Origin of the sequence: Delftia sp. WSY_22 (assembly GCF_043104185.1) — a bacterium.
GTDB classification, from domain to species: Bacteria; Pseudomonadota; Gammaproteobacteria; order Burkholderiales; family Burkholderiaceae_C; genus Comamonas; species Comamonas tsuruhatensis.
The window spans coordinates 1-55671 of record NZ_JBICKN010000030.1; the positions used below are offsets into that span (position 1 = coordinate 1).

Genomic DNA, 55671 nt, shown 5'->3' on the forward strand with positions numbered 1-55671 from the left:
GCAACGGCTCGGGCGGCACGGGCCTGGGGCTGGCCATCTGCCGCAAGATCATCGACGCCATGGACGGCACCATCGTGGCCAGCAACCGGCCCGAGGGCGGCTCGCTGTTTCGCATCACCCTTCCCTGCCGCAGCGCATCGGAGACGCGACCGGCGGAGCTGCTGTAGCGGCACCGCCGGCCGGCGCGCCTGCGGCCGGCAAACGGGTGGTGAACAAGTGGCAAACGGGCGGCAACAAATGAGAAAAAGTCTCATTTAGAATGCCAGCACTTCGTCCCGCCCTGCCCGCCTGCCTTCCCTCCCCGCTTGCGTGTATGACACGCCATCCGACTCCTGCCGCCTGGCTGGGCCTGGACCTGCACTGGGCCTATGGCAGCCTGCTGCCCGCCATCTGGCGCAGCACGCGCTGCATCCACCGCGCGCAGGATGTGCTGCATGACGCCTTCGTGCGCTACGCCCTCAGCGGCCGGCACGAAGGCATCGCCCAGCCGCATGCCTACCTGCGCGTGGTGGCGCGCACCGTGCTGGCCGACCAGATGGCGCATGAGCGCCGCTTCGTGCCCCTGCCCGAGCTGGCAGGCGAGGCCGGCGCCGCGCAGCACCCGGTGGCACGCGCGGACGAAATCGCCTTGCAGGAAGCCTTCACGGCGCCTTCGGCCGAGATGCTGGCCGACCTGCAGCAGCGCCTGGGCGCCGTGCAGCGTGTCATCCAGGGATTGCCTGCGCGCTGCCGCGAGGTGTTCTGGCTGTGCAAGGTGGAAGGCCACTCCCAGCCCCAGATTGCCGCCATGCTGGGCATCAGCCTGAACATGGTGGAGCGCCACCTGATGCGCGCCCTGCTGGACCTGCGCGCCGCACGCGAGCTGCTCGCGCCATGAGCACGCCGCGCGAGGAGGCCGCGCGCTGGTTCATACGCATGCACCGGGATGCGGGAGCCCGGCCGGGCGCCGCCGATGCCGCTGCCTGGCGCCGCTGGATGGACGCCGACCCGCGCCACGCCGCCGAATACGCCGCCTTCGAGGCGCTGTGGCAGGACTTCGACTCCACGCCCCGCACCGAGGCCCTGGCCACGGCGGTGGACACCGCCGCACGCCAGCGCCGCGACACACGCAGCAACGCGCGCCGCGCGATCATCACCCGCGGCGTGCTGGGCGTTGCCGGCCTGGGCACGGCGGGCCTGCTGGCATGGCGCGGCTGGCTTGAATGGCAGGACACCACCGTGTTCGCCCTGGCCCGCGACAGTGCGATTGGCGAACGCATCGTGCTGAACCTGCCCGACGCCAGCGTGCTGACCCTGGGACCGGCCAGCCGCATCGCCACGCGCTACACGCGCCGCCAGCGCGCCGTGGTGCTGGAGCAGGGAGAGGCCCTGTTCGACGTGGCCAGGGATGCAGGCCGCCCCTTCACCATCGCCGCCGGCCAGGCCCGCATCACCGTGCTGGGCACGCGCTTCACCGTCAACCGCCTGCCGGGACTGGTGCGGGTGGGCGTGGAGCATGGAACGGTGCGTTTGGCGGTGAAAGGTGGTGACGGAGAACCGTCCTTGCTGCTGCAGGCTGGCGAAGTGGGGGAACTGCCGGACGAAAGCGCCGGTGCCGCCCCCGGTGCCGCACCCGGAGCCGATGGCGCCCACGCCAGCCCCCTCCCCCGCCGCGTGCAACGCGATGCGCGCGACAGCTTCTCGTCCATCGAACGCGGCCTCATCGTCTTCGACAGCGCCGGGCTGGGCGAGATCGCGGCCACGCTGTCGCGCTGGCGCCGCCAGCCCGTGCGTGCGGCCGTCGCCGACGGCACGGGCGGGCCGCGCATCACGGCCGCCGTGCAGCGCGCCGATGTGGAGAGCTTCCTGGACGCGCTGCCGCGCATCGCCGCCGTGCGCGTGCAGGAGCGCGACGGCGCCACCTGGCTGGCCCCGCGCAGCACGGCGCCGGAAAAAATCCGGAAAAACTGAAAAAAAGCGGCCAACGCACATCAGGGATCCGGCGGGCTGCCCCGTCATACAGGCGAGCACAACCGATACCCAGGAGAACGTTCCCGCCATGCCCGCCCGCCCTCTTTCCTCCCGCCCGGCACGCGCCTGCCTGTCCCTGCTCGCCTGCGCGGCGGCACTGGCCTGCACGCCAGCCCTGGCCGCTCCTGCCGACATCGACCTGCCGGCCCAGCCGCTGGCCGACGCCATCAAGGCCCTGGCGCGCGCCACCGGCACCAGCATCGCGGCCGACAGCGCCCTGCTCGCAGGCAAGACCGCGCCCGCCGTCCAGGGCCGCCTGGAGCCGGCCGAGGCACTGCAGCGCCTGCTGGCCGGCAGCGGCCTGCAAGCCTCTGCCCAGCCCCGGGGCGGCTGGCTGCTGCGCCCCGCCCCGGCGCGCCCGCAGACCGCGCTGGACGAAGTGCGGGTGACGGCCACGGCCCTGCGCGACGGCCGCACGGAAGGCACGGGCAGCTACCGGGCGCCCTATGCCAGCGCGGCCACCAAGATCGAGCTGACGGCCCGGGAGACGCCGCAGTCCGTATCCGTGATCTCGCGCGCACGGCTCGATGACCAGAACTTCGTGGAGCTCACCGAAGCCGCCAAGGTGGTGCCCGGCATCGTCGTGCGCCGGCAAAGCAGCACGGGCGGGCGCAGCGACATCCTCTCGCGCGGCTACCAGTCCTCCACCTACCAGCTGGACGGTCTCACCGTCAGCGGCAATCCGGCCACCCAGGAAACGCTGGACCTGGCCCTGTTCGACCGGGTCGAGGCCCTGCGCGGGCCGGCCGGGCTGTTCTCGGGCGCGGGCGAGCCCAGCGTCATGCTCAACCTGGTGCGCAAGCGCGCCCTGCCGGACTACCAGGGCCAGGGCGCCATCGGCCTGGGCTCGCGGGGCCGCAAGCGGGCAGAGGTGGATGTCACCGGAGCGCTGTCCGAAGATGGCCGCCTGCGTGGCCGGGTGGTGGCGCTGCACGAGAACTTCGGCAGCCCCGTGATGGCCATGGACGGCCACAAGCAGGCCCTGTACGGCACGGTGGAGCTGGACGTCACTTCCCAGAGCACGGTCTCGGTGGGCGCCACCTGGCAGCGCGGCCGGGGCAACTACGACACCGGCCTGCCCGCCCACGCCGGCGGCAGGCTGGCCCCCATTCCGCGCGACGTGGCCATTGCTGCCGACTGGGGCCGCGCCGCGCCCGAATCGCTGGCCGGCTTCATCGAGTCGGAGACGCGGCTCGACGGCGGCGGCCTGTTCAAGCTGGCCGCCCGCCGTGTGCTGCGCCAGCAGCGCGACAAGTACATCAACGGCTACTCGGCCGTATCGGACACCGGCATCAGCCGCTTCACCCAGGCCCAGACCGTGGACCGCGACTACGCCGACACCACGGCCGACATCTACTACAGCACGCCCTGGCAATGGGCCGGGCAGACGCACCATTTCATCGCGGGCGCGGACTACCGCAGCTCCAACATGCACCTGCGCATGCTGCGCGGCGCCATGAACACGCCGGCCGACCTGCTCCACTACGACCCCTCCTCCATCCCCGAGCCCAGCTTCAAGCCCTTTGCCGACGACATTACGCGCACCAGCCTGCGCGGCGTCTACGGCCAGTTGCGCATCAAGCCCACGCAGGCCCTCACCCTGGTGGCGGGCGCGCGCAAGAGCTGGTGGAAGACAGAAACCTCGGACCGGCTGCAGAACACGCGCTCGGGCTACGAGGTCGATGGCCAGTTCACGCCCTTCGCCGCCGTGCTCTTCGATCTGAACGACAGCTGGACGCTCTACGCCAGCCAGTCGCGCATCTTCCAGCCGCAAAGCGGGCGCCTGGCCGGTGGCGGCCAGATCGCCCCGCGCGAGGGCCGGCAGGTGGAAGCCGGCATCAAGGGCAGCCTGCTGGACGGACGCCTGAATGCCACCGCCGCCGTCTACCGCATGCAGGACACCAACCGCGCGCTGGCCGACCCCGCCGATGCCGCCTTCGTCATCCCCGCAGGCAAGGTGCGCTCCGAAGGCTTCGAGGCCGAGGTGGTCGGCTCGCTGTCGCCGCGCTGGGACGTGGCGGCCAGTTACGCCTACATGCGCTCCAAATACCTGCAGGGCACCGTCACGCAGACGGGCACCGACTTCAGCACCATGTCGCCGCGCCACAGCGTGAACCTGTGGGCGCGCTACCGCGTGGCCGGCCCCGTGGCCCAGGGGCTGGAGTTGGGCGCGGGCGTGCGCGCCGTCAGCGAGTTCTACGACACCCTGGGCACCGTGCGCTGGCGAGCGGGCGGCTACGGCGTCTGGTCCGTCTATGCCGCCTACCCGCTCACCCCCCAGATCAAGCTGGCCGTGAACATCGACAACCTGTTCGACCGCGTCTACTGGGAGCGCGTGGGCACGGCCACGCGCAGCAACTACTACGGCCTGCCGCGCAGCATCATGGTCACGCTGCGCAGCAGTTTCTGATCCCGTCGCCAGAGGGCGTGCGCCGCAGAAGGCTGCCGCGCCCCCTGCATGCCGCGCAGGCATTCAACACATCGACACTATCGAATGATTTCTCACAAATAATTCAATAGATCCACACATTGCATGGATTTACGCTTGTGTCCATTGCCGGCAGCCGCCGCCAGCCAAGACACACGCCATTGCCATGCAAGACCGTTTTCTGATCGAGCGCATCGAGGCGCGGATCCTCGACATTCCCACCATCCGCCCGCACAAGCTGTCGTTCGGCTCCATCAGCCGGCAAAGCCCGGTGATCGTGCAGCTGTGGCTGCGCAACGGGGCCACGGGCTTTGGCGAGGCCGCCACCATTGGCGGCCCGTCGTGGAACGAGGAATCGCCCGAGAGCATCCACCATGCCATCGCCAACCACCTGGCGCCCAGCCTGATCGGCCAGGACGGCGCGCGCTTCGAGGCCTGCCTCTCGCGCATGGACCTGGCCTGCAAGGGCAATGCCTTTGCCAAGAGCGCCGTGGAAATCGCGCTGCTGGACGCCGTGGCGCGCAGCCTGCAGTTGCCCGTGTGGCAGTTGCTGGGCGGCAAGCAGCGCGACAGCCTGCCCCTGGCCTGGACGCTGGCCAGCGGCGACATCGAGCGCGACCTGGCCGAGGCCCATCTGCGCCTGGAGCAAAAGCGCCACCGCATCTTCAAGATGAAGATCGGCGCGCGCACGCCCGAGGCCGACGTGGCCCATGTGAGCGAGATCGCGCGCGGCCTGCAGGGCCGCGCCACGCTGACCGTGGACGTGAACCAGGCCTGGGACGGCGCCACGGCGCGGCGCTTTCTGCCGCAATTGATCGATGCCGGCGTGACCCTGATCGAGCAGCCCGTGGCCGGCTGGAACGTGCCCGCGCTGCGCGAGCTGACCGCCACGCTGCACGGCGCCCTGGTCATGGCCGACGAGAGCGTGTGCACGCCCTACGACGCCATGCGCCTGGCGCGCGAGCAGGCCAGCCATGTGTTCTCGCTCAAGGTGGCCAAGCACGGCGGCCTGCTGCGCACGCGCAAGGTGGCGGCCATTGCCCAGGCGGCCGATATCGGCTGGTACGGCGGCACCATGCTGGAGACCTCGATCGGCTCGGCCGCCTCGGCCCATGTCTTTGCCACGCTGGGCGGGCAGCACTACAACTGCGAGCTGTTCGGCCCCCAGCTGCTGGTGGACGACATCGTCACCGAGCGCATGGCCATCCGCGACTTCGAGCTGCAACTGCCCGACGGGCCCGGCCTGGGCTTGGAGATCGACCTGCAGCAGTTGGCGCGCTTCGACCGCGCGCTGGCCGGCAGCCAGCCGCAGCACTTCGACATGGGGCAGGCCCGGACCGGGGCTGCGACCTGAATTCCTTTCATTCCTCCTGGAGACAAACATGCTTTACCTGGTCCGCATGGACGTGAAGATCCCCCACGACCTGCCCGCCGACGTGGCAGCCGAGATCAAGGCCCGCGAGAAGGCCTATTCCCAGCAGCTGCAGCACGACGGACGCTGGCCCCACATCTGGCGCGTAGTGGGCGAGTACGCCAACTACAGCGTGTTCGACGTGGCCTCCAACGACGAGCTGCACGAGCTGCTGCAGGGCCTGCCGCTGTTCCCCTACATGGACATCCAGGTCACGCCGCTGGCAAAGCATCCCTCGGCCATCGCCTGAGCACAGCCCAAACCAAGACCAAATTTTTCGGAGACAACTGAAGTGAATGTGAAACGCCGTTTTCTGACCGCCGCAGCCGCAGGCCTGTGCCTGTCCGCCGTCATGCCCGCCGCCCATGCGCAGGCCCCCGAGGCCAACTGGCCCAGCAAGCCCATCCGCTGGATCGTGCCCTTCCCGCCGGGCGGCGCCATGGACGCCATCGCGCGCACCCTGGGCGAGAAGGCCGGCCGCACGCTGGGCCAGCCCTTCGTGATCGAGAACCGTCCCGGCGCCGGCGGCAACATCGGCGCCGACTTCGTGGCCAAGCAGCCCGGCGACGGCTACACGCTGATGATCACCTCCATCGGCATGGCCACCAACAAGCCGCTGTACCGCAAGCTCAGCTACGACCCGATCAAGGACTTCGCCCCCGTGGGCGTGCTGGCCGTGGTGCCCAACATCCTGGTCACCAACTCCACCCAGCCCAACGTCAAGAGCGTGGCCGACGTGGTGGCCGCCGCCAAGGCCTCGCCCGGCAAGCTGACCTATGCCTCGGCCGGCAACGGCACCTCCATCCACCTGGCGGGCGAAGTGTTCAACTCGCTGGCCGGCGTGGACATCCTGCACATCCCCTACAAGGGATCGGGCCCGGCCGTCTCCGACCTGCTGGGCGGACAGGTCAACTACATGTTCGACTCCATCACATCGGCGCGCCCGCACATCCAGTCGGGCAAGCTGCGCGCCCTGGCCGTGACCACGGCCAAGCGCTCGTCCAGCATGCCCGACGTGCCCACCATGGAAGAGGCCGGCATCAAGGGCTACGAGGTCTCGCCCTGGTTCGCCGTCTTCATGCCCGCCAGCACGCCGCCAGCCATCGTCAAGAAGCTCAACCAGGTCTTCGTGGCAGAGATGAAGCAGCCCGACGTGCTCGAACGCTTCAAGGCCATCGGCGCCGAAGTCGTGGGCTCCACGCCCGAGGAAGCGGCCAGGCACCTGCAGGCCGAGTCCGTGCGCTGGACCAAGGTGATCACGGAGCGCAACATCAGCATGGACTGAGCGCTTCTCTTTTCCAGGACATCCCATAAAACCACGAGGAGACAAACATGTCCGAACTGTCCCAGGACCAGCTGCTGAATCTGGTCAACAGCAAGCAGATCGCCCCTGGCAGCGACCGCGTGCGGGCGCTGACCCAGCGCATCGTCAGCGATCTGTTCCACACCATCGACGAGATGGATGTCACGCCCGACGAATTCTGGGCCGCCGTGGACTGGCTGGGCCGCCTGGGGAGCAGCGGCCAGCTGGGCCTGATCACGGCAGGCCTGGGCTTCGACCGGCTGCTGGACATCCGCAGCGACGAGGCCGATGCGCGTGCCGGCCGTGCGGGCGGCACGCCGCGCGCCATCGAAGGCCCGCTGTTCGTGGCCGGTGCACCGCTGTCGCAAGCGGAAGCGCGCCTGGACGAGGGCGAACCCCAGGGCGAGGTCTTCGTGATGGAAGGACGGGTGCTGGATCTTGACGGCCGGCCTCTGCCGCATGCGCTCATCGATGTCTGGCATGCCAATGTCCAGGGCGGCTACTCGCACTTCTTCCCGGGCATGAAGCCCTACGAGCTGCGCCGCCGCATAGAAGCCGACGACCAGGGCCGCTACCGCTTTCGCAGCTATGTGCCGCCCGGCTACTCCATACCGCCGAACAGCCCCACCTCGGAACTGTTCGACGCGCTGGGACGCCACGGCCATCGTCCCGCCCACATCCACTTCCTCGTGGTTGCACCCGGCATGCGCATGCTGACCACCCAGGTCAACCTGCCCGGCGATACCTACCTGGACGACGACTTCGCCTTCGCCACGCGTGACGGCCTGATCGTCGAGCTGGAGCGCGGCGTGTCGCCGGCCGGCTATGAGTCGCTGGGCGTGAACGCGCCTTTCGTCCGCACGCGCTTCGACTTCGTGCTGCAGCCCGCAGTCAGCGAAGGCGAGTCCTTGCCGCTGACACGCATGGAGCGTGTGCGCGCCTGAGGCGCCTCCACCTTCCGGGGCCTTCCGGCCTGCCATTTTTTCGATTCTTCCGTTCCACAGCAGGCCGCCCCTTGGAGTGCGGCCTGCTTCACCGTATCCGCTTCCCACACCATGTCCAGCCTGCATCGCATCGCCGCAACCCTGCTGACCGCCACCGTGGCCCTCGTGCCCGCCCTGGGACACGCCCAGGCTCCGGCAGCCTTTCCTTCCAAGCCGGTGAACATCGTCGTGCCCTACGCGGCCGGCGGCCCCGTGGACAACCTGGCACGCGCGCTGGCCACGCGCCTGAACAAGGTCTGGTCGCAACCCGTGGTCATCCTCAACCGCACAGGCGCCAACGAGATCATCGGGGCCGAGTACGTGGCCAAGAGCGCACCCGACGGCTACACGCTGTTCGCCGCGACCGAAGCGTCGCTGACCATGAACCCGCACCTGTACAGGAAGCTGCCCTACAACCCGCAAAAGGACTTCGCCCCCATCTCCCGCCTGATCAGCGTGCCCATGGTCTTCTTCGTGCCCCAGAGCTCCAAGGCCGGCACGCTGCAGGAGTTCATCGCTCAGGCACGCCAGGCAGGCAAGACCAAACCGCTGACCTATGGCTCATCGGGCGCGGGCGGCATCGTGCACCTGCCGCTGGCCATGTTCGCCAAGCAGGAAGGGCTGGAGATGGTGCACGTGCCCTACAAGGGCGCCGCACCGCTGATCCCCGAAGTCATCGCCGGCCAGATCGACGCAGCGGTGCTGGGCGTGTCGGTGATCGAGCAGCACATCAAGTCGGGCAAGCTCAAGGCCCTGGCCGTGTCCTCGGAGACACGCAGCATCGCCCTGCCGGATGTGCCCACCTTCAAGGAAGCCGGGGTGCGCGACATCCAGGCTGTCTTCAACATCGGCCTGCTGGCACCGGCTGGAACGCCGGCGCCCCTGGTGGAGAAGATCGCCGCCGATGTGCGCCGCGTGCTGCTGGAGCCCGAATTCCGCAAGACCCAGGTGGACGCGTTCTCCTACGTGGCCGTGGCCTCCAGCCCCGCCGAATACCGCGACTTCCTGGCGCGCGACTACCAGGTGCAGGGCGAGCGCGTGCGCACCTCGGGCGCCTCGCTGGATTGAACCGGACGGAGTCCGTTCAGCTCTGGACTGCGGTGCGCTTGGCAACCACGTGCACCGCAGCCGCAGGCCTGCGCCCCCAGTTCATCAGCGCCGTGCCGGCCACGGCCATGCCGCCGCCCAGCACGATGCTGGCATCGATGCTCTCGCCCAGCCACAGCGCCGACAGCGCCACGCCGATCACGGGCACCAGCGTGATGTAGCCCGAGGCCGCACCAGCGCCCAGCGCCTTGACGCCGTCGAAGTACCAGGCATAGGCAAGCGCCGTGGCGCCGAAGGCCAGGAAGGCCAGCGCGCTCCAGGCGGTTGCGTTGCCAAGCACGGCAGCCTGCAGGCCGGCCGGCCCTTCCACAACCAGGCTGGCCACCAGCAGCATGGCCGCGCCCATGGTCGAGGTCACGGCCGTGGCCGACAGCGCATCCACGCCCGTGAGCAGCCAGCGGCCGATCAGGGTGTAGCTCACCCAGCACACCACGCAGCCCAGGATCAGCAGCTCGCCCGCGCCCACCGATCCCTGCAGCAGCGCCAGCGGCTGGCCATGCGAGATCACCACCACGGCGCCGCAGGCCGCCAGCGCCATGCCCAGGGCAATGGTGCGGTTGAGCCGCTCGCCGAACAGCCAGACCGCCAGCGCCAGCGTGAGCACGGGGTTGAGCGTGATCACCAGGGCCGCCTTGCCGGCCGGCACATGCTGCAGCCCCATGAGGAAGAAGGCCGCATAGCCGAACACGCCCGTGGCGCCGGCGGCCGCCATGCCCAGCCAGCGTTTGGCACTCCATTGCCGCAGGCCCGCCATGCCACCGGCCCAGTACAGCCAGGGCAGCAGCACGGCTGCGGCCAGCAGGAAGCGCAGGCTGGCGGCTGCCAGCGGCGGCATGTTCTGTGCCACCACGCGGCCCGCAGGCCAGGAAGCGCCCCACAGCAGGGCCATGCCGACAAGCCGCAGGTGGGGACCGAAGAAGCGTTGAAAATTCATGGCGCGTACTATGTGCTCATATCGATTCATAGACAAATGAGCAAATGCTCATGACCTGGACAACGTGATCCCATGACCTTCACCCAGCTCGAAGTGTTCGCGGCGCTGGCCCGCGCCGGCAGTTTCTCGCGCGCGGCCGCGCTGCTGGGCATTACCCAGAGCGCCGTCAGCCATGCCCTGCGCGCGCTGGAAGGCGAGCTGCAGGTGCAGTTGGTGCGCCGCGAAGGCCCCCACTCCCCGCTGACCGACGCAGGCACGCGGCTGCTGCAGCGCGCCAACGACATCCTCCAGCAAAAGGAGGCCTTGCGGCAGGAGGCCGATGCCGAGCGCGGCATGGCGCGCGGCACGCTGCGCGTGGCCTCGTTCGGCGCCACCTCTTCGCTGCGGCTGCTGCCCCCGCTGATCACCGAGTACCGGCGCCGCCAGCCCGCCGTGCTGGTGCAGATCGACGAGCAAAATGACGACACCGTGGTCAAGTGGCTGCTGGAGCGGCGGGTGGAGATCGGCTTCGTCGTGCTGCCCGACGAGCGCTTCGAGACCGTGCCCCTGGTGGAAGACGAACTGGTGGCGCTGCTGCCCGCATCGCACCGGCTGGCGACCCAGCGCAGCATCCGCGCCGCCGACCTGCAGGGCGAGGCCTTTGTGCGCACCTCGGCCGGGTCGGGCGCGCACATCGACCGCTTCCTGGCCGAGGCCGGCGCCCAGCCTGCGGCCATCTACCACTTCGAGCAGATGTCCTCCATGCAGGGCTTCGTGGCCCAGGGCCACGCCATTGCCATTGCCGCACGCCTGGCCGTGCCCGAGCAGGCGCCCGAAGGCATGGTCTACCGCAGCCTCTCGCCCCGCCAGCGCCGCGTCACCGGCCTGGCCGTGCGCAGCATGGAACGGCTGTCGCCGGCCGCTGCCGGCTTTGTGGAGCTGGCGCGGGAGATGGCGAGGAGGAAGCAGTTTGGCTAAGCCTGCGCCGCCGACGGCAAGGTCAGCGGATGCAGCACCAGCGACTCGCGCACGATGGGCTTGAGCGCCTGGGCCTCGTCGGGGCTGGCCAGCACGCGGGCCAGTTCGGCGCGCATGCGGGGCTCCCAGAATTTACGGATGTGTTCGGCAATGCCCTGCAGGGCCTCGTCACGCTCGGGCATGGCTTCGAAGAACTCGCCGATGCGGTTGGCCATGCGGACCAGGTTGGCGCTGTCCATCACTTGCCCCCTGCCACGGCCATGCTGCCTGCCTGCGCGGCATGCAGCAGGCCGATCTGCTCTTCATGCATGCGCGCAAAGCCGCGCTGCCAGTCGGACGGCTGGGCGTGCTGGGGGACGGGCAGCACCTGCACGGCCGTGACCTTGTATTCGGGGCAGTTGGTGGCCCAGTCCGAGCTGTCGGTGGTGATGACGTTGGCGCCGGATTCGGGAAAGTGGAAGGTGGTGTAGACCACGCCGGGCTGTATGCGCTCGGTGACGGTGGCGCGCAGCACGGTCTCGCCCGCGCGGCTGGCGATGCCGACCCAGTCGCCATCGCGTATGCCGCGGTCCTCGGCGTCATGCGGATGGATTTCCAGCCGGTCCTCGCTGTGCCAGTGACTGTTGTGCGTACGCCGGGTCTGGGCGCCCACGTTGTACTGCGACAGGATGCGGCCCGTGGTCAGCAGCAGCGGAAAGCGCTGGGTGACCTTCTCGTCGGTGGCCACGTACTGGGTGATGATGAAGCGGCCCTTGCCGCGCACGAAGCGGTCCCTGTGCATGATGGAAGTGCCGGCCTCTTCGGTGCTGTCATTGCAGGGCCATTGCACGCTGCCCAGCCGGTCGATCTTGTCGTAGTTCACGCCCGCGAAGCTGGGCGTGAGCGCGGCGATCTCGGCCATGATTTCGCTCGGGTGCGTGTAGTGCATGGCGTAGCCCAGCGCATTGGCCAGCAGCTGGGTGACTTCCCAGTCGGCATGCCCGGCCAGCGGCGCCATGACCTTGCGCACGCGCGAGATGCGGCGCTCGGCATTGGTGAAAGTGCCGTCCTTTTCGAGGAAAGAGGCGCCCGGCAGGAAGACATGGGCGTACTTGGCGGTTTCGTTGAGGAAGATGTCCTGCACCACCACGCATTCCATGGCCGAGAGCGCGGCCGTCACATGCTGGGTGTTGGGGTCGGACTGCACGATGTCCTCGCCCTCGCAGTACAGGCCCATGAAGCTGCCGGCCAGGGCCGCCTCGAACATGTTGGGAATGCGCAGCCCGGGCTCGGGGCTGAGCGCCACGCCCCAGGCCCCCTCGAACTCGGCGCGCACCGTGCTGTCCGAGATGTGGCGGTAGCCGGGCAACTCATGCGGGAAGGAACCCATGTCGCAGGAGCCCTGCACGTTGTTCTGGCCGCGCAGCGGGTTCACGCCCACGCCCTCGCGGCCCACGTTGCCCGTGGCCATGGCCAGGTTGGCGATGCCCATGACCATGGTCGAGCCCTGCGCATGCTCGGTCACGCCCAGGCCGTAGTAGATGGCCGCGTTGACGGGAGTGCCCGCCGCGTGGTCCTCGGCACCCAGCGCATACAGGCGCGCGGCGCCGCGCACGAGTTCGGGAGCGACCCCGGTGACCTCGGCCATGGCCTCGGGCGAGTTCTCGGGCCGGGCAACGAATTCCTTCCACTGCGCGAAGGACTTGGCATCGCAGCGCTCGGCGATGTAGTCCTCGGCCAGCCAGCCTTCGGTGACGATGACATGGGCCAGCGAGGTGATCATGGCCACGTTGGTGCCGGGCCGCAGTTGCAGGTGGTAGTCGGCGCGGATGTGGGGCGACTTGACGAGCTCGATCTCGCGCGGGTCGATGACGATGAGCTTGGCGCCCCCACGCCGGCCGTCGCCGCGCAGGCGCTTTTTCATGCGCGAGCCGAACACCGGGTGCGCGGCCGTGGGATTGGCGCCGATGACCATGACCACGTCCGTGTGCTCGATGGACTTGAAGGTCTGCGTGCCGGCCGAGGTGCCATAGGTCTGGCCCAGGCCATAGCCCGTGGGCGAGTGGCACACGCGCGCGCAGGTATCGACGTTGTTGTTGCCGAAGGCCGTGCGCACCAGCTTTTGCACCAGGTAGGCCTCTTCGTTGGTGCAGCGCGAGGAGGTGATGCCGCCAATGGAATCCTTGCCGTGCTTGGCCTGGATGCGGCGGAACTCGCGGGCCGTGTGGGCAATGGCCTCTTCCCAGCTCACTTCGCGCCAGGGGTCGGTGATCTTCGCGCGGACCATGGGCCGGGTGATGCGGTCCTTGTGCGTGGCATAGCCCCAGGCAAAGCGGCCCTTGACGCAGGCATGGCCCTCGTTGGCCTGGCCGTCCTTCCAGGGCACCATGCGCACGACCTGCTCGCCCTTCATCTCGGCCTTGAAGCCGCAGCCCACGCCGCAGTAGGCGCAGGTGGTGATGGCGCTGTGCCCGGCCTGGCCCAGCTCGGTCACGGTCTTTTCCTGCAGCGTGGCCGTGGGGCAGGCCTGCACGCAGGCGCCGCAGCTGACGCAGTCGCTGTCCATGAAGCTGCCGCCCTGCCCCGCCGTGACGCGCGAGTCGAACCCCCGGCCCGAGATGGTCAGCGCAAAGGTGCCCTGCGTCTCCTCGCAGGCGCGCACGCAGCGGTTGCAGACGATGCACTTGCTGGGGTCGTAGCTGAAGTACGGGTTGGAGACATCGACCTCGGCGCGCGCCTGGCCCTTGAAGTGGTTGGCGCCGTCGAAGCCGTAGCGCACCTCGCGCAGGCCCACGGTGCCGGCCATGTCCTGCAGTTCGCAGTCGCCGTTGGCGCTGCAGGTCAGGCAGTCCAGCGGATGGTCGGAGATGTACAGCTCCATCACGCCGCGGCGCAGCTCCTGCAGTTGCGGGCTTTGCGTGCGCACCTTCATGCCCGGCTCGGCCGGCGTGGTGCACGAGGCCGGAAAGCCCTTGCGGCCTTCGATCTGCACCAGGCACAGGCGGCAGGAGCCGAAGGGCTCCAGGCTGTCGGTGGCGCACAGCTTGGGCACGCTGACGCCGCCTTCCATGGCAGCGCGCATCAGCGAGGTGCCCTCGGGAACGCAGACCTCGCGGCCGTCGATCTCCAGGGTGATCAGGCGTTCGGACGGGCTGGCGGGTGTGCCCCAGTCGGCTTGCTTCAAATGGTCGAGCATGGTGTTCTCCGGTCAGGCAGCCGCTGCGGCCGTGGTGGACTCGATGCCGAAGTCCTGGGGGTAGTGGGTCAGCGCCGAGCGCACGGGATACGGCGTCATCCCGCCCATGGCGCACATGGAGCCGTGCTGCATGGTGTCGCACAGGTTCTCCAGCAGGGCCACCTGGCTGGCGTGGGCGGCAGGGTCGCTGCCGGCGCGCACGATGCGGTCGATGACCTCCACGCCGCGCGTGGAGCCGATGCGGCAGGGCGTGCACTTGCCGCAGGACTCGATGGCGCAGAACTCCATGGCGTAGCGCGCCAGCTGCGCCATGTCGGCCGTGTCGTCATGCACGACGATGCCGCCGTGCCCCACCACATTGCCCTTGGCGGCATAGGCCTCGTAGTCCAGCGGCGCATCCCAGTCGGCCGGCGCCACATAGCTGCCCAGCGGGCCGCCCACCTGCACGGCCTTGACGGTGCGGCCGGTGGCCGTGCCGCCGCCGAAGTCTTCCACCAGCTCGCGCAGGCTCAGGCCGAAGGCCTTTTCCACCAGGCCGCCGCGCGCGATGTTGCCGGCCAGCTGGAACGGCAGCGTGCCGCGCGAGCGGCCCATGCCGAAGCCCTGGTAGAAGGCCGCGCCGCGCGCCAGGATCAGCGGCACCGTGGCCAGCGTGATCACGTTGTTGATCACCGTGGGCCGGCCCCACAGCCCCTCGATGGCCGGCAGCGGCGGCTTGGCGCGCACAATGCCGCGCCGCCCCTCGATGCTCTCCAGCATGGCCGTTTCCTCGCCGCAGACATAGCTGCCCGCGCCCTTGCGCACCTCCATGTGGAAGGCCCGCCCGCTGCCGGCCACGTTGCGGCCCAGCCAGCCTGCGGCCTCGGCACGCGCAATGGCTTCGCGCAGGGTGGCGATGGCATGCGGATACTCGCTGCGCACATAGACCAGGCCCTGCGTGGCGCCCACGGCCAGGCCAGCGATGGCCATGCCTTCGATCAGCGTGTAGGGATCGCCCTCCATCAGCAGCCGGTCGGCAAAGGTGCCCGAGTCGCCTTCGTCGGCATTGCAGGCAATGTACTTTTGCGGCCCCGCTGCGGCGGCCACGGTCTTCCACTTGATGCCGGCCGGAAACGCCGCACCGCCACGGCCGCGCAGGCCCGAATCCAGCACCTCCTGCACGATGGCCGCGGGCTCCATGCGCGCCGCGCGCTCCAGCCCCTGCCAGCCGCCATGGGATGCGTAGTCGGACAGGTTCAGCGGATCGATGACGCCCACGCGCGCAAAGGTCAGGCGCTCCTGGCGCGCCAGGTAGGCAATGGCCTCGGTCAGTCCATGGCACAGCGCATGGCTGCCGCCCTGCAGCATTCCGGCATCGATCAGGCCCGGCACCGCATCGGCCGTGACCGGGCCGTAGGCCACGCGGCCTTCGGGCGTCTCGACTTCCACCAGGGTCTCCAGCCACAGCAGGCCGCGCGAGCCGTTGCGCACGATCTGCACCTGAAGGCCGCGCGCCGCGCACTCGCGCTGCAGGGCACCGGCCACGGCGTCGGCCCCCACGGCCAGCGCGGCGGCATCGCGGGGCACATAGACGCGCACGCCGGGGCCTGCCCCTGCCCCTGCTCCTGCCTCTGCCCCTGCCCCTGCATGCGCAGGCTGGGCCACAGGCTCGCCAGTCTGCTCCGGCTGGCGGCATTGCGCGATGAGTGCATCCAGGCCGTTGGCCGTGACATGCGCATGGGGCTGGCCATCGAGCATCACGGCAGGCGATGACGCGCACAGGCCCAGGCAGTAGACCGGCTCCAGCGTGACGGCGCCATCGGCACTGGTTGCATACCCATGCCCGTGCCCACTCGATCCGCAGCCCAGCGCCTGGCCTGCATGGGCCAGCAGCGCGTCGGCACCGCGCGACTGGCAGGCCTCGGCGCGGCAGACCTGCAGCACATGGCGGCCCGCTGGCGTGCTGCGGAAATGGGGGTAGTAGGAGATGACGCCATGCACCTCGGCACGCGAGAGGTTCAGCGCATCGGCGATGCGCGGCACGGCGGCTTCGGGGATATGGCCCAGCATGTCCTGCACGGCGTGCAGCAACTCGATCAGGGGGCCGGGGCGCAGGGCGTGGACGGCAATGGCGTGCTCGACGGCCTCGCGCTCATGGGCGCCGAGTGCGCTGCCGGCAACAGCGGCATTGAGGACGGCAATGGGAATGATCTTCCCTTGTGTGGCTGGCATGGGTGTCCCTGCTGGCTTTCGTTGTGGGGAGCGGCGCGGTCCGGTCCGCTGGCGCTTTGTCTCTCATGCCATTTCAAGGCCTGCCGGGCAAGCCGTCAAATTCAAACGGATGATTGCGCCATTCAATCGGCAAATGAGCCGCCGGGCAGTGCTGCGCCTGCTGCCCGGGCCTTGCGGATGCCGCAGCCGGCGCGGGTTTGCGCCACTTGGCAAATGCGCCTGGCTTGTCGCAAATCACACGGTATTTGGTGTGAATTTTGATAAGCTCACGCGCACCATGAACCACCCGCCATCAGCCATGACGCCACAGGATGGCTATCATTTTTCAGACCAGATCGGCCACCTGCTGCGGCGTGTCTATCAGCGCCACACTGCACTCTTCCAGCAATACATTCCCGACTCGCAGCTCACGGCCGCGCAATTCGTGGTGCTGTGCTCCGTGCGCGACAACAGCGGCAGCTCGCTGGCCGACATCGTCAAGGCCACCGTGATCGACCAGGCCACCATCCGCGGCGTGGTGGACCGGCTCAAGCAGCGCGAACTGGTGCAGGTGGACCATGACCGCATCGACCGCCGCAAGGTCGTCATCAACCTCACCGAGGCCGGCCAGGACCTGGTGCGCGACATGGAGCCCTTCGCCAAGCAGATCACCGAAAGCACCTACGGCAAGCTCAATCCGGCCGAGCGCCTGGCGCTGGATTTTTTGCTCAAGAAGATGCTGGAAGGTGGCGAGGCGGATTGAGCCCTTGCAGCCTCCCCCCAAAAAAAAGGCCAGAAGGACAAATCCTTCTGGCCTTTTTGCTGAACCGACCTTTCAGTCAGCTCAGGCCGTCATCAATCCAGCGCCCGGTTGCGCGATTCCACATCCACGGCCCAGATCGACAGGGCGCCGCCCACCAGCATGGCGGACAGCACGGCCAGGGCCAGTGTGAAGTGGGTGGCCATGATGGGCGCAATGATGGCCGGGGCGAACAGGCCGCCGAAGCGCGCCACGGCGCCGGCCATGCCCATGCCGCTGGCACGCAGGTCGGTGGGGTAGACCTCGGGGGTGAACGCATACAGCGCGCCCCAGGTGCCCAGCAGCGAGAAGCTCATCAGCAGGGTGGAGCCGATGACCACGAAGGGCGACGAGCCCAGGCTGTAGAACATGCAGCCGACGGCGCTGAGCAGCAAAAAGCCGATCAGCGTGGGCTTGCGGCCCCAGCGTTCCACGCCATAGGCCGACAGCGCAAAGCCGGGCAGTTGCACCAGGGCCAGCACCACCAGGAAGACCTGGCCGCGCATGAAGGCGAAGCCCTCGCTGCTGAGCTTGACGGGCAGGTAGACGAAGACACCGTAGTAGGCGATGGAGATCAGCGCCCAGGCCAGGAACAGCGAGAGGCTGCGGCGGCGCAGGCCGCCGTTGAACAGCGCGAGGATGGACTTGCGCTCCTGCTTTTCAGGCTGCAGGGCGGGGATGTCCGCCGTGGTGCCGTTGACCTTGGCCACCCGCTGCAGCACCTTGCGCGCCTCTTCGGACTTGCCGTTGCGGTTGAGGAACATGGGCGACTCGGGGATGTAGAAGCGCAGCACCACGCCGATCAGCGCCGGCAGTCCGGTCACGAAGAAGATCACGCGCCAGGCATCGTCACCCCAGGACACGGCCACCAGCGCCAGGATGGCCAGGAAGATGGTGCCCACGGCCCAGAACGATTCCAGCAGTACCAGCCAGCGGCCGCGGCGGTCGCTGGGCAGGAACTCGGCCATCATGGTGTAGTCCACGGGCAGCGTGCCGCCCACGCCGATGCCGGTGATGAAGCGCAGCACCAGCAGCCAGGCGAACTCGGGCGCAAAGGCCGAGGCCACGCCCGCGAAGGCATCGATCACCACGGCCATCATCAGCACCGGGCGGCGCCCGATGCGGTCGGCCAGGCGGCCGAAGACGAAGGCACCGATCAGCATGCCGATGAAGAAGAAGGTGCCGGTCTGCAGCGCCTCGGGCACGGTCTTGCCGAAGGTCTTGGCAATGGACGGCGCGCTGAAGCCGATGGACAGCACCTGCATGGCGTCGGCCAGCCAGACCAGCCCGAAGATGACGAACAGCCGATATTGGAACTTGCCGACACCCGCTGTCTGGATGCCTTTTTCCACCGAAATGTATGTAGATGACATGCAGGGACTCCTTTTCTAGCCATCGCAATTGTTGAATCTGTCTTTTCCCAGGCAAGGCCGTTCAGCTTGTGTTGCCGTCTCCTGCCGTGCCTTCCACCCTTCACACATCCGGAGCGAACCGCTCCCTCGGCGCCATCTCCATGGCCCGATGAAAAAATTCAGGATGTCGGTCTCTGCATCCGGGCGATGGGCGCATTGCGGACAGGCTGCACATCGACAGCGCCGTCCGTTGTTGCCCATCACCCGTCCCCAGCATCAGATGTCAGGACCCAGGCCCTGGAGAGATTCCAGGGCAAGGTGTCCATATCCGCGGCATCGCCCATGCCGCCGCCCATTGCTGCCCATTGCCGCCCTCAGTGCGCATGCGCCTGTGCCTGCATGCGCAGCCGGTTAATCGTCTTCGTGTCGTCTGGCCAAGCTTTTTCCTCCGGTGCAAATCGTTCGCGCAAATATCCGAGCAGGTCCGCGATCTGCCTGTCGTCCAGGCTGTCCCCGAAGCCGGGCATGTAGCCCAGCGCATCGTCGGCCGGCGCCTGTATGCCGTTCAGGATCACCTGGACCAGGTTGTCGGGGCTGGCCGCATGCAGGTTGGTGTTCAGGGCCAGCTGCGGCTTGACGCCGAACAATGTGGGACCGCTGCCCGCCTCATGGCAGACGGCGCAGGCGTTCTGGTAGATGCGCTCGCCATTGGCGTGGCGGTCCAGGGCCATGGCAGGTGGCGCCGCAGGCGCCGCCGCCTGCACGGCGGCCGGCGCCGGTGCCGGCATGGCCGGGGCGGCCTGGGCGGCCTGTGGTGCCTGTGGGGCCTGGCCCGGCAACTCCATCAGATAGGTGGCCATGGCGCGCACATCGGCTTCGGGCAACTGGGCCAGGCCGTGGATGACGGGCGCCATGGGGCCGGCCGCCACGCCGTGGCGGGCCGAGAAGCCGGTGCGCAGGTATTGGTACAGCTCTTCGCGGCTCCAGGGCAGCTTGCCGCCGGCCAGTTGATTGAGCGCGGGCGCCGTCCAGCCTTCGGCCTCGCCGCCGCCCAGGTAGTGGATGCCGGTCTTTTCGGCACCCAGCGCATTGCGCGGCGAGTGGCAGGCCGCGCAGTGGCCCGCGCCTTCGACCAGGTAGGCGCCCCGGTTCCATTCGGCGCTGCGCGCGGGGTCGGCCTTGAAGGGCGTGGCGTCGTGGAACAGCAGGTTCCAGCCCGCCATGGCCGGGCGCAGGTTGTAGGGGAAGGCCAGCTGCGTCTCGGGCGCCTTGGCCTTCACGGCAGGCTGGGACATCAGGTAGCCGTAGAGGGCCTGCAGGTCGCCATCGCTGAGCTTGGCGAAGGCCGTGTACGGGAAGGCCGGGTACAGCTGCCTGCCATCCTGGTGGATGCCGTGGCGCATGGCGCGCTCGAAGGCCGCGTAGGACCAGCGGCCGATGCCGGTTTCGTTGTCGGGCGTGATGTTGGTGGAGTAGATGGTGCCGAACGGCGTCTCCAGCCCGAAGCCGCCGGCATTGGCCGCGCCGCCCGGGGCCGTGTGGCAGACCACGCAGTCGCCCGCAGCCGCCACCAGGCGGCCGCGCTCCAGGGCCTGCGGCGAGTACAGGGACACATCGGGCCCGTCGGTCAGCGGCAGGGCCGGCTTCAGCGGCCAGGCCATGGCGGCCATGCCGGCAAGGCCTGCGGCGCCTGCGGCCAGCCAGCCCCAGCCACGGCCAGGCCGCGCCGCACCGGGCTTGCCGGCACCCTCGCCCGCCAGGGCCAGGCGCAGCTGCTCGGGCTGGAAGGGCACTTCGCGCAGGCGCACGCCTGTCGCATGGTGGATGGCGTTGGCAATGGCGGCGGCGGCGGGCAGCGTGGCCACGCCATCCAGCGCCAGATTGCCCTGGCGGATGACCGCGACATCGCCGGGCACATGTTGCGCCAGGCCGGAGCCGGGCTTGGCGATCACATCGAAAGAAGCAGCGGAGGCTGTGGACCCTGCCCAGTCGTCAAAAGCGGGCGCCGTGCCCAGCAGCCGGCGCGCGTCGGCCAGCAGTTGCGGGTCCTGCTGGACGATCTCGGGCCGCGTGCTGGCGGCCTGCGCCGCTTGCAGGCTGCGGCTGTCATGGCCGGCCACGACGCGGGTCACTTCGATCTCGCCCGTTTGCGGGTGCACGGCCACCTCGGCCACCCAGGCGCTCCAGGCATGGAGGTCGGCGCCCTGCGCATCCAGGGTCTGCAGCTGGGCGGTGGCAAAGCCCCGGCCCAGCAGGCGGCCATCGGCACCCTGGTGGGATGGTGCCTGCTGCGATGCCTGCGCACGCTCGGCCACCTGCCGGGCCAGATCGCGCACCGGGCCTTCGGGCAGGTGCTGCAGCCGCCATTGCAGCGGATCACGGCCCTGGTCCAGCGCCTGCTCATACCAGTGGCTTTCGCGGGCAAAGACCTGGGCGGCATTCAGATCATCGACGCCGGCATGCCGCAGGCTGGCGGCCAGCCTGCGTTCATGCACTTCGCCGGCATCGAGCACGGTGGCCAGGGCCGCGGCGCGCGCCAGCTCGGGCTGGCTCAACAGGCGCGCCATGCTGGGGCGCACGGCCCAGGGCGTGTCGGACAGCAGCAGGTCTGGCTGCGGCGATGCATTGCCCGGCTGAGGCTGCACCACCGTGTCGGCTTCAAGCCCTTGCGAAGGCTGCGCGTCCACGCGCAGCACCAGCTCCCGGCTGTCTGCGCTGCCCGCAGCAGTCCAGGCCTCGCAGGCCACGCTGACGGGCCGGCCCACGGCCTGGGACAGCAGGGCCGCATCGGCCGCTGCGTCCATGAGATCCAGCACATGCGGGGTGACGGCCGCCGTGGCCGGCAGGCTGAACAGCCGCAGCGCGGACTCGGGGCATTGCAGCAATGCGGCCAGTTCTCGGCCGATCATCTGCCGCACGTCGGCGTCACAGGGCGGCAGCCAGACGCTGGCATGGCCGTCCAGGCACCACACGGCTGCGCGTGCGGCACCCTCGCAAGACGCGGGCGCCGCCATGCGCCAGACATAGCGGCCGGCATCGGGCAGGTCGGCCTTGTCAGCCTTGTCGGCCTTGTCGGCTCTGTCGGCAGCACGGGGCGCGCTGGCGGCCCTGGCTTCCTGCCGGTCATCCCAGGCAGGGGCCAGGCCGGCAGCGGCCTGCCGGGCATGGACAGGCGCCACGGCCACCACACCCAGAAAATGCCCGCGCTGCACCGCGGCCACCACGCCAGCCATGGCCTGGGCGTCCTGCAGCCGTGCATGCAGGGGCACGCTGCCCCGGTAGCGCAGACCGTCCCAGGCCGCGACGGGCGGGCGCAGCGCCAGGCCGTGCAGCAGGTCGGAAGGCAGGGCGGGGGTGTGGCCGGCCGGGCTCATGGCTGGACCTCGCCCGCGCTGGAAGATGGAAAACCGGGGGGTGCCTGCAGCGCGGCGCGTTGCGCACGCAGCTGCACGGCGCGCAGGGCGGCCTGCATGATTTCCACATGCGTGCCGCAGCGGCACAGGTTGTGGTGCAGCTCGTTGCGCAGCTCCTGCTCGGTGGGATTGGGGTTGCGGCGCAGCAGGGCCTCCACCGTCATGATCATGCCGTTGAGGCAGTAGCCGCACTGGGCCGCCTGGCAGTCGATGAAGGCCTGCTGCGTGGGGCCGGGGCACTGGCGCGAGCCCAGGCCTTCCAGCGTGGTGACCTCGCGGCCCACGGCCGCCCGCACGGGGATCACGCAGGAACGCGCGGCCACGCCATCGATCAGCACCGTGCAGGCGCCGCATTCGCCCAGGCCGCAGCCGTACTTGGGCCCGTTCAGCTCCAGGTCATTGCGCAGCACATGCAGCAGCGCCGTCCCGGGCGCTGCCGGCACCTCGCATGCGCGTGCATTGACCTGCAGGCGGATGGGGTGGGGGGTACTGCTTGGATGGACTGGGGTTCCCATGGGACGAGGCTCTTGCAACTTGGCTGCGGTTCAGGATGTCGGCGTTCTGCGGCCGGACAGGAGTGGGGGGATTCCCTCCCCTCCCCTCGTCCGGCAAGGCAGCGAGTATCAGGCCGCTGCCTTGACCTTGGGCTCGACCAGGGGCACGTTGAACACGTCGTAGCCGAAGCACCAGGACGGATCTTCGTTGGTGCGCAGCCAGGTGTTGTCGTGCGAGATGCGCTGCACCTTGCTGGCGCGCTCGGCACGGTTGGCTTCGTACAGGGCGAAGGCCAGCTCATGGTTGTGCGCGCCGACTTCCTTGAGGCAGCGCGCCAGCATGGCGCCGTCCTCGATGGCCATGGCGGCGCCCTGGGCCATGTGGGGCTTCATGGGGTGGCAGGCATCGCCCAGCAGCACCAGGCGGCCACGGCTCCACAGCGGCAGCGGATCGCGCTCGAGCAGCGACCACTTGGTCACTTCCACGGTGGCGTCGATCAGTGCCTGCACGGTGGGATGCCAGCCCGAGAAGGCCTCGCGCATCTCTTCCTTGCTGCTGGGCAGCCAGCGGTCGTTGAGGTCCCACTTCTCGACGGGCACGCCGGTCACGTAGTACAGCTCGTCGGCCTTGCCGGTGACGAAGTAGGTCATCATGTGGCGGTCATCGCTCCACCACTTCACGCAGGCGTCGAAGGGCAGCATGCCGGCCTTGACCTCGGGCGTGGGGAACACGGCGCGGTGGGCCAGGTAGCCCGCGTACTTGGGCAGCTCCGGGCCCAGGAGTTCCTCGCGGATGCGGGAGTTCACGCCATCGGCGCCGATGACGATGTCGGCCTCCTCGGTCGTGCCGTCGGCAAAGTGCATGACGACCACATTGCCGCGGTCCTCCACCTTGGTCAGGAACTTGCCGTAGGCCATCACGCTGTCGGGCAGGGCCTCGACCAGCAGCGCATGGAAGTCGCCACGGTGCACGGTCAGGTAGCTGGCGCCGTATTCCTTGACGGCGTAGTCGCCCAGCGGGATCTGGGCCAGCACGTCGCCCGTCTGCCAGTGGCGGCTGTACCAGTAGTCGGGATGCGAGCCCTGCTCGTTGAGCGCGTCCTCGATGCCGATGCGGCGCAGGATCTTCATCACATTGGGCCCGACGTGGATGCCGGCTCCCAGGCGCGAGAAGCTGGGCGCCTGCTCATAGACGCGGACATTGAAGCCTTCCTGGAGCAGCAGCTTGGCAGCTGCAGCCCCGCCGAGACCGGCGCCGACAACGGCGATTCGAGGGGATTGAGACACAGTTTTCTCCTTGCAGGAATGTTGAAAGCCAGACGGGGCAACCGTTGCTTCGGCGCGTCCTTGCAGGGTGTAGAGCAGGAAGCGTGCCAGGCAACAAAACACTTAATTCAGGTGTATGCGCTTGAATTTTTCAAATCGACGCATGCACCATAGGGCGGCAGAATAAATTGAAGTTCGCCATTTTTGGTGCAATTTCTGCACCAAATCAGTACAAACCCCGAGAAAATTCTCATTTGCAAGGCGGCACGTCTTTTGCAAGAATAAAGCGTACACACTCAGTTGATTCTGATCAGAAACCCTCGAAACTTCGCAAAGGCAAGTCCATGACCAAAACGTTCCGCATCGGCCAGATCGTCCCCAGCTCCAACACCACCATGGAGACCGAGGTGCCGGCCATGCTGCAGGCCCACTCCACGCTGCGCCCGCAGGACCGCTTCACCTTCCACTCCAGCCGCATGCGCATGAAGAAGGTCCAGAAGGAGGAACTGGCCGCCATGGACGCCGAAAGCGACCGCTGCGCGCTGGAGCTGAGCGACGCGCGCGTGGACGTGCTGGGCTATGCCTGCCTGGTGGCCATCATGGCCATGGGCAAGGGCTACCACCGCGTCTCGCAGCAGCGCCTGACCGAGCGCACGGCCAGCAATGGCGCCACCGCCCCGGTGATCACCAGCGCCGGCGCGCTGGTGGAAGCGCTCAAGGTCATGGGCGCCAGGAAGATCGCCCTGGTGGCGCCCTACATGATTCCGCTGACCCAGCTGGTCATGGACTACGTGGCCGCCGAAGGCTTCGAGATCGTGGACTGGCGCGCGCTGGAGATCCCCGACAACCTGGACGTGGGCCGCCACGACCCCGCCAAGCTGCCCGGCATCGTGGCCGGCATGAACTACGCCGACGCCGACGTGATCGTGCTGTCGGCCTGCGTGCAGATGCCCTCGCTGCCGGCCGTGGCCCAGGTCGAGGCCCAGACCGGCAAGCCCGTGCTGACCGCCTCCATCGCCACCACCTATGCCATCCTCAAGGAACTGGGGCTGGACCCCGTGGTGCCGGGCGCGGGTGCGCTGCTGTCGGGCGCCTACCCCTACGACACCGGCAACAGCGCAGCCAAGGCCTGAGGAACACACGCATGACCAGCACCTCCAGCACCCCCAGCACATTCCGCTACGGCGGCAACGTCCATGCCAACGGCATCCGCCAGCACTACCTGCGCTACGGCGGCGCCGAGGGCGAACGCGCGCAGCGCGACGCCGTCATCCTGATCCCCGGCATCACCAGCCCGGCCGTGACCTGGGGCTTCGTGGCCGAGCACCTGGGCCGCCAGTTCGACACCTATGTGCTGGACGTGCGCGGGCGCGGCCTGTCGTCTTCCGGCCCGGGCCTGGACTACAGCCTCGATGCCCAGGCCGCCGACGTGGCCGCCTTCGCCCAGGCCCTGGGCCTGCAGCGCTGGGCGCTGGTCGGCCACTCCATGGGCGGGCGCATCGCCGTGCGCGCCGCGCGCAGCCAGCCGGTGGGGCTCACGCGCCTGGTCATCGTCGATCCGCCGGTCTCCGGCCCCGGCCGCCGCGCCTACCCGGCCGCCCTGCCCTGGTATGTGGACTCCATCCGCCAGGCCACGCTGGGCATGGATGCCGAGGCCATGCGCGCCTTCTGCCCCACCTGGACCGAAGAGCAGCGCCAGCTGCGCGCCCAGTGGCTGCACACCTGCCACGAGCCGGCCATCGTGCAAAGCTTCGAGGACTTCGGCCGTGACGACATCCATGCCGACCTGCCCCGCATCCAGCACCCGCTGCTGCTGGTCACGGCCGAGCGCGGCGACGTGGTGCGCAGCGAGGACGTGGCCGAGTGGCAAGGCCTGGCACCCCAGACCGAGCATGTGCGCGTGCCCAACGCCGGCCACATGATCCCCTGGGACAACGAGGCCGGGTTCTACGTGGCCTTGGGCGATTTCCTCGGCGCGCGGGTGGACTGAATGTCCAACCGCAGCCCACTCCCATCCATCGCGACACCAAGGAGCCGACCATGTCCGTCAGCGATATCGATCTGATCCACGCCTGGAAGCAGGTGCTCACGCTGTCCCGGCTCGAAGCCGGCCAGACCGTCACCGTGCTCACGGGCGCCGACACGCACCCGCAGACGCTGCGCTGCGCCATTGCCGCTTCCAGCGAAATGGGGGCGCGCGTCAACCGCCTGGACCTGCCGCCCGTCAATGCCGAAAAATCACTGAGCCGCGACTCGCTGGCCTACCTGGGAACCACGCCACTGACCGGCAACCCCGCCGCCATCGCCGCGCTCAAGGCCAGCGACCTGGTGCTGGACCTGATGACGCTGCTGTTCTCGCCCGAGCAGCACGAGATCCTGCAGACCGGCACCAAGATCCTGCTGGCCGTGGAGCCGCCCGAGGTGCTGTGCCGCCTGGTGCCCACCGAGGGCGACCGCGCGCGCGTGCAGGCCGCATCCAAGCTGATCGAGGCGGCCGGGCAGATGCACATCACCTCGGCCGCGGGCACCGACCTGCGCTGCCGCCTGGGCAGCTTCCCGGCCATCTGCGAATACGGCTTCGTGGACCAGCCCGGCCGCTGGGACCACTGGCCCAGCGGCTTCGTGCTGACCTGGCCCGACGAGGGCGAGAGCAACGGCCGCGTGGTGCTGGACCGGGGCGACATCCTGCTGCCCATGAAAGACTACGTGACCGAGCCCATCGAACTCGTCATCGAAAAGGGCTACGTCACGCGCATCAGCGGCGGCCTGCAGGCCGACATCCTCAAGGAGTACATGGCCTCCTACGAGGACCCCGAGGCCTATGCCGTTTCCCACATCGGCTGGGGGCTGCAGCCGCGCGCCCACTGGTCCATGCTGGCCCACTACAACAAGGAAACCCACATCGGCATGGACGCCCGTGCCTTCGAGGGCAACTTCCTGTGGTCCATGGGCCCCAACAACGAGGCCGGGGGCAGCCGCACCACGGCCTGCCACATCGACATCCCCATGCGCCACTGCTCGGTGGCGCTGGACGGCAAGCCCACGGTCATCGACGGCGTGGTGCAGGACGAGGAAGGACTGGCGCGCGCCGCCAAAAGGTCCAAGCAAGGAAAGGACATCGCATGACAACCGCCACCACCAGCACGCAGAGCGTTCCCACCGAGGGCGTGCAGGGCGACATCTCTGCCTACGCACGCCAGGGCTTCGGCACACCGCTGCCGCTCAAGGCCCCGTTCGGCCTGCTCATCATCGACTTCGTCAACGGCTTTGCCGACCCGGCCGTCTTCGGCGGCGGCAACATCCCCGAAGCCATCGCGCAGACGCAGCACCTGCTGGCCCATGCGCGCGAGCGCGGCTGGCCCGTGGCGCACAGCCGCATCGTGTTCTCGGACGACGATGCCGACCACAACATCTTCTGCCTGAAGGTGCCCGGCATGCTGACCCTGAAGGAAGACAGCCCCAACAGCGCCATCGTGCCCCAGCTGGCCCCGGCCGCTGGCGAATACGTGGTGCGCAAGAGCACGCCCTCGGCCTTCTTCGGCACCATGCTCGCACCCTGGCTGGCCCAGCGCGGTGTGCAGACCCTGCTGGTGGCCGGCTGCGTGACCAGCGGCTGCGTGCGCGCCAGCGTGGTCGATGCCATGCAGTCGGGCTTTCGCCCGCTGGTGGTGGCCGACTGCTGCGGCGACCGCGCCCTGGGCCCGCACGAGGCCAACCTGTTCGACATGGCCCAGAAGTACGCGGCCGTGATGCCGCTGGGCCAGGCCATCGCCGACACCGACGCCCTCGCCGCAGGTTGATCCCACCGCGCCAACGCGCCTATGGGGCCGGCCCTGCGCAGCCGGCCCCGGAGTGCATAACATGCACAGGGCACGCCTGAAGGCGTGCCCGCGAAGAACACCGCCCCATGAACCTGCCCCAGCCCCAAGCCCTGCACGCACAGCTGCTCACGCGCGCCGACACCCTGCTTGTGGTGCGCCAGCCCGTGGCGCCGCCGCGCCCTGCGCCCGGCCAGCCCGGCACGGCCTCCGACTATGTGCAATCCACGCCCGAGGTCTTCGTGGCCGTGCTGGCCGACGAAGCCGCGCCCCAGGGTTGGCGCGCCCTGGCCTTCAACGGCCATGTGGACCTGGGCACGGGCATACGCACGGCCCTGGCGCAGATCGTGGCGGAAGAACTCGAAGTGCCTCTGGAGCGCCTGGACATGGTGCTGGGCCACACGGCCGCCGCACCCAACCAGGGCCCGACCATTGCCAGCGCCAGCATCCAGATCTCGGCCGTGCCGCTGCGCCGCGCCGCCGCCCAGGCGCGCGAGCAGTTGCTGGCGCTGGCCGCGCAGCAATGGAGCGTGGCAGCGGACCGGCTCCAGGCGCGCGAAGGCCTGGTGCGCTTTGCCGATGGCAGCGATGCCCGCGAACTCGGCTATGGCGATCTGCTGCGCGGCCTGCAACTGCAGCTGACGCTGGCCCCGCCCGATCAGGAGGTGAAGCTCAAGCCCGCCAGCGAATACCGGCTCGTCGGCCGTGGCGCGGCGCGCGTGGACATCCCCGCCAAGGCCACGGGCGAGCTGAGCTTTGTCCATGATGTGCGCGTGCCCGGCATGCGCCATGGCCGCGTCATCCGCCCTCCGCACCCGGGCCGCGACGGCGGCGATTTCATCGGCCGCTGCCTGGTGGCAGTGGAGCGCGACTCCGTGGCCCACCTGCCCGGCAACGTGCAGGTGGTCACCGAGGGCGACTTCGTCGGCGTGGTCGCCGACCGCGAGGAACAGGCCATTGCCGCCATGCGCGCGCTGCGCGTGCAATGGCAGGCCGTGCCGCCGGCGCCTGACTTATCCGATCTGGCTGCGGCGATACGCGCCAATCCCGCCCAGCACCGCTCGCTGGTGGACCAGGGCACTGTGGACGATGCCTTCGCGGGCGTCGGCACGGGTGCGGCCACCGAACTGCGCCGCAGCTACGTCTGGCCCTACCAGATGCATGCCTCCATCGGCCCGTCCTGCGCCGTGGCCGATTTCAGCGAGGGCCGTCTCAAGCTCTGGGCCGGCACGCAGAACCCCCACATGCTGCGCACCGACCTGGACCGCCTGCTGCAACTGGGCGAGGACCGCATCGAGATCGTGCGCCTGGAGGCGGCCGGCTGCTACGGCCGCAACTGCGCCGACGATGTCTGCGCCGACGCCGCCCTGCTGTCCATGGCCGTGGGCGCGCCCGTGCGCGTGCAGCTCACGCGCGAGCAGGAACACCAGTGGGAGCCCAAGGGCACGGCCCAGCTCATGGACGTGAGCGCGGCCATCGATGCCCGGGGAGAACTGCTGGCCTACGACTTTGCCGTGCGCTACCCCTCCAACGACGCGCCGCTGCTGGCCCTGCTGCTCACCGGCCGCATCCCGGGCGAGCCGCGCACGCTGGAGATGGGCGACCGCACGGCCGTGCCGCCCTACCGCTACGCCAGCCAGCGCATCACCTGCCATGACATGGCGCCCATCGTGCGCTCGTCCTGGCTGCGCGGCGTCTCGGCCCTGCCCAATTCCTTTGCCCACGATTGCATGATCGACGAGCTGGCCCACGCGGCCGGTGCCGACCCCGTGGACTACCGTGTTCGCCACCTCGATGACCCGCGCGCCGTCGAGCTGATCGAGGCCACGGCCCGCCACGCGGGCTGGCAGCCAAACCAGCCGGGAAGCCGGGGCCTCCCCGGCGCCGACGGCCTGCTTCACGGGCGCGGCGTGGCCTATGCGCGCTACATCCACAGCCGCTTTCCCGGCTTCGGCGCGGCCTGGGCCGCCTGGGTCATCGACATCGACGTGGACCCCGCCAGCGGCCGCATCACCGTGCGGCGCCTGGTCGTGGGCCAGGACACGGGAATGATGGTCAACCCCGACGGCGTGCGCCACCAGATCCACGGCAACGTCATCCAGACCCTGAGCCGCAGCCTGATGGAGAAGGTCGCCTTCAACGAGCAAGGCGTGGCCAGCCGCGAGTGGGGCAGCTACCCCATCATCGGCTTCCGCGACCTGCCACCCATCGAAGTGGTGCTGATGCCACGCCAGGACGAGCCCCCCATGGGCGCAGGCGAATCGGCCTCGGTCCCCGGCCCGGCCGCGCTGGCCAATGCGCTGTTCGACGCCACCGGCCGGCGCTTCTACGCCGCGCCCTTCACGCCCGACGTGGTGCGCGCCGCACTGAATGCCGCGCCGAACGCCACGCCAGAGACTGCACAACCCGCCTAGTCTTTCAGCGCCCCCGCATGCCGCAGGCACTGCGCGCGCCAACCGGCGTCGTCCTGCAGTTGCAGCGCGGCCTGCAGCGCGCGCGTGGGCGCCACGCCCTGCTGGGCCATGAAGCCTATGGGGGTGACCAGTTCGGGCGAGCGCAGCGGCCGCGCCACCAGGCCCGGCATGTGGCGCACCGTGGCCACCATGGCGCCGGGCAGCACGGTGGTCATGCCATCCGTTCCTTGCGCCACGGCCATCACCAGGGTCAGCACGGAGTTGGTTTCCATGGCGGGCTGCACGGAAATGTCCACGGCGGCGAAGGCCTCGTCGATCACCGTGCGGTTGTGCATGTCGGGGGTGAGCAGGCACAGCGGCATGCCGGCCACTTCGCGCCAGGCGATGTCGGCACCAAAGGCAAAGGGCCGGCCCTCGCCCTGCCCATCGCGGCACTCGGGGCACTCGCGGCACAGCAGGTAGTAGTGCTCCTCGTACTGGGGCCAGGACTGCAGGCGCGGGCCGCGCGGCGGCATGCGCGCGCTGTAGCCCAGGGCCAAGTCCAGCGACAGGTCTTCGAGCCCGCTCTCGATCTCGGCCGAGCTCATGGACAGCACCACGGGCGTGATGCCCGGATGGTGCTCGCGCAGCAGGGCCGCAAAGCGCGTGAGCATGGGCATGGCCGTGGGCACGGCCGCCATGCGCAGCTGCCCGCGCAGCGCGCCGGCGGCGGCGCTCAGTTCCTGGCGCAGGCCTTCCTCGGCCCGCAGCATGGCCAGGGCCGTGGCCAGCACCTGATCGCCCTCGGGCGTGAAGCCCGCGAACGAGCGGCCCCGGCGCACGATGACCGTGCCGAACTCCTCCTCCAGCGCGCGCAACGCATTGGACAGCGCCGGCTGGGTGATGTGGCATGCCAGCGCCGCGCGGCCGAAATGGCGGTGCTCGTTGAGCGCCGCCAGATACCGCATCGAGGTCAGCAGGTTCATGCGCAATAACCTGAGTCGATTACCATGCCACCGATTTCGGCACAAATCAGATCGACATGGACAGTGCGAGAAAAACTGGCGTAATCCAACCCAGGGACGCCGAGGAAGGGCCGCCCCGCCCCGAGGGCGTCGTCCCCCTCCCGCGCAGCGAGAGAGGGGGAAGCGGCGCAGCCGCTCAGGGGGCGCAGCATTTCAGGTTCCCTGGCTCACCGTGATGGTGGGGAACTTGCTCGTGAAATCGCGTGCCTTGAGCGCCACCTTCACGGCCAGGTCGCGCGCCACCTTCTTGTAGATCTGCGCGGCTTCGCTGTCGGGCTCGGCCACCACGGTGGGCTTGCCGCTGTCGGCCTGCAGGCGGATCTGCAGCGACAGGGGCAGGGCGCCCAGGTAGTCGATGCCGTACTCGGCCGCCATCTGCTTGCCGCCCTCGGCGCCGAAGATGTGCTCCACATGGCCGCAGTTGGTGCAGACGTGGGCCGCCATGTTCTCGACCAGGCCCAGGATGGGCACGCCCACCTTCTCGAACATCTTCACGCCCTTCTTGGCGTCGATCAGGGCGATGTCCTGGGGCGTGGTGACGACCACGGCGCCCGTCATGGGCACGCGCTGGGCCAGCGTCAGCTGGATGTCGCCGGTGCCGGGCGGCATGTCCACCAGCAGGTAGTCCAGATCCTTCCAGTTGGTCTGGCGCAGCATCTGCTCCAGCGCCTGCGTGGCCATGGGGCCGCGCCAGATCATGGCCTGGTCGTTGTTGACCAGGAAGCCGATGGACATGACCTGCACGCCATGGCTTTCCATGGGCTCCATGGTCTTGCCGTCGGGGCTTTCGGGGCGGCCCGAGATGCCCATCATCATGGGCTGGCTGGGGCCGTAGATGTCGGCGTCCAGGATGCCCACGCGCGCGCCCTCGGCGGCCAGCGCCAGCGCCAGGTTGGCCGTGGTCGTGCTCTTGCCCACGCCGCCCTTGCCGGACGAGATGGCGATGATGTTCTTGACGCCCGGCAGCAGCTGCACGCCGCGCTGCACCGCATGCGCGGCGACCTTGGACGTGATGTTGACCGAGACATTGCCCACGCCCTCGACGGTCTTGGCCGCGGCGACGAACTGGCCGCGCAGCGCCGGCACCAGGCTTTGCGCCGGATAGCCCATCTCCACGTCGAAGGCCACGTCGGCCCCCGTGACCTGCAGGTTGCGCAGGGCGCGGGTGCTCACATAGTCCTTGCCGGTGTGGGGGTCGAGCACGCTGGAGAGCGCGGCCAAGAGCGCTTGTTCTGTGACTGCCATTGCTTTGATTACTCCTAGAGCCGGATAGTCTATCCAAGGCCCCAAGCCCTCGCCCGCGCGAGACAATGCAGGCCCCGCTGGCTTTGTTCCCATTTCTCCCGCCTTTTTCCGCGAAAGATCCGCCCCGTGAAATTCAAGATGGCCCACAACTCCCTGTTCGCGATCCTGCTGCGCTCGCGCTGGTGGATCAGCATCGCGCTGGCCGCGCTGGTGACCCTGGTGTCCACGGCGCTGCTGCCCAAGGACATCGCGCCGTTCGCCGCCATCACCGCCCTGCCCTTCTTCGGCATAGGCTGCGTTGCCGCCTGGCGCCAGCTGCGCGCGCCCAGCCCCGCCAAGGTGGAGCAGGCCCTGGAGATCGCCGCCCAGCAAAGCTGGCGCGAGTTCGCCGATCGGCTCGATCGCGCCTGGCAGGCCGAGGGCTACACCGTCACCCGCCTGTCCGACAAGGACGGCGCCGACTTCGTGCTGGAACGCGAAGGCAGCACCACCGTGGCCAGCGCCAGGCGCTGGAAGGCCGGCGTGCACGGCATGGAGCCGCTGCGCGCCCTGCTGGCCGCAGGCCAGGCGCGCGATGCGGCCACGGTCTGCTACCTGTCGCTGCAGCCGCCGGCCGAGAATGCAGCCGCCTGGGCCAAGCAGCGGGGCATCGCCCTGATCTCCGGCAAGGACCTGGGCTCCCTGCTGGCCAAGGCCTGATCCCTTCGGGGTCATCCCCTGATCTGATGACGGCCGGCGCGCGGCACACTCCAGGCATGCCCGATGCCGCGCCCTCACCCGACTCCAGCCTCCCTCCCCCCAGCACCGGACTGCTGCTCAGCGGCGGCGGCGCCCGCGCCGCCTACCAGGCCGGCGTGCTGGAGGCCATTGCCGAGATACGCCGCGCCTGCGGCCAGCAGCATGGCCCCAATCCCTTCCCCATCCTGGTCGGCACTTCTGCCGGCGCCATCAACGCGGCCGCCCTGGCCTGCGGCAGCGACCATTTCGACCGGGCCGTGCGCCGCATGTCGCGCATCTGGCGCAACCTGCGGCCCGAGGACATCTACCTGTCCGACTCGCTGAGCGTGCTGCGCAGCGGCGCGCGCTGGCTGACCCTGCTGTCCCTGGGCTGGGCCCTGGCGCGCTGGGGCCGCATGCGCCCGCGCTCGCTGCTGGACAACCAGCCACTGGGCCGCCTGCTGTCGTGTGGCCTGGTTCCGCTGGAACGCCTGCCGCAATTGATCGCGGACGGCCACCTGCGCGCGCTGGCGGTCTCGGCCTCCAGCTACACCACCAGCGAGCATGTGACCTTCTGCCAGGCGCAGGACCAGCTCCAGCCCTGGGTGCGCAACCAGCGCAAGGCCGCCGCCGCCCAGATCACGCACGCGCACCTGCTGGCCTCCTCGGCCATTCCCTTCATCTTTCCGGCCACGCCGCTGCCGCTGGACGGCGCCACCGAATACTTCGGCGACGGCTCCATGCGCCAGACCGCACCGCTGGCGCCCGCCATCCACCTGGGCGCAGAGCGCATCCTCGTCGTGGGCGCGGGCCGGCGCACCGAGCCGCCGGCCAGGCCTCCGCCGGAAGGCGCAAGCTACCCGTCGCTGGCCCACATCGCGGGCCACACGCTGTCGAGCATCTTCCTGGACGCCCTGTCCCTGGACGTGGAGCGCGCCGAGCGCATCAACCAGACCCTGGCCCTGATCCCGCCCGCCGACCGCGAACGCAGCCGGCTGCGCCCGCTGCAGTTGCTGGTCATCTCGCCGTCCGAACGCATAGACGCCATCGCCGCGCGCCATGTGGGCCAGCTGCCGCTGCCCATGCGCACCCTGCTGGGCGCCCTGGGCGTGCGCCAGGACGCCAGCGACCCGCGCGGCGCCGCCCTGGCCAGCTACCTGCTGTTCGAGCGCAGCTTCACCCGCGAACTCATGGCCCTGGGCCGGCGCGACGCGCTGGCGCGGCGCAGCGATATCGAGCAGTTCCTGGGCTGGCAGCGCCCGCTGGTCGCCAACTGATGCCTGCAGCCAACAGGCCTGGCGCAGCGAAGGCCCTCAACAACTCCCCGTATGTCCGCCTGCACGGAAAAGCCATCGCCGCCCCACAACCGCCCAGCCCTTCTAGAATGTCAGGTTCCCCCGAGAAAGCCGCCATCCATGACCGCACGCAAACTCTTCGTCACCACCGCCCTGCCGTACGCCAACGGCAACTTCCACATCGGCCACATCATGGAATACATCCAGGCCGACACCTGGGTGCGTGCGCAGCGAATGCAGGGCAACGCGGTCAACTTCGTGGGTGCCGATGACGCCCACGGCGCGCCCATCATGATTGCGGCCGAGAAGGCCGGCAAGACGCCCCAGCAGTTCGTGGCCGACATCGCCGCAGGCCGCAAGCAGTACCTGGACGGCTTCCACATCGCCTTCGACAACTGGCACAACACCGATGCGCCCGAGAACCACGCGCTGGCCCAGCAGATCTACAGGGACCTGAAGGCTGCCGGCTTCATCGAGACGCGCACCATCGAGCAGTTCTTCGACCCCGAGAAGAACATGTTCCTGCCCGACCGCTTCATCAAGGGCGAATGCCCGCGCTGCCACGCCAAGGACCAGTACGGCGACAACTGCGAGGTCTGCAGCGCCGTCTACGCGCCCACCGACCTGATCAACCCCTACTCGGCGCTGTCCGGCGCCAAGCCCGTGCTCAAGAGCTCGGAGCATTTCTTCTTCAAGCTGTCGGACCCGCGCTGCGTGGAATTCCTGACCGAATGGACCCAGGACGGCCAGCACGTGCAGCCCGAGGTGGCCAACAAGATCAAGGAATGGTTCAGCGTGCGCACCAACCCGGACGGCACGACCAGCGAGGGCCTGGGCGACTGGGACATCTCGCGCGACGCGCCCTACTTCGGCATCGAGATCCCCGATGCGCCGGGCAAGTACTTCTACGTCTGGCTGGACGCGCCCGTGGGCTACCTGGCCTCGCTCAAGAACCTGCTGGACCGCCGTGGCGAGGACTACGAGGCCTACATGGCCGACCCCGCGCTGGAGCAGTACCACTTCATCGGCAAGGACATCATCACCTTCCACACGCTGTTCTGGCCCGCCATGCTCAAGTTCAGCGGCCGCAAGACGCCCACCAAGATCTGCGTGCACGGCTTCATGACCGTGAACAACGGCGAGAAGATGAGCAAGAGCCGCGGCACCGGCCTGGACCCGCTCAAGTACCTGGGCCTGCAGATGAACCCCGAGTGGCTGCGCTACTACCTGGGCGCCAAGCTCAACGGCAAGAATGAAGACATCGACTTCAACCCCGATGACTTCATGGCCCGCGTCAACTCCGACCTGATCGGCAAGTACGTGAACATCGCCTCGCGCGCGGCCGGCTTCATCGCCAAGCGCTTCGACGGCAAGCTGGGCACGGTCAGCGAAGACGGCCAGGCCCTGCTGGCCCAGCTGCGTGGCCAGAGCGAGGCCGTCGTCCAGGCCTTCGAGAACCGCGACACGGCCCGCGCCGTGCGCGAGATCATGCAGCTGTGCGACCGCGTCAACGAATACGTGGACGCCAACAAGCCCTGGGAGCTGGCCAAGCAGGAAGGCATGGACGCCCGCCTGCAGGACGTGTGCACCACCTGCATCGAGGCCTTCCGCCTGCTGACCATCTACCTGAAGCCCATCCTGCCGGCCGTGGCCGAACAGGTGGAAGGCTTCCTGAACGTGGCGCCGCTGCAGTTCGCCGACGCACAGAGCCTGCTGGGCGCCGGCCATGCCATCGGCCTGTACAAGCACCTGATGCAGCGCGTGGACGTCAAGCAGCTGGAGGCCCTGTTCGAGGCCCCCGAGCCCGTGGTCGAGAAGGTCCTGCCCGGTGGCGAGGAAATTGCCGAAACCATCAGCATCGACGACTTCGCCAAGGTGGACCTGCGCATCGCCAAGATCGTGGAATGCAAGCCCGTGGAAGGCTCGACCAAGCTGCTGCAGCTCACGCTGGACGTGGGCGAAGGCAAGACACGCAACGTGTTCTCCGGCATCTCCAGCATGTACCAGCCCGAGCAGCTGCAGGGCAAGCTCACCGTGATGGTGGCCAACCTGGCGCCGCGCAAGATGAAGTTCGGCATCTCCGAAGGCATGGTGCTGGCCGCCAGCCACGCCGATGAGAAGGCCAACCCCGGCATCTACGTGCTGGAGCCCTTCCCCGGTGCCACACCTGGCATGCGTATACATTGAAATGCCCCCTGAGTCGCTTCGCGCCTTCCCCCTGAAGGGGGGCATACGGGCACCCGGCGACACCCTCGGTGCGGGGCGGCCCTTCCTCGGCGTCCCTGACTTAGGCTCTGCCGGTTTCAAAGATTGCGCACAGTGTGTTGGACGACAATCATGAAGTCTGCAAAGTCCCGCAAGCCCTCACGGTCCCCGGCCCTGGGGGCTTTTCTTTGCCTGTGCGCCGCGGCCCTGCTGTCCGGCTGCACCGTGGTGGCCGTGACGGCCACGGCGGTCAGCGTCACGGCCTCGGCCGTGGGGCTGGCCGCGGATGCGGCTGTGGGCACGGCAAAAATCGTCGGCAAGGGAGTGGGCAAGGCCGTCGATGCGATGAGCGATGACGGGGCAACCGCAGACAACAGCGGCATCACGGTCCGCTACCGCACGCCCGATGGGCAGCCCCTGACGCCCTGAGGCTACTGTCCGGCGTAGCGCCCGGGCCGGTGGCTCACGGCCAGGAACACGCCCATGATCACGGCCGCCAGCACCGACCAGGCCACGCGCTCGAAGGGCACGACCCACAGCGCCAGCAGCACCACGCAGCAGTCGATGGCCATCTGCACCTTGCCGGCGCGGATGCCGTAGCGGTCCTGCAGGTAGAGCGAGGCGATGGTGGCGCCGCCCAGGCTGGAGCGGTGGCGCGCCAGGAACAGCAGGCCCGAGCCCATGAGCAGGCCGCCCGCAATGGCGGCAAAGGCCGGGTGCAGGTAGTCTATGTGGATGAGGCGCGGCCCCATTTCTGTGATCAGCGACAGCGCGCCCACGCAGATGAAGGTCTTGACCGTGAAGGTGCGGCCCACGCGCGTCCAGGCAAACCAGTAGAACGGGATATTGATCGCGAAGAAGATGAGGCCGAACGGCCAGCCCGTGGCGTAGTGCAGCACGAAGGCCAGGCCCGCCGTGCTGCCCGTCAAAAGCCCCGCCTGGGCGAACATCATCATGGCGATGCCCACGAACAGGGTTCCGGTGAAGAGGGCCTGGACATCCTCGAAGAGGCCATGGCGCAGCGAAGCGGTGGCCGAAACAGGCGCAGCGGGCGCGGCAGCGGGTAGGGAAGGCGTGGACATTGTCGGGGTGGTGACAGATCTATCGTCGCAAAGGCCCCGGTTCGGGGCCTTCACCGTACCCATGGGGTGTCATAGGTACAAACCCGGATTCTAGAGACTGTTGCCCCGGCGCGCTGTGGCGTGCAGGGTACAGCGCGCCGCAGGGGCTTGCAGGAGCTTGCAAGGGCCTGCTGTCAGGCGCCGCCGTGCAGTTTCTCGCGGCCGGCGCTGCGCAGCACGCGGCCGTCGGGGCCGAAGGTGACGGTGAACTCCATGTCGCGCGTGGGGGGATCGATGTAGTTCCAGTCCCAGTCGGTTTCCTGCTTGAGCTGGTAGGTGGTGACCTTGGCAGGCTTGCCCAGCATGCGGCGCACCTGCTCCTCGTCCATGCCGGGGCGGATTTTCTCGAAGTTGTGCGGCGCCAGCACCTGGCGCAGCGCGCTCATGCGCCCATCGGTGCCGATGGTGATCATGTAGTTGCGGCTGCCGGCGGGCTGGCGGTTGTACTCGAAGGTGCGCGAGCCGTCGGGCTCGGTCCAGATGCGTTCGGGCTCGCCAAAGCGGGCGCGGACGTCGGCCTCGGTGGACAGGCCTTCTTCGAGTTCCTTGATGTTTTGGGGATCGCAGCCGGGCAGCCCAAGCATGCCCATCACGGCCACGGCAACGCCCAGAAGACGGGAGACTAGGTTCATCGGCGGTGTCCCGGTAAAATCACGCGATTCAAGAGGTTATCAGACTATGTCATTCTTTCGCCGCCCCGATTACCGTTCCGACGCCACGAACTTCATCAACGAGCTGAAGAAGCAAAAGCCCGAGCTGCCCAGCCAACAGCTGGCCGGCCGCTCGCTGCTGTGGGACAAGGACGTGAACCACGAAGTCTGGGAAGACCTGCGCGCCGGCCGCGTGGACCAGAAACCCTACGTCTACCAGACGAACTCCTGATTTCGGCTGCAATGACACATCAGCCTGTTTCGCTGTGGCACCGTGCGCATGCAGCTGATGCCTGCGCAGCAAGGCATGGCCGAGGCTGAGTCCGCACTGGCGCCTGCGGGCGCCGGCGCCGCATCCCCCGCTCCTGGCGACGATTCACCGGTCGTGATCGACCAGGTGGCTTTGGCGCGCCTGTACGGCGAGCCGCTGTTCGCCCTGCCGCAGGACCTGTACATCCCGCCCGATGCGCTGGAGGTCTTCCTCGAAGCCTTCGAAGGGCCGCTGGACCTGTTGCTGTACCTGATCCGCAAGCAGAACTTCAACATCCTCGACATTCCCATGCTGGACGTGACGCGCCAGTACATGCGCTATGTCGACGAAATCCGCAGCCGCAACCTCGAGCTGGCGGCCGAGTACCTGCTGATGGCGGCCATGCTCATCGAGATCAAGTCGCGCATGCTGCTGCCGCCCAAGAAGCAGGACGATGGCGAGGAAGCCGAGGACCCGCGCGCCGAACTGGTGCGCCGCCTGCTGGAGTACGAGCAGATCAAGCTCGCTGCCCAACAGCTGGGCCAGGTGCCGCACTACGGGCGCGACTTCCTCCGGGCCCAGGTCCATATCGAGCAGAACCTGCAGCCGCGTTTCCCCGATGTGGACGTGGCCGAGCTGCAATCGGCCTGGCGCGACATTCTCAAGCGTGCCAAGCTTGTGCAAAGCCACAAGATCACGCGCGAGGAACTCTCGGTGCGCGAGTACATGAGCCAGGTGCTCAAGGCCCTGCAGGGCCGGCGCTTTGTCGAGTTCGAGACCCTGTTCCAGCCAGAGAAGGGATCGACCGTGCTGGTCGTGACCTTCATCGCCCTGCTGGAGCTGGCCAAGGAAACGCTGATCGAGATCACCCAGGCCGAAGCCTTTGCGCCCATCTACGTGCGCCTGGCCTATACGCCCGTCTAGCGGGCACGGACACAGGCACGCGCACACCGACAGGCCGGCACCACCGGCCTCCATGCACCATGACTTACAGCGTCAAAGAAATCTTCTACACCCTGCAGGGCGAGGGCGGCCAGGCCGGCACGCCGGCCGTGTTCTGCCGCTTTGCAGGCTGCAACCTCTGGACCGGCCGCGAGCAGGACCGCGCCAGCGCCATCTGCCAGTTCTGCGACACCGACTTCGTGGGCACCGACGGCACGCTGGGCGGCAAGTTCGCCACGGCCGACGCCCTGGCAGAACGCATCCTGTCCCAGTGGCCGGCCGGCGACAGCCGGCACCGCATGGTGGTGCTGACCGGGGGGGAGCCCCTGCTGCAGGTGGACGAGCCCCTGATCGCGGCCCTGCATGCGCGCGGCTTTCGCATTTCCGTGGAAAGCAATGGCACCGTGGCCGCGCCCGAGGGCATCGACTGGCTGTGCATCAGCCCCAAGGCGGGCGCCGACTGGGTGCAGCGCAGCGGCCAGGAGCTCAAGCTGGTCTGGCCGCAGCCCGGCTTCGATCTGCAGGCCATCGAGGCCGGCACCCGTTTCGACCACTATTTCCTGCAGCCCATGGACAACGTCCTGCAGGCCGACAACACGGCCGCCTGCATAGCGCAATGCCTGCAGCGGCCGGCCTGGCGCCTGAGCCTGCAGACCCACAAGCTCACCGGCATCCGCTGATTTTTGCCATGCAGTTCACCGTTCACCAGCGCTTTTTCTTCGACGCCGCCCACACGCTGGAGCGCGCCATCGAGACCGAGAGCAGCCGCCGCATCCACGGCCACACCTACTACGCCGAAGTCAGCGTCACCGGCCCGCGCAACCCGGACAACGGCATGGTGATCGACCTGGGCTACCTGCGCTCGCGCCTGAAGACCCTGGGCGACGCGCTGGACCACCGCTTTCTCGACGAAATCCCCGGCCTGGGCAAGCCCACGCTGGAAAACCTGTGCCTGTTCATTGCCGATTCCCTGGCCGACCTGCAGCCCGCTCCCAGCCGCATCCGCGTATGGCGCGACAGCATCGGCGATGGCTGCGTGCTGGATCTGGGCTGACCTCAAGCCAGGCCTGCCAGAGAGCCGCCCCCGAAGAGCAACTCCACGGCCATCATGGGTTTGGCGGTTCGCAGATAGACTTGGTGGCTTTTTTTGCCAGTCCCCGCCACCGTCAAGATCGCGCCCAAGCGCCCCTCGAGAGACAAAACATGTTCCGCACCCTGCTCAAATCCAAGATCCACCGCGTCAAGACCACGCAATGCGAGCTGCACTATGAAGGCTCCTGCGCGATCGACGAGGACTTGCTGGACGCCGCCAACATCGTCGAGAACGAGCAGGTGCACATCTGGAACATCGACAACGGCGAGCGCTTCGTCACCTATGCCATCAAGGGCCAGCGCGGCAGCGGCATGATCTCGGTCAACGGCTCGGCCGCGCGCCGTGCTGCCGTGGGTGATCTGCTGATCATTGCGTCCTTTGCCCAGGTGCATGAGACCGACGTGGCCGAGCACCGGCCCCAGCTGGTCTTCGTGGACGATGCCAACCGCCAGGTCGAACTGCGCCACCACGTTCCCACGCAGCAGCTGTGAGCTGCGCTGCGGTGTGACAATCGCGCGATGACTCAATCGCTTGCCGCCCGCAGCCTTGCGGCTGTGTGGCACCCCTGCACCCAGATGAAGCGGCACGAGGCCGCGCCCCCCATCGCCATCGCGCGTGCCCAGGGCCCCTGGCTCCACGACACCGAAGGACGCCGCTACCTGGATGGCGTCAGCTCCTGGTGGGTCAACCTCTTCGGCCACAGCCATCCGCACATCCAGGCCGCGCTCACCGACCAGCTCGCCCGGCTGGACCATGTGATGCTGGCCGGCTTCACGCACGCGCCCGTGGTGGAGCTGTCCGAACGACTGGCCACGCTCACCGGCCTGGGCCATGCCTTCTACGGCAGCGACGGCGCATCGGCCACCGAGATCGCCCTCAAGATGAGCGCGCACTACTGGCGCAACCTGGGCCGCCCCGCCAAGAGCCGCTTTGCCGGCCTGGCCGGCGGCTACCACGGCGAAACCGTGGGCGCGCTGGCCGTGACCGATATTCCCATCTTCCGCGAAGCCTATGCCCCCCTGGTGCGCCTGGCCGACACCGTGCCCAGCCCCGATGCACGCGGCGCGCAAGGCGGCGAAAGCCCGGTCGATGTGGCACGGCGCGCCGCCGAAGGCCTGCGCCAGTGGCTGGAGCAGCACCACGAGACCACGGCCGCACTCATCGTCGAGCCGCTGGTGCAGTGCGCGGCCGGCATGGCCATGCACGACCCCGAATACCTGCGCCTGGCGCGCGCCCTGTGCGACCGCTACGAGGTGCACCTGGTGGTGGACGAGATCGCCGTGGGCTTCGGCCGCACGGGCAGCATGTTCGCCCACCAGCAGGCCGGCATCCGGCCGGATTTCATCTGCCTGTCCAAGGGCCTGACGGGCGGCACGCTGGCCCTGTCGGCCGTGCTGACCACCGAGGCCGTCTACGCCGCCTTCTACGACGATTCCGTGGCGCGCGGCTTTCTGCACTCGCACTCGTACACCGGCAACCCGCTGGCCTGCCGTGCGGCCCTGGCCACGCTGGAGCTGTTCGAGCAGACCGATGCCATCAACGCCAACCTCGCGCTGGCGCAAAGGCTTGACGGCGCCTTCGCCCCTTTGAACCAGCACGCCCGCGTGCGCCACGCACGGCGCCAGGGAATGATCTGGGCCTGGGATGTGCAGACCTCGCTGCCCGATTTCTCGCGCCGCTACAGCGCAGCCGCACTGGAGCGCGGGCTGCTGCTGCGCCCTATCAGCAACACCCTCTACGCCATGCCTCCCTATTTGCTGGACGAAGAAGCCGTGCAGCACCTGGCGGCCAGCGCGCTGGCCGCCCTTGAAGACACCCTGGCCCAGGAGAACCATTCGTGAACGCCCACCGCACCATTGGCTGCTTTGTCACCGGCACCGACACGGGCGTGGGCAAGACCCTGGCCTCCTGCGGGCTGCTGCATGCGCTGGCCCGCCACCATGCCCGCGTGGTGGGCATGAAGGCCGTGGCCGCAGGCGCCGAGCCCGACGGCCAGGGCAGTTGGGCCAACGAGGACACGCTGGCGCTGCGCGCCGCCTCCACCCTGGCCGTGCCGCCCGAACTCGACAACCCCGTGCTGCTGCCCGATCCCATGTCGCCGCACATCGCCGCGCAGCGCGCGGGCCGCTCCATAGAGATCGCACACATCGTGGACAGCTACCGGCGCCTGGCCGAACAGGCCGACGCCGTGGTGGTGGAAGGCGCGGGCGGCTTTCTCGTGCCGCTGTCCGACCAGCTCTCGGGCGCCGACCTGGCCTGCGCGCTGGACCTGCCCGTGGTCATGGTCGTGGGCCTTCGGCTGGGCTGCCTGAACCACGCCGCCCTCACGGCCGAGGCCATCCGCGCGCGCGGCCTGCGCCTGGCCGGCTGGATTGCCAGCCGCGTGGACCCCGCCATGCTGGTGCCCGAGGAAAACATGGCCTGGCTGCGCCAGCACCTGGACCGGCAACTGCAGGCGCCGCTGCTGGCCGACATCCCCTTCCAGCAGCACCCCGACCCGCGCGCCACCACCTACACCCTGCCGGAGCAATGGCAATGAGCGGCTCCTGGCTGGACGACATCCCCGCGCGCATCGCCGAGCTCGACGCAGCCCACCTGCGCCGCCGCCGCCGCGCCACGGCGCCGCTGCAGGGCGCCGCCAGCGGCGCCCACATGGAGGTGGACGGCCACCCCATGCTGGCCTTTTGCAGCAACGACTACCTGGGCCTGGCCGGCCACCCCACCCTGGTGCGCGCCGCCTGCGCGGGCGCCCAGGCCTTTGGCGTGGGCTCGGGCGGCTCGCCCCTGGTCAGCGGCCACAGCACGGCCAACGCCGCGCTGGAGGAACAGCTGGCGCACTTCGTGCAGCTGCCGCGCGCGCTCTACTTCTATGCGGGCTACGCCACCAATGCCGGCATCGTGCCGGCCCTGGTGGGCGCGGGCGATGCCCTGTTCTCCGATGCGCTCAACCACGCCTGCCTGATCGACGGCGCACGCCTGTCGCGCGCCCAGGTCCACCGCTATGCCCATGCCGACCTGGGCGACCTGGCCGCGCAACTGGCCGCCAGCACGGCCCGGCGCAAGCTGGTCATCAGCGATGCCGTGTTCAGCATGGATGGCAACGTGGCCGACATCCGCGGCCTGCTGGCGCTGTGCGAGCAGTACGACGCGCTGCTGCTGCTCGACGACGCGCATGGCTTCGGCGTGCTCGGCCCACAAGGCCGGGGCAGCCTGGCCGAGGCGGGACTGACGGGCGCAAACGCCTCGCCGCGCGTGCTCTACATGGCCACGCTGGGCAAGGCCGCTGGCGTGGCCGGCGCCTTTGTCGCGGGCAGCGACATGCTGGTCGAGTGGCTGCTGCAAAAGACGCGCAGCTACATCTTCGCCACGGCCGCGCCGCCCATGCTGGCCAGCGCGCTGCAGGCCAGCGTGGCCCTGATCGAGGCCGAGGACGAGCGCCGCGAGTCCCTGGCCGAACGCATTGCCGAGCTGCGCGCCGGCCTCACGCCGCTGCTGGCGCGCACGGGCTGGCAGTTGCTGCCTTCGCGCACCGCCGTGCAGGCCCTGGTCATAGGCTCCAACGCCACGGCCCTGGCCGTGATGGAAGGCCTGCGCGAGCGCGGCCTGTGGGTGCCCGCCATCCGCCCGCCCACCGTGCCCGAAGGCACGGCGCGGCTGCGCATCGCGCTGTCGGCCTCCCACACGCGCATCGACGTGCAGCTGCTGCTGACGGCGCTGGACGAGGTCTCGCGCCTGGCCCCACCCCTGCCCTGAATCCCTCTTCACCACCGGAACGGAGACATCCATGCCCCATCTCTACGTCGAATACACCGACAACCTCGCCGGCCTGCCCGGCCAGCAACTGCTGACCGAACTCAACGCCTTCGTCTGCGGCCACCCCAGCATCCTGGACGAGGCCGACGTCAAGGCCCGCCTGCTGCCGGTCAGCCAGTTCGAGATCGGCTCGGCACCGGCCAATCGCGGCTTCGTCCACGTGCAGCTGCGCCTGCTGGCGGGCCGTACCGACACGGCCAAGAAGGAACTGTCCGAAGGCATTGCCGCGGTGCTGCGCCGCCTCACGCCCCAGCCGGCCGGCATGATGGTCCAGCTCAGCGTGGAAATCGCCGACATGGACAAGCCCAGCTACTACAAGGGTCGCCTGTAAGGCAGGCGCCAGGCCTGGTCCGCCGTGAGCACCCGCGCACGCTGCGCACAATGCCTGCGCCCTGAGCGCACCTGCCTGTGCCCCCTGGTGCAGCCGGTGCCGCATGCGGTGCAGTTGCTGGTGCTCCAGCATCCCGAGGAAGAACTGCAGGCCAAGGGCACGGGCCGGCTGCTGCACCTGTGCCTGCCCGCCAGCCGCCTGGCGGTGGGCGAGGCCTTCGAGCCAGCGCAGTTGCAGGCACTGCTGCACGCGCCCTGGCAGGCGGGCGACGTCCCGCGACAGGCCGTACTGCTCTATCCGGAAACGCCGCACGGCGACCAGCTGGGCCTGGCCAGGCAAGCGCCCTGGCCGCAGCCCGCGCCATGCCCCGAGGCCCTGCGCCTGGTGGTGCTGGACGCCACCTGGCGCAAGAGCCGCAAGATGCTCTACCTCAACCCCGGCCTGCAGGGCCTGCCGCGCCTGGCACTGCAGGGCGACCTTCCCGCGTCGCGCTACGGCGCGCTGCGCAAGGCCCATGCGCCGGGCCAGCTGTCCACGCTGGAGGCAGCATCCTGCGCGCTGCAACGGCTGGCGCCTGCCGGCCCGTCGCTGCAGCCGCTGCGCGATGCGTTCGAGGGGCTGCTGTCCCTGCATGCCCGGCACAGGCCCGAATGAAAAAACGCCTCGGGGAACGAGGCGTTTTTCATGGCGGCAGGCCGTGCTTCAGTTTTCCGGCGTGATCCTGGCGAACTTGACCAGTTCGGCGTACTTGCCCATGTCGGTACGGATGATCTGGCCCAGGTTTTCGTCGCCCGTGGGGGCAATGATGCCCGCGCCTTCCAGGCGCGCGCGCATCGCCGGATCGGCCAGGCCCGCCTTCAAGGCCTTCTGCAGGCTGGCCACCACATCGGCAGGCAGGTCCTTGGGACCCGCCAGCCCGAACCAGCCGCTCAGCGCGTAGCCCTTGAGCGCTGCGTTCTCGCCCAGTGCGGGCACGTCCTTCATCATGGCGATGCGGTGGGCCGTGGTCACGCCCAGGGCCTTGATCTTGCCGCTCTGGATGAACGGAGCCGCCACCGAGGGAGAGACGATGGCGAAGTCCAGGTTGCCGCCCGCCAGGTCGCTGGTCATCGCGGCCGAGCCCTTGTAGGGCACATGGACGATGTCCACCCCGGCCATCTTCTTGATCAGCTCGCCCGAGAAATGCGGCGTGGACCCGATGCCCGGGCTGCCGTAGCTGTACTTGCCGGGATGGGCCTTGGCCAGGGCGATGAACTCGTCGAGGGTCTTGGCCGGCATCTTGGTGCCGGCCACCCACAGGTTGGGCAGCACGCCGGTCAGCGCGATGCCGGTCAGGTCCGTGGCCGGGTCGTACTTCTGCGCGGCGTTGACGAACTTCGTGCCCGCCAATTCGTTGCTGGAGCCTGCGAGCAGGGTATAGCCGTCGGCCTTGGCACCGACCACGCGCTGCGCGGCCACCACGCCGGCGGCACCGGGCACGTTGTCGACCACGACGGTCGCATTGAGGTGCTTGGCCAGGATGTCACCCACCACGCGCCCCACCAGGTCGACCGAGCCGCCTGCCGCGTAGCCGACGACGACGCGAATGGGCTTGTTGGGATAGGTGGTCTGGGCGCACAGCGGGCCCGCCGCCAGGACAGCCGCGGCGCTGATCAGCGCGCGGCGGGAAATACGGAATTCATGCATGGATCGATCTCAGGAGAGGCAGGTATCAGCCAACAATCAAAATGATATTGCTCAACAATATTCACCGATTGTCTGACATTGCCTTATGGAATCCATCCCTGAAAACCATGAGTTCCACCCGTGGCCCTAGCCTGCAGTTCAGCGCAGAACCGCCGGCAGCCAGCCGCGCAGGCTGTTGACGAAGGCCCAGCCCTGCACGCGTGGCAGATCGTCCAGCCGCACCGGGTGCTCCACCACGCGGCCCTCGTCCAGTGCCACCGCGCGGCCCACGCCGGGCAGCAGGCCGCTGGACAGCGGCGGAGTCACCCAGCGGCCCGCCAGCAGCACGGCGATGTTGCCGCGCGTGCCCTCGGTGATCTCGCCGTCTTCGTTGTGGAGCACGGTGTCGAACACCGAGGCATCGGTGGGCTGCAGGCTGTCGTAGTGCGCGCGGCGCGAGGTCTTGAAACGCACCCAGTCGCCACGCGCCACCGCATTGGCGATGGGCCGGTCTGCCAGCGCCAGCCGAACAGGCGTGGCGGAAGGCGGCAGCGGCGCCGCCTGGGTCTGTATCCGCCCCGTGGCATCCAGCGCCAGGCGCACGCGCCAGTGGCCGCTGGCGTGCGCCTGGCGCAGTTGCTGCAATGCCTGCTCCAGCACGGCATCCGTGCAGGGCCGGCCGAAATGCCGCGCCGCGTCCTGCATGCGCGTCACATGGCGCTGCAGGTGGATGAAACCGCCATCCCGCAGGGCCAGGGTTTCCAGAATGTCGAAATCGAAGTCCGTATCCGCCATGGCTGCACGCCCTTTCACACCTTGTCCAGAAAAGCCCTCTTGTGGCGCCATTCCTGCCATTCGGCAGGCGCCTCGGCGCCCGAGGTGATGCCGCTGCCGATGCCGCAGCGCAGTTCCGTGCCACGCGCCACCACCGTGCGTATGGGCACATTGAAGGTGGCGTGCACGCGCCCCGCGGTGGTGCCGGGCCGCACCACGCCCACGGCCCCGCAGTAGACGCCGCGCGGACCCGATTCCAGTTCGTGGATGAGCCGCATGGCCTGGCGCTTGGGCGCGCCCGTGATGGAGCCGCAGGGAAACAGCGCCGCAAACACGTCCGCCAGGCCGGTGCCGGGCCGCGTGCGCGCCTGCACGTCGGACGTCATCTGCCACACGGTGGGCAGGGGTTCGGCATGGAACAGGCGCGGCACCTGGACGCTGAAAGGCTCGGCAATGCGCGAGACATCGTTGCGCAGCAGGTCCACGATCATCACGTTCTCGGCCCGCTCCTTGGGCGAGGACCGCATGGCCTGGACATTCGCCTCGTCCTGTGCAGGCGTGGCGCCACGGGGCGCCGTGCCCTTCATGGGGCGCGTGAGGATGCGCTCGCCATCCCAGTCGAAGAACAGCTCGGGCGAGACGGACAGCACCTGCTCGTCGCCGCTGTCCATGCAGGCCACGTAGCCGCCGGGCTGGGCGCGTCGCAGCGCGGCGAACAGCGATGGGATGTCGCCCAGCAGCCGGCCCATGAACTGGGCCGTGTAATTGATCTGATAGCAGTCACCGGCCGCAATCGCCTCGTGGATGCGCGCAATGGCGGCATCGAAATCGGCACGCTCCAGGCCGGACTGCCATTGCACCTGAGATTGCACCTGAGGGCCGGTCTCGACCGCGTCCGCGTCTTCAGGCCAGGGCCGGGGGCCGTCGAAGACGGCAAACCAGGCCAGCGGCTCGCCTGGCGGCGTGGCATGCAGGGCGCCGGCGTAGGCCGCGTCAAACGCCGCCGCCGCCTCGTAGCGCACCCAGCCCAGGCACCACAGGCCGGCCTGGGCGGCCTGCTGCACGGCGTCAAGCACACCGCGCACCTGCTCGGGCGCATGGGCTGCCAGGCTGCGCAGCGGCGGCCCGAAGCCATGGCGCAGCCGGGCGGCCGAGCCGTCATGGGGGTTGGGAAAATCGATCAGAAACTTCACAAAACGGCCGTCAACGCATTGCTGTACTTGCATCAGCAGCTTCGCTATCGATAGCAGCCACTGACACGGGGCCGCCCAGTGTAGAGCGAGGGAAACAAAAAAGCGCCCCGAAGGGCGCCAAACCAAGCGTCCCGAAAGGACGCTTTCCACCAACAGGCCCGGCACCATGCCGGACCCATATCCATTCACATCACTTCTGGGTGACGGTGTGCTGGCCTTCCAGGCGGGCCACGGCCTCGCGGTAGGCGGGGCCGCTGCGCAGTTGCTGGTAGCGGGCCAGGCCGCGCTGGTATTCGGCCGAGTTGTAGCCGATTTCGCGGTCAGCCGAGGGCGAGGGCAGGTAGGTCATGCCTGCCTGGTGCCACATCTCGAGGTCGGCCAGCACTTCGGCGCGGCTCAGGCCTGCGGTGGCGGAGGACGAGGGGGAAACGGCTTCTTGGGCCATTGCAGTGCCGGCGAGGCCCAGGGTCAGGGCGGCCAGTGCAGCGGAGAGGGTACGCATGTCAGATCCTTTCAAAAGGCCGCTCGGCATTCATTTCCTCACGGCATGGACGTACTATGCGGCGCTGCAGCATTCTTCGTCTGTGCGTTTTCTCACGTGTTTTCGCATCCGGGCTGGCCAACGTGCCGCCTTTTCCCCCGTGTTCCCCTCGACAGAAGGCGAATTCACGCGTTCCTGAAACAGTGTTTTTCGCGGCTTGAAACAGCCGCGGCAGACAAGGCTCAGCGCGCTTCCTCGAGCAGCACGCGCAGGCCTTCGACATGGCAGATGCGCAGGTTGCGGCCTTCGCGCCGCAGCAGGCCCAGGCGCACCAGGCGCGACATCTCGCGCGCCACTTCCTCGCGGCTGGAGCCCAGCATCAGGGCCAGATCGGTCTGCCGGGGCGCGGGGGCGAGCAGGGCCTGCCCCTGCTCCTCCCCGGCCAGTTCGGCGCGCTCCAGCAGCAGGGCATGCAGTCGGCTGCGCACGCTGAGGGTTCCCAGATTGACCATGCGCCGCGCCAGCGTCACGGCCAGGCTGCTGAGCCGCACGATGAAGGCGCGCAGCACCAGGGGCTCGCTCATCAGCAGTGCTTCCACATCCTCGGGCGCGAGCGAGGCCACCAGGCTGGGTTCTCCCGCCTCGACGACCAGTGGTATGCCCCCGCATTCGTTTTGCTGCTGCTGCATCTGGCCGCCGACGAACATGCCTGTGGCAATTTCACCGAGCGTCAGCCCGCGTCCGTTCGCGGCATAGCTGCTGACGCGCAGGCTGCCGTGGACGAGCATGTACATGCGCTGGTCGGCATAGGCGCCCTCCAGCCTCTGGTGCGTGGCCAGTTGCTGCCAGCGGCATTGCGCCGCCAGTTCGGCCAGGCGCTCGTCGGACAGGCTTTGCAGCACATGGACCTGGCGCAGGCCCTGCCAGGCCACGGCGGGAAGAAGCGGAGATGTCTGTAAGGAACCGGACATGGTGCAACACCGTTGAAGCGCATCCGCAGGGCCTGTGCGGGCCCTGTCGTCCGTCGCGGGAAGTACAGCATAGCGGGATCGCATAGACTCGTCGCGCGCCGGGAATCGCACTGTCCGGCTCCCCGGATGGCCGCACCGCGCAGCACAGAAAAAAGGGAGGGCTTCATGGAATCGAGCATCGAATCGGCACGACCACCCGCGCGCCCGCAGGCCACCGTGGCGGCCTGGGCGCAATCCGTGGAACAGGCGATCGCCAGCCAGCAATGGCATGGCGCGTGGCGTGCACTCATAGACGCCGCCCTGCCGGCCGAAACCGCCGTGCAGCAGAGCCTGCTGACTGCGCTGGACGCCTGGGATGGCCTCGCGGCCGATTCCGGCGCAGAGCCCCGCCACGCGCTGGTGCAGCAGGTTTTCGACGCCCTGCATGCCGCCCATGCCCCGGGCCAGGCGCTGCAGGCCGATTCCGCACCTCCCAGCGCGCACCGTGCATACCGTGCGCACCGCATACTGGGACGGCAACTGGTCAAGCGCTACCGGCGCGGCGGCTTTGCGCTGGGGCCGGTGGATGTGGCCGTGGAGCCCGGCACCATCCTGGGACTGGTGGGCGAGAACGGCAACGGCAAGACCACCTTGCTGCGCCTGCTGGCCGCCGATCTGGCGCCCGACGCAGGGCAGCTGGACTGGGGTGTTCCTGCCGCCAATGCCTACCTGCTGCGCACCCAGCTCGCCTATATCCCCCAGCGCCCGGCCGTCTGGGGCGGGCGCCTGATGGACCATCTGCAATTCGCCGCGCGCAGCCATGGCGCCGTGGGCCCACGCAACATCTGCCTGGTACAGCTGGTCATCGCGCAGCTGGGGCTGCGCGCCTTCCGGGGCCACCAGTGGAAACAGCTGTCCTCGGGCTACAAGATGCGCTTCGAGCTGGCGCGCGCCCTGCTCTGCCGGCCGCGCGTGCTGCTGCTGGACGAGCCGCTGGCCAATCTGGACATCAACGCCCAGCAGACCCTGCTGACAGATCTGCAGTCGCTGGCGCGCTCGCCCTGGCAACCCATGGCCCTGGTGCTGAGTTCACAGCAGCTGTACGAGGTGGAAAAGGTGGCCGACCAGGTGCTGTTCCTGGAGCAAGGCCAGCCGCGCAGCGTTCAGCAGAGCTTTGCCGCCATGCAAGGCTGCGCCATCGAGTTCGAGACCGGCTGGGCCATGGCGCAACTGAAACCCTGGCTGGACCGGCTGCCATCCCATACGCACCAGCTCAGCGGCCAGACCCACATCGTGAGCTTTCACGTGCCCTTCACGGCAGCGCAGTTCCTGGCGCAGGCCGTGCAGGCACAGATGCCCGTGCGCTATTTCCGCGACATCACCGCATCCACCCGCCGCCTGTTCGTGAGGGACTGAGCCATGCCACGTTTTTCCGATATGACGAACCGCTGGGACCAATGGGTGCTGATGCGCTGCCCCCTGCTGTGGCAGTTGCGGCTGCACTGGTATCTGCCGCTGGCGCTGCTGTGGTGCGTGCTGGTGCTGGGCATCTGGATGCAATGGATGGCCGAACCCGCGCGCTGGATGGGCTCCCTGCCCGGCGTTGCGTCCACGGCACAGCAAACGCCCGAGCAATTGGCGCTGGACATCGGCTCCGTCGTGGCCTGGATCGTGGCGATCGGCCTGGCGCTGTGGTGGTTGCTGCGCGTGCGCATCCACAACCGCTGGCGCGAACACGCCCCCGTGGGCCGCTGGGGCCTGTGGTGGGAGTACCTGTGGGGAGCCTTGTTCCTATCGCTATTGTTCGCGCCTGCGATCGCCTTTTCGCCCATCTATGAAATGCGGATGCAGCGCCAATGGTCGGACACGGATGTCAGTGCACAGATCCAGACTGTCGAGCAAGTCGCCGCCCTGGAGGCGCTTGCCGCGCCACGCCAGGCGGCCATGCTCGTGGAATGGATACGTGTGCTGCGCGAGGAAGAGGTCGATCCGGCGAAGTACCCGAGCATCCAGGCCCTGGTCTGGTTGATGCGCGGAGACCAGGCCGCGATTGCCGCGACGCTGGAGCGCTACGGCCAGCCATTGCAGGCCAGAGGCTATGTGCGCCAGTCTGCCAGCTCCGCGCAGGACCAGGCTGAGCACCTGCTGGCCAGCTACCGCAGCGCGCTGCAATCCCCCCTGGCCCAGGAATGGCGCGCCTACCTGGCAGCGAACCCGCAACCAGAGACTGGCGAGAAGGTATCCAGAGCGCAGAACTCCAACTGCAAACCACCCCTGGGTCGCAGCAGGCCTTTGGATCTGGAGCCGGATCCGCGCAAATGCTTCGGTACCTATCTGGCCCAGAGCAACCGTGAGTGGCTCATGCTGCTGGAGAGGTTCGACAGCCGGTGGAGCCCGCCGCAGCATGTGCAATGGCAGCACCCGCGCTACGGCCTGGCCCTGCCGGCCTACCAGGAAAGCCATCTGCGGCGCGCTGACAGGTCCCGCGACGACGAATGGCCAAGGATGTCCCAGTTGCTGGCGGCAGTCAGCGCTGGCTTCTTCCTCGCCTTGGCCCTGGTGCTGGTGCGCCTGATGCCCGCCATGCAGCTGGTGGCCTGGGGCGCATGCCTGCTCCTGACCTTGCTTGGCAGCGTGCTGGCCGGGATGCTGGGAATCACCAACCTCTATGTGCTGGGGCTGTTTCCCGCCGCGCTGATATCGGTCGCCTGGCTGCGCATCCGTCTGCTCAAGCGCCCCTGGGCCGGCGCGGTGCTGCTGGCCCTGGGCATGTCGCTGGCCCTGATATGGCTCGCCGCCGCCTGGTCTGAGTGGTCCAGACTGCTGTTGCCACGCCCTACCGGCAGCGCAGGCCCTTGGACGGATACCCAGCACTGGCTGGACCTGCTGATGGGCGCGCCTGCCGTGGCAGCCAGCACGGCCCTGCTCGTGGCCCTGCTGTCTCCGCTGTGGCGCCGATGGCGTGGCCTGCCCGAAAGGTGACGGAACAGCAAAGGACAGCTCAGGGACAGGTGCCCCCCGCGCGCATCGCATAGACTCGCGGCAATTCCATCCCCCTCCGAGCGCCCCATGACCCAAGCCCCCGTCACCGCCGGCACGCCCTACGGCACCATCCCTCCCGCCTCGCCGCTGCCCCAGCGCCGCCCCGTGAGCCTTCCGCGCCTGGCGCAGATGCGCGAGGCCGGAGAGAAGATCACCATGGTCACCGCCTATGACGCCACCTTCGCGGCCGTGGCCGATGCAGCCGGCGTGGAGTGCATCCTGGTCGGCGATTCGCTGGGCATGGTCTGCCAGGGCCTGCACAGCACCGTGGGCGTGTCGCTGCAGGACATGTGCTACCACACGGCCAGCGTGGCGCGCGGGCTGCACCGCGTGCAGGGCACGGCCTGGCTGATCGCCGACATGCCCTATGGCAGCTATGCCGAAAGCCGCGAGCAGGCCATGCGCAGCGCCTGCGAGCTGATGCAGGCCGGCGCCCATATGGTCAAGCTCGAAGGCGGCGGCTGGACCGCGCCCACCGTGCAGTTCCTGGTCGAGCGCGGCGTGCCCGTCTGCGCCCACCTGGGCCTGACGCCGCAGACCGTGCATGCGCTGGGCGGCTACCGCGTCCAGGGCAAGAGCGACGAGGGCGCGGCCACGCTGCGCCGCCATGCGCTGGAACTGCAGGATGCAGGCGCCTCCATGCTGGTGCTGGAGATGGTGCCGGCACAGCTGTCGCGCGAACTCACGGCCGAGCTGCCGCACTGCCACACCATCGGCATCGGCGCGGGCAGCGGCACGGCCGGACAGGTCCTGGTGCTGCACGACATGCTGGGCGTGAACCTGGGCAAGATGGCCCGCTTCGTGCACAACTTCATGGCCGATGCGGGCAGCGTCAAGGGCGCCTTCGAGGCCTATGTGCATGCCGTGAAGAACGGCAGCTTCCCCGACGACAGCAAGCACGCCTGGTAGTCCGGCAGGCTGCACGGTCCGTTTTTCCGCTTCCCGCTTCCCGTTCCCCCGCTTTCCCGCTTCCCCGCTTCCCCATGCAAATCGTCCACTCCATCGCCGACCTGCGCGCCATCCTGGCCAGCAAGGGCCGCCCTGCCTTCGTGCCCACCATGGGCAACCTGCACGATGGCCACCTGTCCCTGGTGCGCGCCGCGCGCCAGCACGGCGACATCGTCGTGGCCAGCATCTTCGTGAACCGCCTGCAGTTCCTGCCGCACGAGGATTTCGACAGCTATCCGCGCACCTGGGCGCAGGACTGCGCCAAGCTGGAGAGCGAAGGCTGCGACCTGCTGTTCGCCCCGCGCGAAGCCGATCTCTACCCCGAGCCGCAGACCTTCAAGATCCAGCCCGACGCGCAGCTGGCCGACATCCTCGAAGGCCATTTCCGCCCCGGCTTCTTCACGGGCGTGTGCACCGTGGTGATGAAGCTGTTCTCGGCCGTGTTCTTCGCCAGCGGCGGCGGCACGGCCGTGTTCGGCAAGAAGGACTACCAGCAGCTGCTGGTGATCCGCCGCATGGTCGAGCAGTTCGCCCTGCCCGTGAACATCGTGGCCGGCGACACGGCGCGCGCCGACGACGGCCTGGCGCTGAGTTCGCGCAACGGCTACCTGAGCCCCGATGAACGCCAGCAGGCCATGGCGCTGTCGCAGGCACTCAAGCAACTGGCCGACGCCACGCGCGCAGGCCAGGCTCCGCTGGCCGAACTGGAGGCATGGGCCATGCAGTCCCTGGCCGCACAGGGCTGGGAGCCCGACTACCTGACCGTGCGCCTGCGCCGTGACCTGCAACCGCCGGCCGAGGGCGCGCAACTGGCCGGTGCACCACTGGTGGCCCTGGGCGCCGCGCGCCTGGGCAAGACGCGCCTGATCGACAACCTGGAATTCTGATCCAGCGCAAAACCCTGGCGGCCATGGCGGTCCAAGCTGGATGCCATGGCCAGGAAATTCCCCATCCACCCCGCCCATCCCGAGCGCACCTGCTGGGGTTGCGACCGCTACTGCGCCCGCGACGAGCTGGCCTGCGGCAACGGATCGGACCGCACACAGCACCCGGTGGAGGTCTTTGGCGACGACTGGATGGAGTGGGGCCTGCCGCACGAGCTGGCGGCAGACAACGCAGCCAGCCTGAAGGACGCGGCGCGCTGAAGTCGCCCACCCCACTTCAAGCGACCGCGGCCACCTCGGCGGCGAGCGCGTCCACCAGCCACTTCACCTCGGCCACGGCAGGCCGGTGCAGCGGCAGCAGCGCATGGACCTGGAAGGGAATGGAAAACGCCAGCGGCCGCACCACCAGCTGCGGCCCGGCGCAGGCACGCGCCGTCAGCGGATTGACGATGGCCACGCCCAGGCCGTGCTGGACCATGGCGCAGACGGCCACGGCGCTGTGGGTCTCCAGGTGCAGCTGGCGCTGCACGCCGGCCTGCCCGAACACGGCATCGATCTGCTGGCGATAGGGGTCGTCTCGCGCCAGGCTGATGAAGCCCTCCCCCGCAAAGTCGCCCGCCTCCAGCACCGGGCGGGCCGCCAGCGCATGCCCTGCCGGCAGCACGGCCACCTCGTCCATGGCGGGCAAAGCCAGAGCACGCGTGCCGGGCGGCGCCTCGGCCAGTTCGGCCAGGCCCAGGTCGTAGCGCTGGGCGGCCATCCACTCCTGCAGCAGCGGCGCCTCCTGCGTGGCCACGCTGACGGCCACGGGGCCGTGCTCCGCATGCAGGCGTGCCAGCGCTGCAGGCAGCAGCGCATGGCTGAGGGCGGGCAGGCACAGCACGTTGATGCGCGCCTGGTGCGGACGCCCCAGGGCCAGCGCATGCTCCACCACCCGATCCAGCCCCTGCCAGCTGCGCTGCACCTCGGCCCACAGCGACAGGGCGCGTGCCGTGGGCCGCAGCCGGCCCTGGG

The 55671-nt window shown here is 68.9% G+C and carries 53 protein-coding genes (1 of these 53 only partly in view); 35 read left to right on the forward strand and 18 right to left on the reverse strand.

Annotated elements, in window-relative coordinates; translation table 11 throughout:
* The 9 genes from ACF8NF_RS16130 to ACF8NF_RS16170 form a co-directional block, all read left to right on the forward strand.
* The coding region (locus tag ACF8NF_RS16130; protein ID WP_392450898.1) for an ATP-binding protein at positions 1 to 167 on the forward strand (167 nt) is incomplete at its 5' end.
* Positions 168 to 313: 146 nt separating this feature from the next.
* On the forward strand, positions 314 to 877 hold the full coding sequence (locus ACF8NF_RS16135) for an RNA polymerase sigma factor (RefSeq protein ID WP_016449015.1): 564 nt from the start codon (positions 314 to 316) through the stop codon (positions 875 to 877).
* Positions 874 to 1950, forward strand: a complete 1077-nt coding sequence (locus tag ACF8NF_RS16140; RefSeq protein WP_016449016.1) for a FecR domain-containing protein — start codon at positions 874 to 876, stop codon at positions 1948 to 1950. Before ACF8NF_RS16135 ends, ACF8NF_RS16140 begins: the two co-directional genes overlap by 4 nt.
* Before the next feature lie 88 nt (positions 1951 to 2038).
* Positions 2039 to 4420 (forward strand): TonB-dependent siderophore receptor, encoded by a 2382-nt coding sequence (locus ACF8NF_RS16145; RefSeq protein ID WP_392450851.1) that lies wholly within the window; start codon positions 2039 to 2041, stop codon positions 4418 to 4420.
* Positions 4421 to 4604: 184 nt separating this feature from the next.
* Positions 4605 to 5792, forward strand: a complete 1188-nt coding sequence (locus ACF8NF_RS16150) for a muconate cycloisomerase family protein (protein ID WP_043790607.1) — start codon at positions 4605 to 4607, stop codon at positions 5790 to 5792.
* Positions 5793 to 5820: 28 nt separating this feature from the next.
* Positions 5821 to 6099: a muconolactone Delta-isomerase gene (catC, locus tag ACF8NF_RS16155; RefSeq protein ID WP_046984478.1), complete on the forward strand. Its 279-nt coding sequence runs from the start codon at positions 5821 to 5823 to the stop codon at positions 6097 to 6099.
* Between the two features lie 42 nt (positions 6100 to 6141).
* On the forward strand, positions 6142 to 7134 hold the full coding sequence (locus tag ACF8NF_RS16160; protein ID WP_046984479.1) for a tripartite tricarboxylate transporter substrate binding protein: 993 nt from the start codon (positions 6142 to 6144) through the stop codon (positions 7132 to 7134).
* 47 nt (positions 7135 to 7181) lie between these two features.
* Entirely contained in the window at positions 7182 to 8096 is a 915-nt protein-coding gene (locus ACF8NF_RS16165) for a dioxygenase (RefSeq protein ID WP_392450852.1), read from the forward strand.
* Positions 8097 to 8207: 111 nt separating this feature from the next.
* The gene (locus ACF8NF_RS16170) at positions 8208 to 9203 is read left to right on the forward strand and encodes a tripartite tricarboxylate transporter substrate binding protein (protein ID WP_012203791.1); all 996 of its coding nucleotides are present in this window, start codon (positions 8208 to 8210) and stop codon (positions 9201 to 9203) included.
* A gap of 16 nt (positions 9204 to 9219) precedes the next feature.
* Here the strand turns inward: ACF8NF_RS16170 and ACF8NF_RS16175 are convergent, their stop codons facing one another.
* Entirely contained in the window at positions 9220 to 10176 is a 957-nt protein-coding gene (locus ACF8NF_RS16175; RefSeq protein ID WP_392450853.1) for a DMT family transporter, read from the reverse strand.
* Between the two features lie 72 nt (positions 10177 to 10248).
* Between ACF8NF_RS16175 and ACF8NF_RS16180 the strand changes: the two genes are divergently transcribed.
* Positions 10249 to 11133, forward strand: a complete 885-nt coding sequence (locus ACF8NF_RS16180; protein WP_392450854.1) for a LysR family transcriptional regulator — start codon at positions 10249 to 10251, stop codon at positions 11131 to 11133.
* Here ACF8NF_RS16180 and ACF8NF_RS16185 read toward each other — a convergent pair.
* Genes ACF8NF_RS16185 through ACF8NF_RS16195 form a run of 3 tightly spaced genes read right to left on the reverse strand, consistent with a single transcriptional unit; the run spans position 11130 to position 16519 of the window.
* Positions 11130 to 11372 carry a formate dehydrogenase subunit delta gene (locus ACF8NF_RS16185; protein WP_392450855.1) on the reverse strand — a complete coding sequence of 81 codons (243 nt, stop codon included), beginning with the start codon at positions 11370 to 11372 and terminating at the stop codon, positions 11130 to 11132. The two genes, ACF8NF_RS16180 and ACF8NF_RS16185, sit on opposite strands and share 4 nt — an antisense overlap.
* The gene (gene fdhF / locus ACF8NF_RS16190) at positions 11372 to 14308 is read right to left on the reverse strand and encodes a formate dehydrogenase subunit alpha (RefSeq protein ID WP_392450856.1); all 2937 of its coding nucleotides are present in this window, start codon (positions 14306 to 14308) and stop codon (positions 11372 to 11374) included. The genes ACF8NF_RS16185 and fdhF overlap by 1 nt, the downstream gene beginning before the upstream one ends.
* A 12-nt stretch (positions 14309 to 14320) precedes the next feature.
* Positions 14321 to 16519, reverse strand: coding sequence for a formate dehydrogenase subunit gamma (locus tag ACF8NF_RS16195; RefSeq protein WP_392450857.1), 2199 nt, complete (start codon positions 16517 to 16519; stop codon positions 14321 to 14323).
* 298 nt (positions 16520 to 16817) lie between these two features.
* Here ACF8NF_RS16195 and ACF8NF_RS16200 point away from each other — a divergent pair, with 298 nt between their 5' ends.
* Positions 16818 to 17261, forward strand: coding sequence for a MarR family winged helix-turn-helix transcriptional regulator (locus ACF8NF_RS16200; protein WP_016449026.1), 444 nt, complete (start codon positions 16818 to 16820; stop codon positions 17259 to 17261).
* A 92-nt stretch (positions 17262 to 17353) separates the two neighbouring features.
* Here ACF8NF_RS16200 and ACF8NF_RS16205 read toward each other — a convergent pair whose 3' ends face one another.
* From ACF8NF_RS16205 to ACF8NF_RS16220, 4 genes are all read right to left on the reverse strand, one after another.
* Positions 17354 to 18670, reverse strand: a complete 1317-nt coding sequence (locus tag ACF8NF_RS16205) for an MFS transporter (protein WP_026062635.1) — start codon at positions 18668 to 18670, stop codon at positions 17354 to 17356.
* 353 nt (positions 18671 to 19023) lie between these two features.
* On the reverse strand, positions 19024 to 22023 hold the full coding sequence (locus tag ACF8NF_RS16210) for a c-type cytochrome (protein WP_392450859.1): 3000 nt from the start codon (positions 22021 to 22023) through the stop codon (positions 19024 to 19026).
* Positions 22020 to 22577 (reverse strand): (2Fe-2S)-binding protein, encoded by a 558-nt coding sequence (locus tag ACF8NF_RS16215; RefSeq protein WP_046985986.1) that lies wholly within the window; start codon positions 22575 to 22577, stop codon positions 22020 to 22022. The genes ACF8NF_RS16210 and ACF8NF_RS16215 overlap by 4 nt, the downstream gene beginning before the upstream one ends.
* A 108-nt stretch (positions 22578 to 22685) precedes the next feature.
* On the reverse strand, positions 22686 to 23843 hold the full coding sequence (locus ACF8NF_RS16220; protein ID WP_016449030.1) for an FAD-dependent monooxygenase: 1158 nt from the start codon (positions 23841 to 23843) through the stop codon (positions 22686 to 22688).
* A 323-nt stretch (positions 23844 to 24166) separates the two neighbouring features.
* On the opposite strand from ACF8NF_RS16220, the gene ACF8NF_RS16225 reads away from it, so the two are divergent.
* The 5 genes from ACF8NF_RS16225 to ACF8NF_RS16245 all read left to right on the forward strand — a co-directional run bounded on the left by ACF8NF_RS16225 (position 24167) and on the right by ACF8NF_RS16245 (position 30054).
* Complete coding sequence (locus tag ACF8NF_RS16225; RefSeq protein ID WP_016449031.1) at positions 24167 to 24955, forward strand: maleate isomerase; 789 nt, start codon at positions 24167 to 24169, stop codon at positions 24953 to 24955.
* A gap of 11 nt (positions 24956 to 24966) precedes the next feature.
* On the forward strand, positions 24967 to 25812 hold the full coding sequence (locus ACF8NF_RS16230; RefSeq protein WP_074923075.1) for an alpha/beta fold hydrolase: 846 nt from the start codon (positions 24967 to 24969) through the stop codon (positions 25810 to 25812).
* A gap of 50 nt (positions 25813 to 25862) precedes the next feature.
* Positions 25863 to 26948, forward strand: coding sequence for a hypothetical protein (locus ACF8NF_RS16235; protein ID WP_012203775.1), 1086 nt, complete (start codon positions 25863 to 25865; stop codon positions 26946 to 26948).
* Complete coding sequence (locus ACF8NF_RS16240; RefSeq protein ID WP_016454168.1) at positions 26945 to 27622, forward strand: N-carbamoylsarcosine amidohydrolase; 678 nt, start codon at positions 26945 to 26947, stop codon at positions 27620 to 27622. Before ACF8NF_RS16235 ends, ACF8NF_RS16240 begins: the two co-directional genes overlap by 4 nt.
* A gap of 107 nt (positions 27623 to 27729) precedes the next feature.
* On the forward strand, positions 27730 to 30054 hold the full coding sequence (locus ACF8NF_RS16245) for a molybdopterin cofactor-binding domain-containing protein (protein WP_392450860.1): 2325 nt from the start codon (positions 27730 to 27732) through the stop codon (positions 30052 to 30054).
* On the opposite strand, the gene ACF8NF_RS16250 is transcribed toward ACF8NF_RS16245, so the two are convergent.
* Both ACF8NF_RS16250 and apbC read right to left on the reverse strand, forming a co-directional pair.
* Positions 30051 to 31019 (reverse strand): LysR family transcriptional regulator, encoded by a 969-nt coding sequence (locus tag ACF8NF_RS16250; protein ID WP_016449036.1) that lies wholly within the window; start codon positions 31017 to 31019, stop codon positions 30051 to 30053. The genes ACF8NF_RS16245 and ACF8NF_RS16250 overlap by 4 nt on opposite strands.
* A 192-nt stretch (positions 31020 to 31211) precedes the next feature.
* Positions 31212 to 32303, reverse strand: a complete 1092-nt coding sequence (gene apbC, locus ACF8NF_RS16255; RefSeq protein WP_012203771.1) for an iron-sulfur cluster carrier protein ApbC — start codon at positions 32301 to 32303, stop codon at positions 31212 to 31214.
* A gap of 138 nt (positions 32304 to 32441) precedes the next feature.
* On the opposite strand from apbC, the gene ACF8NF_RS16260 reads away from it, so the two are divergent.
* The 4 genes from ACF8NF_RS16260 to ACF8NF_RS16275 all read left to right on the forward strand — a co-directional run bounded on the left by ACF8NF_RS16260 (position 32442) and on the right by ACF8NF_RS16275 (position 36949).
* The gene (locus ACF8NF_RS16260; RefSeq protein WP_343740718.1) at positions 32442 to 33002 is read left to right on the forward strand and encodes a restriction endonuclease; all 561 of its coding nucleotides are present in this window, start codon (positions 32442 to 32444) and stop codon (positions 33000 to 33002) included.
* Between the two features lie 56 nt (positions 33003 to 33058).
* A complete protein-coding gene (locus ACF8NF_RS16265; protein ID WP_047217990.1) occupies positions 33059 to 34297 on the forward strand; it encodes a patatin-like phospholipase family protein in 1239 nt (412 codons plus the stop codon).
* Positions 34298 to 34435: 138 nt separating this feature from the next.
* Positions 34436 to 36502 (forward strand): methionine--tRNA ligase, encoded by a 2067-nt coding sequence (gene metG, locus ACF8NF_RS16270; RefSeq protein ID WP_034366112.1) that lies wholly within the window; start codon positions 34436 to 34438, stop codon positions 36500 to 36502.
* Between the two features lie 150 nt (positions 36503 to 36652).
* Positions 36653 to 36949 (forward strand): hypothetical protein, encoded by a 297-nt coding sequence (locus tag ACF8NF_RS16275; RefSeq protein WP_392450861.1) that lies wholly within the window; start codon positions 36653 to 36655, stop codon positions 36947 to 36949.
* A 2-nt stretch (positions 36950 to 36951) separates the two neighbouring features.
* Here ACF8NF_RS16275 and ACF8NF_RS16280 read toward each other — a convergent pair whose 3' ends face one another.
* A complete protein-coding gene (locus ACF8NF_RS16280) occupies positions 36952 to 37602 on the reverse strand; it encodes a YitT family protein (protein ID WP_016449041.1) in 651 nt (216 codons plus the stop codon).
* Positions 37603 to 37775: 173 nt separating this feature from the next.
* Positions 37776 to 38273, reverse strand: coding sequence for an outer membrane protein assembly factor BamE (gene bamE / locus ACF8NF_RS16285; RefSeq protein ID WP_016449042.1), 498 nt, complete (start codon positions 38271 to 38273; stop codon positions 37776 to 37778).
* A gap of 46 nt (positions 38274 to 38319) precedes the next feature.
* Here bamE and ACF8NF_RS16290 point away from each other — a divergent pair, with 46 nt between their 5' ends.
* From ACF8NF_RS16290 to ACF8NF_RS16335, 10 genes are all read left to right on the forward strand, one after another.
* Positions 38320 to 38523 carry a DUF3460 family protein gene (locus ACF8NF_RS16290; protein ID WP_016449043.1) on the forward strand — a complete coding sequence of 68 codons (204 nt, stop codon included), beginning with the start codon at positions 38320 to 38322 and terminating at the stop codon, positions 38521 to 38523.
* A 75-nt stretch (positions 38524 to 38598) separates the two neighbouring features.
* Positions 38599 to 39465 (forward strand): segregation/condensation protein A, encoded by an 867-nt coding sequence (locus ACF8NF_RS16295; RefSeq protein ID WP_026062089.1) that lies wholly within the window; start codon positions 38599 to 38601, stop codon positions 39463 to 39465.
* Between the two features lie 59 nt (positions 39466 to 39524).
* Positions 39525 to 40163 (forward strand): 7-carboxy-7-deazaguanine synthase, encoded by a 639-nt coding sequence (queE, locus tag ACF8NF_RS16300; RefSeq protein ID WP_046986547.1) that lies wholly within the window; start codon positions 39525 to 39527, stop codon positions 40161 to 40163.
* 8 nt (positions 40164 to 40171) lie between these two features.
* Complete coding sequence (locus ACF8NF_RS16305) at positions 40172 to 40537, forward strand: 6-carboxytetrahydropterin synthase (RefSeq protein ID WP_016449046.1); 366 nt, start codon at positions 40172 to 40174, stop codon at positions 40535 to 40537.
* Positions 40538 to 40686: 149 nt separating this feature from the next.
* Positions 40687 to 41067 (forward strand): aspartate 1-decarboxylase, encoded by a 381-nt coding sequence (gene panD / locus ACF8NF_RS16310; RefSeq protein WP_016449047.1) that lies wholly within the window; start codon positions 40687 to 40689, stop codon positions 41065 to 41067.
* Positions 41068 to 41094: 27 nt separating this feature from the next.
* Complete coding sequence (bioA, locus tag ACF8NF_RS16315) at positions 41095 to 42417, forward strand: adenosylmethionine--8-amino-7-oxononanoate transaminase (RefSeq protein WP_133072559.1); 1323 nt, start codon at positions 41095 to 41097, stop codon at positions 42415 to 42417.
* Positions 42414 to 43115, forward strand: a complete 702-nt coding sequence (gene bioD / locus ACF8NF_RS16320) for a dethiobiotin synthase (protein WP_392450862.1) — start codon at positions 42414 to 42416, stop codon at positions 43113 to 43115. Before bioA ends, bioD begins: the two co-directional genes overlap by 4 nt.
* Entirely contained in the window at positions 43112 to 44329 is a 1218-nt protein-coding gene (bioF, locus tag ACF8NF_RS16325; protein WP_017404246.1) for an 8-amino-7-oxononanoate synthase, read from the forward strand. The genes bioD and bioF overlap by 4 nt, the downstream gene beginning before the upstream one ends.
* A 31-nt stretch (positions 44330 to 44360) precedes the next feature.
* A complete protein-coding gene (locus ACF8NF_RS16330; RefSeq protein WP_012203756.1) occupies positions 44361 to 44720 on the forward strand; it encodes a 5-carboxymethyl-2-hydroxymuconate Delta-isomerase in 360 nt (119 codons plus the stop codon).
* 24 nt (positions 44721 to 44744) lie between these two features.
* The gene (locus ACF8NF_RS16335; protein WP_313284125.1) at positions 44745 to 45374 is read left to right on the forward strand and encodes a tRNA-uridine aminocarboxypropyltransferase; all 630 of its coding nucleotides are present in this window, start codon (positions 44745 to 44747) and stop codon (positions 45372 to 45374) included.
* Positions 45375 to 45422: 48 nt separating this feature from the next.
* Here the strand turns inward: ACF8NF_RS16335 and ACF8NF_RS16340 are convergent, their stop codons facing one another.
* The 5 genes from ACF8NF_RS16340 to ACF8NF_RS16360 all read right to left on the reverse strand — a co-directional run bounded on the left by ACF8NF_RS16340 (position 45423) and on the right by ACF8NF_RS16360 (position 49804).
* Positions 45423 to 46406, reverse strand: coding sequence for a tripartite tricarboxylate transporter substrate binding protein (locus ACF8NF_RS16340; protein ID WP_034366088.1), 984 nt, complete (start codon positions 46404 to 46406; stop codon positions 45423 to 45425).
* A gap of 138 nt (positions 46407 to 46544) precedes the next feature.
* Entirely contained in the window at positions 46545 to 47180 is a 636-nt protein-coding gene (locus ACF8NF_RS16345; protein ID WP_017404243.1) for an aminotransferase class IV, read from the reverse strand.
* Positions 47181 to 47194: 14 nt separating this feature from the next.
* Positions 47195 to 48352, reverse strand: a complete 1158-nt coding sequence (gene pabB / locus ACF8NF_RS16350) for an aminodeoxychorismate synthase component I (protein WP_338497813.1) — start codon at positions 48350 to 48352, stop codon at positions 47195 to 47197.
* Positions 48353 to 48542: 190 nt separating this feature from the next.
* Positions 48543 to 48854 (reverse strand): DUF4148 domain-containing protein, encoded by a 312-nt coding sequence (locus ACF8NF_RS16355; protein WP_016449055.1) that lies wholly within the window; start codon positions 48852 to 48854, stop codon positions 48543 to 48545.
* A 221-nt stretch (positions 48855 to 49075) separates the two neighbouring features.
* Positions 49076 to 49804 carry a Crp/Fnr family transcriptional regulator gene (locus ACF8NF_RS16360; protein WP_016449056.1) on the reverse strand — a complete coding sequence of 243 codons (729 nt, stop codon included), beginning with the start codon at positions 49802 to 49804 and terminating at the stop codon, positions 49076 to 49078.
* Between the two features lie 165 nt (positions 49805 to 49969).
* On the opposite strand from ACF8NF_RS16360, the gene ACF8NF_RS16365 reads away from it, so the two are divergent.
* The 5 genes from ACF8NF_RS16365 (at position 49970) to ACF8NF_RS16385 (ending at position 54918) form a co-directional block, all read left to right on the forward strand.
* The gene (locus ACF8NF_RS16365; protein ID WP_074923072.1) at positions 49970 to 51199 is read left to right on the forward strand and encodes an ABC transporter ATP-binding protein; all 1230 of its coding nucleotides are present in this window, start codon (positions 49970 to 49972) and stop codon (positions 51197 to 51199) included.
* 3 nt (positions 51200 to 51202) lie between these two features.
* Positions 51203 to 52765 carry a hypothetical protein gene (locus ACF8NF_RS16370; protein ID WP_392450863.1) on the forward strand — a complete coding sequence of 521 codons (1563 nt, stop codon included), beginning with the start codon at positions 51203 to 51205 and terminating at the stop codon, positions 52763 to 52765.
* A gap of 87 nt (positions 52766 to 52852) precedes the next feature.
* The gene (gene panB, locus ACF8NF_RS16375; protein WP_012203749.1) at positions 52853 to 53734 is read left to right on the forward strand and encodes a 3-methyl-2-oxobutanoate hydroxymethyltransferase; all 882 of its coding nucleotides are present in this window, start codon (positions 52853 to 52855) and stop codon (positions 53732 to 53734) included.
* 74 nt (positions 53735 to 53808) lie between these two features.
* Entirely contained in the window at positions 53809 to 54660 is an 852-nt protein-coding gene (panC, locus tag ACF8NF_RS16380; RefSeq protein ID WP_016449059.1) for a pantoate--beta-alanine ligase, read from the forward strand.
* 45 nt (positions 54661 to 54705) lie between these two features.
* On the forward strand, positions 54706 to 54918 hold the full coding sequence (locus tag ACF8NF_RS16385) for a DUF3079 domain-containing protein (RefSeq protein ID WP_310043040.1): 213 nt from the start codon (positions 54706 to 54708) through the stop codon (positions 54916 to 54918).
* Positions 54919 to 54934: 16 nt separating this feature from the next.
* Here ACF8NF_RS16385 and ACF8NF_RS16390 read toward each other — a convergent pair whose 3' ends face one another.
* On the reverse strand, positions 54935 to 55671 hold the 3' portion of the coding sequence (locus tag ACF8NF_RS16390) for a LysR family transcriptional regulator (protein WP_392450864.1). Its footprint extends 193 nt past the window's final position; 737 of the gene's 930 nt are visible here — the last part of the coding sequence; its start codon lies beyond the right edge, outside the window — the gene reads right to left on this strand; it ends in the stop codon at positions 54935 to 54937.

Excerpts from the sequence above, each read along its gene's own strand:
- ACF8NF_RS16265 (WP_047217990.1), top strand. The coding sequence starts at position 33,059 with ATGCCCGATGCCGCGCCCTCACCCGACTCCAGCCTCCCTCCCCCCAGC.
- apbC (WP_012203771.1), bottom strand. The coding sequence starts at position 32,303 with ATGGCAGTCACAGAACAAGCGCTCTTGGCCGCGCTCTCCAGCGTGCTC.
- ACF8NF_RS16185 (WP_392450855.1), bottom strand. The coding sequence starts at position 11,372 with ATGGACAGCGCCAACCTGGTCCGCATGGCCAACCGCATCGGCGAGTTC.
- ACF8NF_RS16280 (WP_016449041.1), bottom strand. The coding sequence starts at position 37,602 with ATGTCCACGCCTTCCCTACCCGCTGCCGCGCCCGCTGCGCCTGTTTCG.
- bamE (WP_016449042.1), bottom strand. The coding sequence starts at position 38,273 with ATGAACCTAGTCTCCCGTCTTCTGGGCGTTGCCGTGGCCGTGATGGGC.
- catC (WP_046984478.1), top strand. The coding sequence starts at position 5,821 with ATGCTTTACCTGGTCCGCATGGACGTGAAGATCCCCCACGACCTGCCC.
- ACF8NF_RS16295 (WP_026062089.1), top strand. The coding sequence starts at position 38,599 with ATGGCCGAGGCTGAGTCCGCACTGGCGCCTGCGGGCGCCGGCGCCGCA.
- ACF8NF_RS16145 (WP_392450851.1), top strand. The coding sequence starts at position 2,039 with ATGCCCGCCCGCCCTCTTTCCTCCCGCCCGGCACGCGCCTGCCTGTCC.
- ACF8NF_RS16250 (WP_016449036.1), bottom strand. The coding sequence starts at position 31,019 with ATGAACCTGCTGACCTCGATGCGGTATCTGGCGGCGCTCAACGAGCAC.
- bioA (WP_133072559.1), top strand. The coding sequence starts at position 41,095 with ATGACTCAATCGCTTGCCGCCCGCAGCCTTGCGGCTGTGTGGCACCCC.
- ACF8NF_RS16245 (WP_392450860.1), top strand. The coding sequence starts at position 27,730 with ATGAACCTGCCCCAGCCCCAAGCCCTGCACGCACAGCTGCTCACGCGC.
- ACF8NF_RS16180 (WP_392450854.1), top strand. The coding sequence starts at position 10,249 with ATGACCTTCACCCAGCTCGAAGTGTTCGCGGCGCTGGCCCGCGCCGGC.
- ACF8NF_RS16225 (WP_016449031.1), top strand. The coding sequence starts at position 24,167 with ATGACCAAAACGTTCCGCATCGGCCAGATCGTCCCCAGCTCCAACACC.
- panD (WP_016449047.1), top strand. The coding sequence starts at position 40,687 with ATGTTCCGCACCCTGCTCAAATCCAAGATCCACCGCGTCAAGACCACG.
- ACF8NF_RS16175 (WP_392450853.1), bottom strand. The coding sequence starts at position 10,176 with ATGAATTTTCAACGCTTCTTCGGTCCCCACCTGCGGCTTGTCGGCATG.
- ACF8NF_RS16150 (WP_043790607.1), top strand. The coding sequence starts at position 4,605 with ATGCAAGACCGTTTTCTGATCGAGCGCATCGAGGCGCGGATCCTCGAC.
- ACF8NF_RS16340 (WP_034366088.1), bottom strand. The coding sequence starts at position 46,406 with ATGCATGAATTCCGTATTTCCCGCCGCGCGCTGATCAGCGCCGCGGCT.
- ACF8NF_RS16360 (WP_016449056.1), bottom strand. The coding sequence starts at position 49,804 with ATGTCCGGTTCCTTACAGACATCTCCGCTTCTTCCCGCCGTGGCCTGG.
- ACF8NF_RS16200 (WP_016449026.1), top strand. The coding sequence starts at position 16,818 with ATGACGCCACAGGATGGCTATCATTTTTCAGACCAGATCGGCCACCTG.
- ACF8NF_RS16355 (WP_016449055.1), bottom strand. The coding sequence starts at position 48,854 with ATGCGTACCCTCTCCGCTGCACTGGCCGCCCTGACCCTGGGCCTCGCC.
- ACF8NF_RS16260 (WP_343740718.1), top strand. The coding sequence starts at position 32,442 with ATGGCCCACAACTCCCTGTTCGCGATCCTGCTGCGCTCGCGCTGGTGG.
- ACF8NF_RS16275 (WP_392450861.1), top strand. The coding sequence starts at position 36,653 with ATGAAGTCTGCAAAGTCCCGCAAGCCCTCACGGTCCCCGGCCCTGGGG.
- panB (WP_012203749.1), top strand. The coding sequence starts at position 52,853 with ATGACCCAAGCCCCCGTCACCGCCGGCACGCCCTACGGCACCATCCCT.
- ACF8NF_RS16230 (WP_074923075.1), top strand. The coding sequence starts at position 24,967 with ATGACCAGCACCTCCAGCACCCCCAGCACATTCCGCTACGGCGGCAAC.
- ACF8NF_RS16235 (WP_012203775.1), top strand. The coding sequence starts at position 25,863 with ATGTCCGTCAGCGATATCGATCTGATCCACGCCTGGAAGCAGGTGCTC.
- fdhF (WP_392450856.1), bottom strand. The coding sequence starts at position 14,308 with ATGCTCGACCATTTGAAGCAAGCCGACTGGGGCACACCCGCCAGCCCG.
- ACF8NF_RS16370 (WP_392450863.1), top strand. The coding sequence starts at position 51,203 with ATGCCACGTTTTTCCGATATGACGAACCGCTGGGACCAATGGGTGCTG.
- ACF8NF_RS16170 (WP_012203791.1), top strand. The coding sequence starts at position 8,208 with ATGTCCAGCCTGCATCGCATCGCCGCAACCCTGCTGACCGCCACCGTG.
- ACF8NF_RS16365 (WP_074923072.1), top strand. The coding sequence starts at position 49,970 with ATGGAATCGAGCATCGAATCGGCACGACCACCCGCGCGCCCGCAGGCC.
- ACF8NF_RS16330 (WP_012203756.1), top strand. The coding sequence starts at position 44,361 with ATGCCCCATCTCTACGTCGAATACACCGACAACCTCGCCGGCCTGCCC.
- ACF8NF_RS16305 (WP_016449046.1), top strand. The coding sequence starts at position 40,172 with ATGCAGTTCACCGTTCACCAGCGCTTTTTCTTCGACGCCGCCCACACG.
- metG (WP_034366112.1), top strand. The coding sequence starts at position 34,436 with ATGACCGCACGCAAACTCTTCGTCACCACCGCCCTGCCGTACGCCAAC.
- ACF8NF_RS16140 (WP_016449016.1), top strand. The coding sequence starts at position 874 with ATGAGCACGCCGCGCGAGGAGGCCGCGCGCTGGTTCATACGCATGCAC.
- queE (WP_046986547.1), top strand. The coding sequence starts at position 39,525 with ATGACTTACAGCGTCAAAGAAATCTTCTACACCCTGCAGGGCGAGGGC.
- ACF8NF_RS16165 (WP_392450852.1), top strand. The coding sequence starts at position 7,182 with ATGTCCGAACTGTCCCAGGACCAGCTGCTGAATCTGGTCAACAGCAAG.
- ACF8NF_RS16240 (WP_016454168.1), top strand. The coding sequence starts at position 26,945 with ATGACAACCGCCACCACCAGCACGCAGAGCGTTCCCACCGAGGGCGTG.
- ACF8NF_RS16195 (WP_392450857.1), bottom strand. The coding sequence starts at position 16,519 with ATGCCAGCCACACAAGGGAAGATCATTCCCATTGCCGTCCTCAATGCC.
- ACF8NF_RS16135 (WP_016449015.1), top strand. The coding sequence starts at position 314 with ATGACACGCCATCCGACTCCTGCCGCCTGGCTGGGCCTGGACCTGCAC.
- ACF8NF_RS16205 (WP_026062635.1), bottom strand. The coding sequence starts at position 18,670 with ATGTCATCTACATACATTTCGGTGGAAAAAGGCATCCAGACAGCGGGT.
- ACF8NF_RS16210 (WP_392450859.1), bottom strand. The coding sequence starts at position 22,023 with ATGAGCCCGGCCGGCCACACCCCCGCCCTGCCTTCCGACCTGCTGCAC.
- ACF8NF_RS16215 (WP_046985986.1), bottom strand. The coding sequence starts at position 22,577 with ATGGGAACCCCAGTCCATCCAAGCAGTACCCCCCACCCCATCCGCCTG.
- ACF8NF_RS16345 (WP_017404243.1), bottom strand. The coding sequence starts at position 47,180 with ATGGCGGATACGGACTTCGATTTCGACATTCTGGAAACCCTGGCCCTG.
- ACF8NF_RS16290 (WP_016449043.1), top strand. The coding sequence starts at position 38,320 with ATGTCATTCTTTCGCCGCCCCGATTACCGTTCCGACGCCACGAACTTC.
- bioF (WP_017404246.1), top strand. The coding sequence starts at position 43,112 with ATGAGCGGCTCCTGGCTGGACGACATCCCCGCGCGCATCGCCGAGCTC.
- ACF8NF_RS16385 (WP_310043040.1), top strand. The coding sequence starts at position 54,706 with ATGGCCAGGAAATTCCCCATCCACCCCGCCCATCCCGAGCGCACCTGC.
- panC (WP_016449059.1), top strand. The coding sequence starts at position 53,809 with ATGCAAATCGTCCACTCCATCGCCGACCTGCGCGCCATCCTGGCCAGC.